This is a genomic window from Gilvimarinus sp. F26214L (assembly GCF_054401055.1).
The window spans coordinates 238746-295934 of sequence record NZ_JBTIYG010000003.1; the positions used below are offsets into that span (position 1 = coordinate 238746).

55 protein-coding genes and 1 tRNA gene (2 of these 56 running past the window's edge) are annotated in these 57189 nt (G+C 59.9%); 10 read left to right on the forward strand and 46 right to left on the reverse strand.

All coding sequences use genetic code 11. The annotated features are described in order from the left end of the window. On the forward strand, positions 1-440 hold the 3' portion of the coding sequence (locus tag ACURWW_RS04995) for an HAD family hydrolase (RefSeq protein ID WP_445616616.1). Its footprint begins 229 nt before the window's first position; the window shows 440 of its 669 coding nt (coding positions 230-669); the start codon falls outside the window, past its left edge; it ends in the stop codon at positions 438-440. A 5-nt stretch (positions 441-445) separates the two neighbouring features. Then, positions 446-1210 carry a YciK family oxidoreductase gene (locus tag ACURWW_RS05000; RefSeq protein WP_445616615.1) on the forward strand — a complete coding sequence of 255 codons (765 nt, stop codon included), beginning with the start codon at positions 446-448 and terminating at the stop codon, positions 1208-1210. 6 nt (positions 1211-1216) lie between these two features. On the opposite strand, the gene ACURWW_RS05005 is transcribed toward ACURWW_RS05000, so the two are convergent. After that, complete coding sequence (locus ACURWW_RS05005) at positions 1217-1747, reverse strand: rhodanese-like domain-containing protein (protein ID WP_445616614.1); 531 nt, start codon at positions 1745-1747, stop codon at positions 1217-1219. Between the two features lie 271 nt (positions 1748-2018). Between ACURWW_RS05005 and ACURWW_RS05010 the strand changes: the two genes are divergently transcribed. Next, a complete protein-coding gene (locus ACURWW_RS05010) occupies positions 2019-2489 on the forward strand; it encodes an FKBP-type peptidyl-prolyl cis-trans isomerase (RefSeq protein WP_445616613.1) in 471 nt (156 codons plus the stop codon). 55 nt (positions 2490-2544) lie between these two features. Here ACURWW_RS05010 and ACURWW_RS05015 read toward each other — a convergent pair whose 3' ends face one another. The 11 genes from ACURWW_RS05015 to arsS all read right to left on the reverse strand — a co-directional run bounded on the left by ACURWW_RS05015 (position 2545) and on the right by arsS (position 12513). Further along, positions 2545-3003: a metallophosphoesterase family protein gene (locus tag ACURWW_RS05015; RefSeq protein ID WP_445616612.1), complete on the reverse strand. Its 459-nt coding sequence runs from the start codon at positions 3001-3003 to the stop codon at positions 2545-2547. Positions 3004-3097: 94 nt separating this feature from the next. After that, entirely contained in the window at positions 3098-4309 is a 1212-nt protein-coding gene (locus ACURWW_RS05020; RefSeq protein WP_445616611.1) for a Bcr/CflA family multidrug efflux MFS transporter, read from the reverse strand. A 148-nt stretch (positions 4310-4457) separates the two neighbouring features. Next, positions 4458-5189, reverse strand: coding sequence for a lysostaphin resistance A-like protein (locus ACURWW_RS05025; RefSeq protein WP_445616610.1), 732 nt, complete (start codon positions 5187-5189; stop codon positions 4458-4460). Positions 5190-5232: 43 nt separating this feature from the next. Next, positions 5233-6711 carry a PH domain-containing protein gene (locus tag ACURWW_RS05030; protein WP_445616609.1) on the reverse strand — a complete coding sequence of 493 codons (1479 nt, stop codon included), beginning with the start codon at positions 6709-6711 and terminating at the stop codon, positions 5233-5235. Beyond that, the gene (locus ACURWW_RS05035) at positions 6695-7231 is read right to left on the reverse strand and encodes a PH domain-containing protein (protein ID WP_445616608.1); all 537 of its coding nucleotides are present in this window, start codon (positions 7229-7231) and stop codon (positions 6695-6697) included. Before ACURWW_RS05035 ends, ACURWW_RS05030 begins: the two co-directional genes overlap by 17 nt. A 123-nt stretch (positions 7232-7354) precedes the next feature. Then, positions 7355-7702 carry an Hpt domain-containing protein gene (locus tag ACURWW_RS05040; RefSeq protein ID WP_445616607.1) on the reverse strand — a complete coding sequence of 116 codons (348 nt, stop codon included), beginning with the start codon at positions 7700-7702 and terminating at the stop codon, positions 7355-7357. 44 nt (positions 7703-7746) lie between these two features. Then, entirely contained in the window at positions 7747-9492 is a 1746-nt protein-coding gene (locus tag ACURWW_RS05045; RefSeq protein ID WP_445616606.1) for a SpoIIE family protein phosphatase, read from the reverse strand. A 62-nt stretch (positions 9493-9554) separates the two neighbouring features. Next, positions 9555-9863, reverse strand: coding sequence for an STAS domain-containing protein (locus ACURWW_RS05050; protein WP_445616604.1), 309 nt, complete (start codon positions 9861-9863; stop codon positions 9555-9557). Positions 9864-10427: 564 nt separating this feature from the next. Next, complete coding sequence (locus ACURWW_RS05055; RefSeq protein WP_445616603.1) at positions 10428-10604, reverse strand: hypothetical protein; 177 nt, start codon at positions 10602-10604, stop codon at positions 10428-10430. 238 nt (positions 10605-10842) lie between these two features. After that, on the reverse strand, positions 10843-11511 hold the full coding sequence (locus ACURWW_RS05060) for a TIGR04282 family arsenosugar biosynthesis glycosyltransferase (RefSeq protein ID WP_445616602.1): 669 nt from the start codon (positions 11509-11511) through the stop codon (positions 10843-10845). Between the two features lie 21 nt (positions 11512-11532). Beyond that, positions 11533-12513 carry an arsenosugar biosynthesis radical SAM (seleno)protein ArsS gene (gene arsS, locus ACURWW_RS05065; protein WP_445616601.1) on the reverse strand — a complete coding sequence of 327 codons (981 nt, stop codon included), beginning with the start codon at positions 12511-12513 and terminating at the stop codon, positions 11533-11535. 109 nt (positions 12514-12622) lie between these two features. Between arsS and ACURWW_RS05070 the strand changes: the two genes are divergently transcribed. Then, a tRNA-Arg gene (locus tag ACURWW_RS05070) sits at positions 12623-12699 on the forward strand. 13 nt (positions 12700-12712) lie between these two features. Here ACURWW_RS05070 and ACURWW_RS05075 read toward each other — a convergent pair. After that, positions 12713-13993: an MFS transporter gene (locus tag ACURWW_RS05075; protein WP_445616600.1), complete on the reverse strand. Its 1281-nt coding sequence runs from the start codon at positions 13991-13993 to the stop codon at positions 12713-12715. Positions 13994-14078: 85 nt separating this feature from the next. Then, the gene (gene ald / locus ACURWW_RS05080; protein ID WP_445616599.1) at positions 14079-15188 is read right to left on the reverse strand and encodes an alanine dehydrogenase; all 1110 of its coding nucleotides are present in this window, start codon (positions 15186-15188) and stop codon (positions 14079-14081) included. A gap of 375 nt (positions 15189-15563) precedes the next feature. On the opposite strand from ald, the gene ACURWW_RS05085 reads away from it, so the two are divergent. Further along, positions 15564-16070, forward strand: coding sequence for a hypothetical protein (locus tag ACURWW_RS05085; RefSeq protein WP_445616598.1), 507 nt, complete (start codon positions 15564-15566; stop codon positions 16068-16070). Between the two features lie 81 nt (positions 16071-16151). Here the strand turns inward: ACURWW_RS05085 and ACURWW_RS05090 are convergent, their stop codons facing one another. The 4 genes from ACURWW_RS05090 to ACURWW_RS05105 form a co-directional block, all read right to left on the reverse strand. Continuing rightward, positions 16152-16526: a hypothetical protein gene (locus ACURWW_RS05090; protein ID WP_445616597.1), complete on the reverse strand. Its 375-nt coding sequence runs from the start codon at positions 16524-16526 to the stop codon at positions 16152-16154. 153 nt (positions 16527-16679) lie between these two features. Further along, entirely contained in the window at positions 16680-17597 is a 918-nt protein-coding gene (ttcA, locus tag ACURWW_RS05095; RefSeq protein ID WP_445616596.1) for a tRNA 2-thiocytidine(32) synthetase TtcA, read from the reverse strand. A gap of 133 nt (positions 17598-17730) precedes the next feature. Further along, a complete protein-coding gene (locus ACURWW_RS05100) occupies positions 17731-18828 on the reverse strand; it encodes a tetratricopeptide repeat protein (protein ID WP_445616595.1) in 1098 nt (365 codons plus the stop codon). Further along, positions 18828-20369, reverse strand: coding sequence for an adenylate/guanylate cyclase domain-containing protein (locus tag ACURWW_RS05105; protein WP_445616594.1), 1542 nt, complete (start codon positions 20367-20369; stop codon positions 18828-18830). Before ACURWW_RS05105 ends, ACURWW_RS05100 begins: the two co-directional genes overlap by 1 nt. Positions 20370-20705: 336 nt before the next feature. Between ACURWW_RS05105 and bioA the strand changes: the two genes are divergently transcribed. Continuing rightward, positions 20706-21995: an adenosylmethionine--8-amino-7-oxononanoate transaminase gene (bioA, locus tag ACURWW_RS05110; RefSeq protein WP_445616593.1), complete on the forward strand. Its 1290-nt coding sequence runs from the start codon at positions 20706-20708 to the stop codon at positions 21993-21995. A 54-nt stretch (positions 21996-22049) separates the two neighbouring features. On the opposite strand, the gene ACURWW_RS05115 is transcribed toward bioA, so the two are convergent. The 9 genes from ACURWW_RS05115 to adk form a co-directional block, all read right to left on the reverse strand. Beyond that, positions 22050-23057, reverse strand: coding sequence for a tryptophan--tRNA ligase (locus ACURWW_RS05115; RefSeq protein ID WP_445616592.1), 1008 nt, complete (start codon positions 23055-23057; stop codon positions 22050-22052). 87 nt (positions 23058-23144) lie between these two features. After that, positions 23145-24185 (reverse strand): cyclic nucleotide-binding domain-containing protein, encoded by a 1041-nt coding sequence (locus tag ACURWW_RS05120; RefSeq protein ID WP_445616591.1) that lies wholly within the window; start codon positions 24183-24185, stop codon positions 23145-23147. A gap of 114 nt (positions 24186-24299) precedes the next feature. Next, on the reverse strand, positions 24300-25601 hold the full coding sequence (locus ACURWW_RS05125; RefSeq protein ID WP_445616590.1) for a M18 family aminopeptidase: 1302 nt from the start codon (positions 25599-25601) through the stop codon (positions 24300-24302). 10 nt (positions 25602-25611) lie between these two features. After that, positions 25612-26514 (reverse strand): NAD(P)-dependent oxidoreductase, encoded by a 903-nt coding sequence (locus ACURWW_RS05130; RefSeq protein ID WP_445616589.1) that lies wholly within the window; start codon positions 26512-26514, stop codon positions 25612-25614. A gap of 21 nt (positions 26515-26535) precedes the next feature. After that, positions 26536-27336: an undecaprenyl-diphosphate phosphatase gene (locus tag ACURWW_RS05135; RefSeq protein ID WP_445616588.1), complete on the reverse strand. Its 801-nt coding sequence runs from the start codon at positions 27334-27336 to the stop codon at positions 26536-26538. A gap of 25 nt (positions 27337-27361) precedes the next feature. Next, positions 27362-28096, reverse strand: coding sequence for a tRNA (adenosine(37)-N6)-threonylcarbamoyltransferase complex dimerization subunit type 1 TsaB (gene tsaB / locus ACURWW_RS05140; RefSeq protein ID WP_445616587.1), 735 nt, complete (start codon positions 28094-28096; stop codon positions 27362-27364). Positions 28097-28349: 253 nt separating this feature from the next. Beyond that, the gene (locus tag ACURWW_RS05145; RefSeq protein WP_445616586.1) at positions 28350-29207 is read right to left on the reverse strand and encodes a hypothetical protein; all 858 of its coding nucleotides are present in this window, start codon (positions 29205-29207) and stop codon (positions 28350-28352) included. A gap of 617 nt (positions 29208-29824) precedes the next feature. After that, positions 29825-30826 (reverse strand): ferrochelatase, encoded by a 1002-nt coding sequence (gene hemH / locus ACURWW_RS05150; RefSeq protein ID WP_445616585.1) that lies wholly within the window; start codon positions 30824-30826, stop codon positions 29825-29827. 156 nt (positions 30827-30982) lie between these two features. Further along, on the reverse strand, positions 30983-31636 hold the full coding sequence (adk, locus tag ACURWW_RS05155; protein WP_445616584.1) for an adenylate kinase: 654 nt from the start codon (positions 31634-31636) through the stop codon (positions 30983-30985). 355 nt (positions 31637-31991) lie between these two features. Between adk and ACURWW_RS05160 the strand changes: the two genes are divergently transcribed. Beyond that, complete coding sequence (locus tag ACURWW_RS05160; RefSeq protein ID WP_445616583.1) at positions 31992-32612, forward strand: hypothetical protein; 621 nt, start codon at positions 31992-31994, stop codon at positions 32610-32612. Between the two features lie 7 nt (positions 32613-32619). On the opposite strand, the gene mazG is transcribed toward ACURWW_RS05160, so the two are convergent. From mazG to cysM, 3 genes are all read right to left on the reverse strand, one after another. Further along, positions 32620-33459 (reverse strand): nucleoside triphosphate pyrophosphohydrolase, encoded by an 840-nt coding sequence (mazG, locus tag ACURWW_RS05165; protein WP_445616582.1) that lies wholly within the window; start codon positions 33457-33459, stop codon positions 32620-32622. Between the two features lie 63 nt (positions 33460-33522). After that, positions 33523-35769 carry a GTP diphosphokinase gene (relA, locus tag ACURWW_RS05170; RefSeq protein ID WP_445616581.1) on the reverse strand — a complete coding sequence of 749 codons (2247 nt, stop codon included), beginning with the start codon at positions 35767-35769 and terminating at the stop codon, positions 33523-33525. Positions 35770-35814: 45 nt separating this feature from the next. After that, positions 35815-36708, reverse strand: coding sequence for a cysteine synthase CysM (gene cysM / locus ACURWW_RS05175; protein ID WP_445616580.1), 894 nt, complete (start codon positions 36706-36708; stop codon positions 35815-35817). A gap of 252 nt (positions 36709-36960) precedes the next feature. Here cysM and ACURWW_RS05180 point away from each other — a divergent pair, with 252 nt between their 5' ends. Then, positions 36961-39720: a response regulator gene (locus ACURWW_RS05180; protein ID WP_445616579.1), complete on the forward strand. Its 2760-nt coding sequence runs from the start codon at positions 36961-36963 to the stop codon at positions 39718-39720. Positions 39721-39776: 56 nt separating this feature from the next. Here ACURWW_RS05180 and recO read toward each other — a convergent pair whose 3' ends face one another. The 11 genes from recO to rpoE all read right to left on the reverse strand — a co-directional run bounded on the left by recO (position 39777) and on the right by rpoE (position 50205). Further along, positions 39777-40466, reverse strand: coding sequence for a DNA repair protein RecO (gene recO, locus ACURWW_RS05185; RefSeq protein WP_445616578.1), 690 nt, complete (start codon positions 40464-40466; stop codon positions 39777-39779). Positions 40467-40474: 8 nt separating this feature from the next. Continuing rightward, positions 40475-41383: a GTPase Era gene (gene era, locus ACURWW_RS05190; protein WP_445616577.1), complete on the reverse strand. Its 909-nt coding sequence runs from the start codon at positions 41381-41383 to the stop codon at positions 40475-40477. A 100-nt stretch (positions 41384-41483) separates the two neighbouring features. After that, entirely contained in the window at positions 41484-42173 is a 690-nt protein-coding gene (gene rnc / locus ACURWW_RS05195; RefSeq protein WP_445616576.1) for a ribonuclease III, read from the reverse strand. Then, positions 42166-42579 (reverse strand): DUF4845 domain-containing protein, encoded by a 414-nt coding sequence (locus ACURWW_RS05200; protein WP_445616575.1) that lies wholly within the window; start codon positions 42577-42579, stop codon positions 42166-42168. The genes rnc and ACURWW_RS05200 overlap by 8 nt, the downstream gene beginning before the upstream one ends. 44 nt (positions 42580-42623) lie before the next feature. Beyond that, complete coding sequence (lepB, locus tag ACURWW_RS05205) at positions 42624-43493, reverse strand: signal peptidase I (RefSeq protein WP_445616574.1); 870 nt, start codon at positions 43491-43493, stop codon at positions 42624-42626. 76 nt (positions 43494-43569) lie between these two features. Then, positions 43570-45369, reverse strand: a complete 1800-nt coding sequence (lepA, locus tag ACURWW_RS05210; protein WP_445616573.1) for a translation elongation factor 4 — start codon at positions 45367-45369, stop codon at positions 43570-43572. 176 nt (positions 45370-45545) lie between these two features. Continuing rightward, positions 45546-46943 carry a Do family serine endopeptidase gene (locus tag ACURWW_RS05215; protein ID WP_445616572.1) on the reverse strand — a complete coding sequence of 466 codons (1398 nt, stop codon included), beginning with the start codon at positions 46941-46943 and terminating at the stop codon, positions 45546-45548. Positions 46944-47030: 87 nt separating this feature from the next. Beyond that, positions 47031-47486 carry a SoxR reducing system RseC family protein gene (locus tag ACURWW_RS05220; RefSeq protein WP_445616571.1) on the reverse strand — a complete coding sequence of 152 codons (456 nt, stop codon included), beginning with the start codon at positions 47484-47486 and terminating at the stop codon, positions 47031-47033. A 102-nt stretch (positions 47487-47588) separates the two neighbouring features. Further along, complete coding sequence (locus ACURWW_RS05225; RefSeq protein WP_445616570.1) at positions 47589-48536, reverse strand: MucB/RseB C-terminal domain-containing protein; 948 nt, start codon at positions 48534-48536, stop codon at positions 47589-47591. A 126-nt stretch (positions 48537-48662) separates the two neighbouring features. Next, positions 48663-49361, reverse strand: a complete 699-nt coding sequence (locus ACURWW_RS05230) for a sigma-E factor negative regulatory protein (RefSeq protein ID WP_445616569.1) — start codon at positions 49359-49361, stop codon at positions 48663-48665. Positions 49362-49602: 241 nt separating this feature from the next. Beyond that, complete coding sequence (gene rpoE, locus ACURWW_RS05235; protein ID WP_445616568.1) at positions 49603-50205, reverse strand: RNA polymerase sigma factor RpoE; 603 nt, start codon at positions 50203-50205, stop codon at positions 49603-49605. 403 nt (positions 50206-50608) lie between these two features. Between rpoE and nadB the strand changes: the two genes are divergently transcribed. After that, complete coding sequence (gene nadB, locus ACURWW_RS05240; protein ID WP_445616567.1) at positions 50609-52225, forward strand: L-aspartate oxidase; 1617 nt, start codon at positions 50609-50611, stop codon at positions 52223-52225. Here the strand turns inward: nadB and ACURWW_RS05245 are convergent. Together ACURWW_RS05245 and ACURWW_RS05250 are read right to left on the reverse strand one after the other, a co-directional pair. Next, positions 52212-52637: a protein YgfX gene (locus ACURWW_RS05245; RefSeq protein WP_445616566.1), complete on the reverse strand. Its 426-nt coding sequence runs from the start codon at positions 52635-52637 to the stop codon at positions 52212-52214. The genes nadB and ACURWW_RS05245 overlap by 14 nt on opposite strands. A gap of 6 nt (positions 52638-52643) precedes the next feature. Next, positions 52644-52907 (reverse strand): FAD assembly factor SdhE, encoded by a 264-nt coding sequence (locus ACURWW_RS05250; protein WP_445616565.1) that lies wholly within the window; start codon positions 52905-52907, stop codon positions 52644-52646. Between the two features lie 139 nt (positions 52908-53046). Here ACURWW_RS05250 and ygfZ point away from each other — a divergent pair, with 139 nt between their 5' ends. Then, a complete protein-coding gene (ygfZ, locus tag ACURWW_RS05255; RefSeq protein ID WP_445616564.1) occupies positions 53047-54084 on the forward strand; it encodes a CAF17-like 4Fe-4S cluster assembly/insertion protein YgfZ in 1038 nt (345 codons plus the stop codon). A gap of 53 nt (positions 54085-54137) precedes the next feature. Here ygfZ and ung read toward each other — a convergent pair whose 3' ends face one another. The 3 genes from ung to prfB form a co-directional block, all read right to left on the reverse strand. Then, complete coding sequence (ung, locus tag ACURWW_RS05260) at positions 54138-54851, reverse strand: uracil-DNA glycosylase (RefSeq protein WP_445616563.1); 714 nt, start codon at positions 54849-54851, stop codon at positions 54138-54140. Positions 54852-54862: 11 nt separating this feature from the next. Then, positions 54863-56356, reverse strand: coding sequence for a lysine--tRNA ligase (gene lysS / locus ACURWW_RS05265; RefSeq protein WP_445616562.1), 1494 nt, complete (start codon positions 56354-56356; stop codon positions 54863-54865). A gap of 46 nt (positions 56357-56402) precedes the next feature. After that, positions 56403-57189 (reverse strand): peptide chain release factor 2 gene (gene prfB / locus ACURWW_RS05270; protein WP_445616561.1) (it continues 309 nt past the right edge of the window). Within the gene, positions 56403-57189 belong to an annotated coding region that runs on past the window's edge; the region does not span the whole gene.

Genomic DNA, 57189 nt, shown 5'->3' on the forward strand with positions numbered 1-57189 from the left:
TATACGCAGAGCAACTGGCGGCCAGCACCCAACCGTTCCCAGGGATTCCCGAGACTCTGGCACTGCTCCAGTCTCACAGCATTCCGTGGGGCATCGTTACCAACAAGTCCCACACCTATACCCGGCCGATTCTGGACGCACTGGATTTGCATCCCGATCCGGCCACAGTGATCTGCCCCGAGGATGTGGAGAACACCAAGCCGCATCCGGAATCCCTCCTGCTGGCCTGCGACCAACTGAGCTGCCAAGCCCGGGAAGTTATCTACGTTGGCGACCATCAGCGGGACATCGACTGTGGCAAGGCCGCGGGCAGCTACACCGTCGCCGCCGCCTACGGCTACGTGGCCGATGGGATCGACCCCACCCACTGGCAGGCGGACCACCTCATTCATTCAGCATACGAACTGCTGGACATCATTCCCCATTACCTCGAGATCTAGTGGCCATGGCTAGCATTGATCCATTGAATTACACGGCTCCAGCGGATTTGCTGGGCGGAAAGACGATCGCCGTTACTGGCGCGGGCGATGGCATCGGGCGAACGGCCGCCCTCACCTTCGCGGCCCACGGCGCGACGGTCATACTTCTTGGGCGCACCGTCAAGAAACTCGAAGCGGTGTACGATGAAATCGAGAAGGAAGGACACTCCCGTCCTGCCATTTATCCCATCGACTTCTCGGGGGCCCAGGAGAACGATTACAAGGATATGGCCGCGGCCTTTGAGAAGGAATTCGGTCGGCTGGACGGCATCCTGCATAACGCGGGAGAGCTGGGCCCGCGCACACCGTTGAGCCAGTATCCGGAAGAGACCTGGCAGCGAGTGCTGCAAGTCAACGCTACCGCGCCGTTTCTGATGACCAAGGCTTTACTGGGGCTGTTGGAAAAATCCGGGCAGGCATCGGTGGTGTTCACCGGATCTTCCGTGGGTTACCACGGACGCGCGTACTGGGGCGCTTACGCGGTCTCCAAGGCAGCGGTGGAAAACACCATGCAGATCTTTGCCGCGGAGCTCACTGAAACCACTGGAATCCGCTTCAATAGCATCAACCCCGGAGCCACCCGCACCAGGATGCGCGCCCTCGCCTATCCGGCCGAAGATCCCCGCAGCCTGAAAACACCGGAAGATATCATGGGCTTGTATTTGTACCTGATGGGCCGGGACAGCGCGGATTGCAGCGGTCAGCAGTTTCAGGCGCAGCCCAAAGTGTAGAACGTCTTACTGACGAGGAGCCCGCCGGATCTGAATCGTGTCTCCCGCAAAGGTCGTCACGTCGGCATTTATGACGATGGGATAGTCCTCGAGCATCCAGGCGAAATATCCGGCCTGGAAATAGAAGACGTTCTTGAAACCCCACTCCTTGCTCACGGCACTCGCGTACGGTCCGGTCTTGCACTCCAGGCTGGAGCAATAGAAGACCAGCGCCGTTTTTCGGTCCACGCCCTCCAGGTCTTTCAGTCGCGCGAAGTTGCGGCGGAAATTGACATGATGAGCGCCCTTGATGTGTCCCAATCGCCACTCTTCATCGGATCTTACATCGATAAACACCGCTCCCAGATCATACAGGCGTTTGGCCTGGGAAAGAGAGACAGCAACCACCTCCGTGAGGCGCTCCTCACTGGATTTGTCGCCTTCTGCAGCCGCCAGCCCAGGCACACCCAGCGCTCCAGCCAGGCAGGCGGCGGCCACCCACTTGGACATTCGACGACCGATGATGAAAACGGGGGTAAGCGCGAAGGAATTGGACATGAACATACTACTCGGCGGAGACGAAGACTCGTCCTTACAAAGTAGCAGTGGGTCCCGGGGCTGGCAAACACGCCACCGAATAGCGACGGTTGTGTATGAGCATGTGCGCGCCTACAGTCGGGTTCGGCGTCCAGTTTGTCCCGCCGCTCCCCTTCGAGAGCTTGACCCCTCATCCCCATGAATAAAATCAGCGTTCGAGTCCTCTTTTGGTGTTAATTGTGCACTCAAAATGTTAGCGTGCGTTCTGAACCAAAGTGTAAGAGGAGAGATAATGTCTCAGGCAATCAGCGACAATTCCGTAGTCAACATCCATTACGAACTGACCGACGACGAAGGCAACGTTCTGGACAGCTCGAAAGGCTCCGAGCCCCTGGCCTATCTTCATGGAGCGGGCAACATCATTCCCGGTCTGGAAAAGGCTCTCGCGGGCAAGACCAGCGAAGATTCCTTCAAGGTGCGAATCGAGCCGGGGGAAGGCTACGGCGAGGTTATGCCTGAATTGATCCAGACCCTGCCCCGCTCAGTATTCCAGGGCGTGGATTCAGTGGAAGTGGGTATGAATTTCGAAGCCCAGGCACCCGATGGCCAGGTCCAGCGCGTCCGGGTCAAAGACGTTGATGGGGATGAAGTCACCATCGATGCCAACCACCCTCTGGCAGGCGTGGCTTTGAACTTCGATATCGATGTAGTCGAAGTGCGCGATGCGACCGAAGAGGAAATTGCCCACGGGCACGTCCATTGACAATCACTCGCGGCGGAGCGGGCCGGAAGGTTCGCTCGGCAGCAAGCAGACGACCTTAAACGTCCAGTTCACAGATTTGCGCAGCAAATTTCCCGCCCTGTAAACGAACCCTCCCAACCGAAACCGGCAACTTGAACCGACGCGGACCGGCACTGCCCGGGTTGACGTACAGCACTCCCGCTTCGCTGCGAATCACCGGTTTGCGAGAATGCCCCGATACCACCAGACCAAAGCCCTCTGCAACGGGATCGATGTTGAGTTTTTTCAGATCGTGAAGGATGTAAATACGCTGGCCTTCCATGGAAACAGTGGCCGTCTCGGGAAACTCACCTGCTTCCCCGTGTTCGTCGACGTTTCCCCGAATCGCTACCGTTCTCGCGATCGACGACAGTTCTGCGATAACAGCCAGGCGACCGATATCACCGGCGTGAACAATGAGGTCCGAATCGCGGAGCGCCTCCAGCGCTTGCGGCCGGAGAAGTCCGTGGGTATCAGAGATCAGGCCGATTTGCATTCCTGAGTTCCAGTTCCTTTGCTATCGGTTTTCAGCTATCAGCAGCGGGCATGCGCCGCAAACCTGCGGTTGAAAAGGACCTTTCCACCGGCTGCTAGTTTGCAAGTTGCCCGCCGTTTCCAGGCGATTGGTCCACTGGTGGTTGGCCCGCGAAGATATAGCTCAGTACCACCGCGAGCCCGCACGCTGCCATAACGCCCGTCAGCGGCGCGCTCGAGTGCTCGTGAAACAGACTGACCCCTATACCGCCAAAAGCACCCACTCCAAAACGCAGGGAGCCCAGCATCGCGGAAGTGGCTCCGGCGATATGGGAAAAACGGTTCAGCAACAAGACCTGAATGTTCGCAGAGAGCATCCCCAGATTGGCCACGTACAGCACGGACCCGAGCACCACCATCCACAAAGGGGGTGCCTCCATGCGGGTGATTGCGAACAAATAGAGCGTGGCGAGCGCCACCAGAACAACACTTGCCCGCAGCAGCGTGTGGTTGGTGAAGAAATGAATCAGGCGATTATTGCTATAGGTGAGCAACATCATCCCGAACACATTGAGGCCGAAGAGGAACCCGTAGTACTCGGGCGGAACGCCGTAAACCTCGATAAAAACAAAAGGCGAACCCGCGATATAGGCCATCATGCCCGCCACCATAAAGCCCACGCAGATCCCCAGCCCGAGAGCATGGCGGTCGGTAAACAAGATGCGATAATTGCTCAGCAGCGGCCCGAAGCGCATCTCATTGCGCTTGTTTCCTGGCAGACTTTCTGTCACTGCGCGGGCAAACAGGACGGACAGTAGAAGCGTGATGGCCACCAGCACCAAGAAGATGCTTCGCCAGCCACCGAGCGAAAAAATCAGGCCACCGACGATCGGGGCCACCAGCGGCGCCACCGACATCACCATCATGATGAAGCCGACAGTACGGGTATACTCCGCGCCACTGAACCGGTCTTTTACCAGCGCCGGGACGGTAACAGAGATCGCTGCCGATCCGGTTCCCTGCAGGGCACGGGCAACAAGCAGCACCTCGATATTCGGTGCCACCGCCGACAGGATGGAGCCGCCCAGGAAGAACGCGAGACCACAAAAGATTGCGAAACGGCGGCCCATGGCGTCAGAAAGTGGCCCGAAAAAGAGCTGGGGCAAGGCAAAGAAGATCAGGTAGATACTCACCGTCCACTGCACAGCCTCAGGTGAGGCGGACAGTTCCCTCGCGATGGAGGGCATACTGGGCAGGTACATATCAATGGCGAGGGGCGACAAGCCGATCAGTGCGCCCAGCAGAAGGATCAAGAGACGGGTGGACAAGATATGGTTCTCCCAACTGCAAACCTGGGAAGTGCCAGATGTCCTGGCGGAAACCACTCAGTTTACCACAGACCTGCTCCCGCCGTTTCACGGCACCGGGAGGCAATGCGCAGGGACGAACCGCCGGCGACGACCCTGATCGACCGAGTCAGGTGGTCAGCATCAGAAACAGAAATGCCAGCGCATTGTTCAGCGCGTGCAGAGCGATGGCGAGCAGGGTCGACCCAGTGCCCATGCGAACGGCACCCAGAAACACCCCGATGGCGAAAATGCTGGCCATGCCATAAACATCATACTGCAGGTGCACCAGCGACCACAGGGCCGCGGTCAGAATGACGCTGGGCCAGTTGCCCATCGCACTTCGGCGCAACCCTTCCAGTAGAAATCCCCGGAAGAATATTTCCTCAAAAATCGCAGCGGCAAACACCACCCCCACGAACAGCAGGAGTTTGCTGTCGGTGGACTGATAGATCTCCCGCATCACGTCGGGTGTTACCGGGCGGTCGAGTACGGAGGTCAGCAGGTCCAAGGCCACCAGGAGAACAATGAACAGCCCGGTCCAGACCAGTATCGACTTTCCGCTGACTCCGCGGAGCGCCAGATACGAACCTGGCCGCCCTCCTCGCCGCAAGCGCACGGCCAGCAACACCAGACCGGTGCACACGAATGCAGAGGCGATGGTGGCAGCAGACAGAACATCGCCGTCCATGAGCGCGGCATCATATCCCTTGGTGGCATCGCCGATGTTGACATATGCACCGACCACCAGCGTCTGCACGGCAATGAAAACGGCACCGATCAGGACACTCCAGGCAAGGGTGGCCCAGAATCCCCACACCGGATTGCCCGTCCGTTCGAGTACCGTGGATCCGTTCTTCACCGTTGTTCCTCCGTGAGCCCCTTGGCGGACTGCCCACTGGTCATCAGAACCAGCGCCCACGAAATGTGACCGCCTGATACAGGCTTTGATCGCGCATTGCCTGGGCTACGCCCAGGGGCACGCAGGGTATGGTCACCCGCCCATCCGCACCCCAGACGGAAAGGTTGGCCAGTCTCCAGGGCTTCAGCCACGGAGGCTCGGTGACGGAGAGCTTTTGCGTCTTGCCGGCGGGAAGCCAGGTGGACCTGCTGCCCACCAGTCCGGTCCTCATGGAGGTCCAGTGGCCGTCCTGGTAGTAGCCAAGTACAAACCAGTAGCGCCAGGCGAGAAGAAAACAGGCCAGGATAATCAGCGGGACGCCCGCCATGAACTCCGGGCGCAACAAAAGCAGCACAAGGGACAACGCGCAAGCCGTCAGGCCACCTCGCAACAGAATGTATGCTGGATGAACACGCCGCCACCGCACTCGGGGGACGGATAGCTGTTGCTCCAGCGCCCGGAGCGTGGTGTTCGAGAGCACCGGAACCAGAAAGTGTTTGCGATGTTCCTCCTGCCCCGGTCCGGCGCCTCCGGCCTTGCTGATCTTCAGAGTGTGGCGCCGCAGCAGTCGTGCAACCAGCCCCTGGGTAACGGTGACCTGTTGCAGTTTGTGGATGCGAAAACCGCGTGTGCGAACCGTCCCCAGTCCCGCGCGATATTGGAACTGATCGCCCGTTCGCGTCAGCCGGTAATCCCAAAAGCGAAACAGTGCGATTAGCATGGAGATGAAGAACAGGACCAGCAAGCCGCTCAGAACCGCCACTCCCGCCACAAGGACCGCCAGCCACAGACGACTGCGATTGAACAGCTCCGCCAAAGCACCGTGAACAAATGTACCTTCCAGACCGGCGAACCAGTCCTGCATGGAGGGGCCCAGATGTTGAGTAAAGGGCGCGATTACGGGGGCGAGAAAAAGGAGGCCGTTGTACATGAGGCCGTAGCGCAGGACCTCTCGCCAGGACAGATGCAACTGGAAATCCGGTTCAACATCAGCCGGCTGCGAACCCTCGTCGCTGCGAACCTCGGCGGCCTGGCGGCGGGCCAGAATGGCGGACTTGAGGGCTTCCGCCTCCGGGTAACGGAGCCCCGGGATGTCCACCTCCTGACGGCTCGATCCTGCACTTTCCAGCCCGAGCGTCGCCAATCCGAAAGGGCGAAAGTAGAAAGGCTGGGCGATGTCGGCCTGCTGCACGCGATCGAAGTACAGAGTGAGGCGATTGCGACTGAAGACCCCTCGCTGCAATTGAATACGATCGCCCTCGGCCTTGTAACGGAAAAACCAGAAGTGAAGGAAGACGCTTGCGGCAAAAACCACCAGCAGCCCGGGCAATCCGAACGTTACGAAGTTGGACCGAACCTGTTCGCCCCCGGCAAGAACCGCCAGAAGAGCCGGCCAGAGATTCACCGCCTGGCGCAATGCGTCAAATACAAAATAGAAAATGGCCAGCGGAGAAACCCGCCGCCACTCAGAGGTCAGGGTCATCGGCGCCATCCTGTCGCTCGGCCTGCTGCGAGGCACTGAGGATCTGCACCTTCAGCCGTCGCGCTGTGTCCATCGGCAAACCGGGGAGCACCAGATCCGATTTGACTCCGCCGGCCGTGTACACCACCAGGCGACTGAGGCCCAGGCTTCGCTCCAATGGGCCCTGAGTGATTTCCAGATGCTGGACGCGATTGATGGCCACGGAGGTGATCCGTCGCCACAGCAGGCCCGTACGGAGGTGAACATCAAGGCGACGTAGCAGATACCGGGTATGCCGGACCCGGCGCGGCACCCATATCACGATCAGGACCAGAAACAGCGCCGCCACAGCAATCGCAAGCACCTGCAGCCAGGCCAGTTGCGCCTGTGCGGCGCCGAGTAACCAGGACGTGGCGCTCAGCACAATTCCATAAGCCAGCAACTGAATGCGCAGCTGAGTCCCGTAGCGGGGGCTGACAGCCTGCCAGGGCTCGTCTTCCAGAGTGCCGACTCCTTCAATGCCGAGTGGGGGGTTGAACATTGGCGGCCTCCATCCGTGTCCGTGAGTGTAGGGCTTGGGTCGAGATGTGCAATGTCGGGAGCTTGTCAGCAGCCAGCATCAACTCGCTTGCGTTCAGCTCCGTTTTTAACGCCCAGGAATGCCTTACTGCGTCAGTTTCACAGTCAAATGGCCCCGCACGATTTCGAACTCCGCTTCGATGGCTGACAGTATTTCATCGAGACCGACCAGGTGCCCCTCCCGCGCATTTTGCTCCATCTGGAGGCAGAGTTCCGCCAGGGGATGGGCTCCGAGGTTGCTGCTGCTGCCCTTCAGACTGTGAGCACTGCTGCGCACGGCATCGGCGTCAGCTTCCGCCAGCCCCGCCTTGAGGCCGGAGATCCGATCGTCCGCATCCTTGATGAAGGTTTCCAGCAGTCCCTTGAAACTGTCCCCGAGAATCTCCTGCAGCATCGCCAGTGTCGCCGGGTCCAGGTGTACTTCTTCACTCATCGTTGTCCCCAATCAACTACTTAAGGTCCTGGTGTCGGCCTATTCTACGCCACCGGCTCTCTGGTCCAGCGATATACAGCTTCCACTTCCCGTCCGTCACGCAGGAACCGGAGGGAGTCGCACAAATTCCGAACCAAGGCTATTCCCCGCCCACTGTAGGGCTCGCCGTTATCGGGCTGGCGAGTCGAGGCAAACCCCCGACCGCTGTCCGACACCCGGATCGTCAACCGGCCGCCGTCCTCGCAACTTTCATGACTGAGATGGAAGCGAACATAGCCTTTTGTGCTCTGTGCGAGCCTGCGCCGTCGCTGTTCGTAGTAATCGCCGAAGCCTTCTGGCGTCTGCTTGAGCCGTGAGTCCAGTCTCAGGACCCCATGCTCAAGAGCATTGGAGTACAGTTCCGCCAGAATGGTATAGAGGCTTCCGCTGTGGCGACGCAGCCCCGGAACTTCGGTCAGAACACCGAGCAGCAGCGGCAAGGGATCGAAATGCTTGAAAGTGGAAGGCTTGACTTCGAAATCCAGTTCCCACTCCATCAATCCGGTCGAGCGCCCCGGGTTGTCCGACACCGAGGGTAATTGTACCCGCTCCGGCTCCACCATTGTCACTTCTACCAGGGACAGATCATCGTCCGCCCCCTCCGATCCCACAAAAGCCCGAACCGCGCTGAGAATTCCGGGAAAGATCCTTGCAGCATGGCGCTGGCGAAAGATCGCGCGCAGGCGCTTCTCCCCAAACATCTCGCCGGCACTGTTGCGCGACTCGTGAATGCCGTCCGACCAGAGGTAGCAGCGATCCCCCACGTCCATCTCGTAGTGCCGGCAGTCCACCTTCAGCTGCGAACTCCCCACGACGCCAAGGGGCAGATGGCGGGAGGTGATCATCTCCAGGCGGCCCGAAGCCTTGCGATATATGAGGCACTCGGGCAGGCCGCCATTCCACACCGTAAGGCGCCGTTCACGGAAGTCCATCTCCAGGACGCTGGCGCAACAGAACACGCCCAGGGGCAGAATCGAATTCAGCTTCCCATTAATTTCCCGCAGCACATCTTCGAGCGCGAACCCCCGGTGGACCATCGAGTAGAAAGTGGAGGCGAGTGGCATGGCTCCGATGGCGGCCGGCAGCCCGTGCCCGGTGAAATCCCCCAGCAACACCATCATGCTGCCGGACGGTCGTCGCGCCGCAAGGAGAACGTCACCATTGAAGATCGCCCGGGGGGAAAGATGGTACCGGATGTTCGGCGCATTCAGGCAGCCGCTGTGGGCTACGTTGTCGAATACCTGCTTCGCAAGCATCTGCTCCTGCAACAGGTGCTGATTCTGGCGAACGATCTGATTGCGCTGGGCGAGAACCGTGTGGTGCAATCCGCGCATCCGGTTGAAGGCTCTGATCTTCGCCTGGAGAATAACCTGGTTATAGGGTTTTTGCAGAAAATCGTCTCCCCCCGCTTCCAGGCACCGCACCAGTGAACCGGAATCCGTAAGGGATGTGAGAAAGATTACCGGAATCCACCGCTCGCCAGCCAGTTCACGAATGCGGCGAGCCGTAGCAAAGCCATCCAGCCCGGGCATGAGGGCATCCAACAGCACCACGTCGGGCGCGTTATCCTTGAATGCGGACAGCGCTTCCATTCCGTCGCGGGCGCTGATGACCCGGTGGCCTTCCTGGCGAATGATGGCTTCGAGAATTCGGCGATCGGCTTCGCTGTCTTCGGCTATGAGTATGGTGAGGGGCCGTTCGGGAGGGTCAGCACCGATCCAGGCTCCGGAACCGCCATCGTCCTGATACATGATCAGCCTGCCTGTTATTGTTTATTCTTCGGCCGCCCTCTCCCGATGAAGATGCGGGTACTTTACTCCTGAATAGTGAAGAGCTGATCGAAATTCGATATGGAGAGAATTTTTCGCACATCCGGATTGCAGTTGGTGATGGTGATGGCGGACTCATCCCCGCCGGCGAAATCCCGCAGCAGCAGCAACATGCCGAGCGCCGAACTGTCCAGGTAGGTGGTTTCCCGCAGGTCCACGCAAATCGTCGCTGGCCGCTTGGTCAGATGCTCGTAGCTCCCGCGAAAATCGCGGTGGGCACTGAAGTCGAAACGTCCCTTGATCGCTATGGTCAGCGCACTGCCATCCGGCGACGCTGAAGAGCTTACTGGCATACCTACCTCTTGTTACCTCGGGTCTGCTGTGGAAACAGGAAAGCCGTTGTAACCAGCCTGAACACCGCACAGACGGACCAACACAAGCCCCATGGACTACCGGCGGCCCCGCAGCGGCTCTGCGAGGTAACCAGTCGTCCGCTTGGCGCGCTTCCCGGCGGACCTTGGAAGACCCGCCGCCTGTTGTAAAGCATAGTCGAAAATCAGGGAAGGCACAGTTGCTTGAACCGCACTCGTGGACGCGGTCGCAAAAAATCTGAGAAGCGTTTACTGAGGGCTTTTAAGGGGCACGGCGGATTCCGGGCCAGCCAGGGCGCCGTACGAATACGGCGCTCCCGGGCAACAGCTCAGGCAGGTGCTACCCGCCTTGACTCAAATTGGGATGATTCCAATGGCGGCCGCGATGGCGAAGGGCAAACCTGAAGCGCACATCTGCAGCGTCGAGCTTCTTCCAACGGGCTCGGCCGGTGCCTGCCCCGCGAAGCGTCTTGGTCTTCACTGCGAAACTCGTCGTGCATCTGTACGCTTCAGGCCGGAGACGTATCAGAGTTGTTCAAAGGCTCCCTAGAAATCGAAATCGTATTCACTGGTTTCCCGTAACAATCGCAGGTCATCCAGTTTGTTCTCGACCAGTCGCCGGCTGTCCAGCTGCTGAATCATACCCAGTTCCTGATCGTCACCGTCCTCGTCCACCCAGTCGTCCAGGTCGATGTCGGAAACAAATGAAGAATCACTGCTCATACCGATAAACCCTCATGCACGATATTCACAACGAAGCCGGACCCAGCGGGGCTGCCCGGCTGCGGTCGAAAAATAACTCCGGTTTTTCGACCGGTCAAGATAATTTTTAGAAGATTTAGCGCCAAAAAATGCGCCTTGGAAACCAGCCGGGAGCAAGGACAAAAACAGGGGTTTTGGCGCCAACGATTTCTTGCCGCTAGGGACCTGTCAGAGGAGATCGCACCGCATTAACAGGCCGCTAGGAACGGTCGCCAAAACGGCGAAGGGAAGGCGGGAAGGATCGATGACCGAGAAGGGGAAGATCTTCCGGCCGGTCAATATCCGGAAGTGTCGGAAGCAGGGAACAGGACCACCCGAGGGCGCGTATCCGGGCCCGTGTGATGGCGAAGACCCGATCGGTTCCCCACGGCATCCGGTCGAAGAGGTCGGAATGTACCGCTCTCAAGCCTAACAATACGTAACCGCCGTCAGCGGCCGGACCCAGAACCGCGTCCCCGCTATCGAGGGCCTGGACCGCCTGGCGCAGGTAATCGCCATCCAGAAACGGGCAATCGCTGCCCACCAGAATGATGCCGGCATACCGGCCAGCCGCACCACGCGCCGCATTGGCCATTCGCTGCCCGAGGTCCGCGCCCTGCTGGACATGCAAGCCGATCGAATGGTCCCGAAACAGGCGCTGCAGCAGGGGGTGGTCAACGGACCCGTCGACCCAGAGCTGGACCGGGCATACACCGGCCCGGACACTCTGCAGCGCCACCCGTTCCAGCATCGCGCTGTGGAGTTCCAGCCGCCCTTGGGCGTCCAGAACCGAAGCGAGGCGGGTTTTCACCTGGGCACCGACCGGCGAGCGGGCAAACTGGAGAATGCAGTAATCGGGATGGGAAAATTGCGTTGGTTGGACGTTCAAAGTTATTCCTCGGCCCGCACCTCAACTGAGCGCGCCGCCGCAACTGCTCCCCTGCCCTGCGGTGCAGCCGTAGCAGTGTTCTCCAACAACGATGTTGTCGTGCAATTGTCCGCCGCTGAGCAGGTCGCTCACGTGCAGCGCCGCACGATCCGAGGCAATCACCCCGGCCTGATCCGCGTGCGCCGGCCAGTTGAGCATCTGATTGAAATCGCAGTCGTAAATGGCACCCTGCCAGTCCACGCTGATCAGCGAGCGACACATCAGCCCCCGCAGATTGGCCGGGGAGAAGTTGTCCTTCAGCAGACCCAGATAATCGTCGTAGAGGCCCTTCGCGAGCAACATGCCCCCGAAGCGACTGATGGGCATATTGGTAATGGTCAGCAAGCGATCGAAAACGATTCCATAGGCATCGCGCAACTCCCGTTTGTAGTCCTGCTGCAACTGCTCCTGGGAGGGCGGAAGGAAAGCCCCGTTGGGGTTGTATACCAGCACCAGTTCCAGTTCAGCATCGCTGCCGTAGCCCAGCGCGTTCAGCCGGCGCAGCGCTTCGATGGACTGCTCGAAGATGCCCTTGCCCCGCTGCTCACTCACGTTCTTTTCCGAGTAGCACGGCAGCGATGCAGTCACGTGGACCCGCTGATCTGCCAGAAACTCCCCCAGGTCTTCATAGCCGGGCTCCAGGAGGATGGTCAGGTTGCAGCGGTCCACTACCTGAACTCCCAGTCGCCGTGCCTCGCGCACCAGGTGGCGGAAGTGCGGGTTCATCTCCGGCGCACCTCCGGTCAGATCCAGCTGCCGGATGCCACTGGTTTCCAGCAGGGCGAGGACCTGGTCGACAGTCTCCCCGCTCATCAATTCCGTGCGTCTCGGCCCCGCGTTCACATGGCAGTGGGTACAACTCTGATTACAGAGATACCCCATATTCACCTGCAGTGTCTCAAGAGCACCGCGCTTCACGGCCGGGAAATCGGTCCCGCGGAGGAGAGGTTTGGTATCCAGCATGAACAATCTCGTCGTTGTTAACGGCCCTCGCCGAGGGTCGCCCGGCCGCTGCATCCAGAAGGCAAACTCGCGGCCAGGGTGAGTTTTTAGTATAGTTTGCGCCTTTGCCGTCCCCGTAGCTCAGTAGGATAGAGCAGTCGCCTCCTAAGCGACAGGTCGCAGGTTCGACTCCTGCCGGGGACACCATCCCCCACCGGCTTCAGTTTCCCTCCTTCGGATTCACCGGCTCGCCCTCGGCCTGCTCCAGCTGTTGCAAACCCTTGCTGGAGGGGAGAGCCAGCAGCAAGTAGAGTGCGAACAATCCGCCCGCGCCGGCCAGCACCATGCTGAGCCCCAGGCGCGGCTCCAGCAAGCCCATAATCCAGGCCCCCACCGCGGGGATACCCCGAAACTGGGACTGCCACACGCTCATGACGCGCCCGCGCATGGTGTCGGCCACGCTCATCTGAATCATCATCTGCGCACCGGTGCCAAACACAGTGACGCAGAGGGACAAGGCGGCCGCCGCCACGATGGACACCGTAAAGGAGCGGGACCAGGCAAAAACAAGAAGCAGAACCACAGACGCAACCGCGCAGATCACCAGGACCCGGGTGAGTGCCCGGGTGCGCCCGTAGATTGCAATCCCCAGGGCCCCCACCAGGGCTCCCAGCCCTGCCGCGGAGGCCAGCACGGCGAGGCCCTCCGCCCCGCGCCCGAAGATGTCATCCGCCACCCCCGCGAACAGCTCGCGGTACGGGCGAACCAGAATGGAGAATGTAAATCCGAACAATACGATGGCGCGCAACGCAGGTGAGTGAACCACGTGGGCAATTCCCGCGCTGAAATCAGTCATGAAGGACCCGGGAGCACCGGACTTGCGGGGCGCCTGCCCCTTGATCTGAATGCGGCTGAAAACCAGCAGCAGCCCCACGTAGCTCACGGCGTTGGCCGCGAAAGCGCCTTCCACTCCGATGGCGGCAATAATGAGCCCGCCGATGGCCGGCCCTACGAAGATAGCGGCGGTAAACATCATGGAGGTGATGGCGACTGCCGCCGCCATGTCTTCGCGCGGCACCATGTTGGGCATCAGCGCCAGGCGCACCGGAGCCCACACACCTTCGATCACGCCCGTGAGAGCTACAAAAATGAAGAGTACCGGAAGGCTGATGAGCCCGAGATAAGTGGTGACTGCCAGCGCCACTGCCACCACCATCAGCAGCCCCTGGGTGATGAAGGCCATCCTGACACGATCGAAGCGATCGGCAAAGGGGCCCGCCATGAGGCTGAACGTCATGGCGGTGACCGCCTCGGCGGCGGCGAAAGCGCCCAACCAGGCGTAGGATCCGCTCAGGGTCCAGACCAGCCACTGGATGGCGATGCGCTGAATCCACAACCCGATCACCGAACCGGCATGGGCCACGATGTACCAGGAAAAATCGCGATGACGGAACGCGCGGACGAGGCCGGAGCGACCGGCGGCGGAAAAGAACTTACGCATTCAGGCCCCAGACTGCCGAAAAACCAGGGCAGGCATTAAAACACAAGTCGCAGCAGTCTGCTTTGCCTGCGGTTTGCAGGCCGCGTCAGATCAGCGAATTCACCGGCGTATAATCCAGCCCGAAAGATGCCGCCACCGCCGGGTGCGTTACCCGCCCCTGGAAGAGGTTCAAACCCTGGACCAGATGCGGGTTCTCCAGAGCCCCCGCCAGGCCCTTGTTGGCAATCGCTTCCACAAAGGGAAAGCTGGCGTTGGTCAAGGCCTGGGTCGAGGTGCGGGCGACAGCACCGGGGATGTTTGCCACACAGTAATGAACCACGCCATCGACGAGGAATGTGGGCTCCTCGTGGGTGGTGGGACGGGAGGTATCAAAGCAACCTCCCTGGTCGATAGCCACATCGACTACGACGCTTCCGGGCCGCATGGTGCCAATCATCTCGCGGCTGACAACCTTGGGCGCCGCAGCGCCGGACACCAGTACCGCTCCTATCACCAGGTCCGCGCCGCGCACAGCCTCCGCCACGACTTGCGGACTGGCGGCCAGAGTCTTGATGCGTCCGGCGAACATCTGATCCAGCTCCCGCAGCCGCGGAACGAACTTGTCCACCACCGTGACCTCCGCCCCCAGCCCCACGGCCATCCGCGCCGCCTGCGTCCCCACCACGCCGCCCCCGACAATCACGACCGATGCCGGCGCGACCCCGCTGACTCCGCCAAGCAGAACTCCGGCGCCACCGCGGGGGTTCTCCAGGTGATGGGCGCCCGCTTGCACGGACATGCGACCGGCCACTTCCGACATCGGGGCCAGCAGCGGCAGCTGGCCGCGTTCGTCCGTTACCGTTTCATAAGCAATGCAAACCGCCCTGGATTCCCGCAGACAGTCGAGCAGGAGACGGCTGGCGGCCAGATGCAGGTAGCAGAACAAGAGTTGCTCCGGCCGAATCAGCTCACATTCTTCCGGCTGCGGCTCCTTTACCTTGACGATCATCTCCCCCCGCTCGTAGAGCTCACGCGGGTCGGCCACCAGCGTCGCTCCGCAATGGCGGTAGTCATCATCACCGAAACCGATGGCGATCCCTGCGCCGCTCTCGACCAGGCATTCGTGCCCTTGGGCGACCAGTGCCGCAACGTTGGCGGGAGTCAGCCCCACCCGGTACTCGTGAGTTTTCAGCTCCCGCGGCACAGATATTTTCATAGTTGCTCCGAACCATTCTTGAAATTGGTGGTTAATTATTGATTGCACGGGGCAGATGGAGTTCTCCCCTGCGCGGGGCCGGAGGTGTGCCCCTCGGAAAGGCAGCATAAGTTAAAGATCGGTTTTTTCGTGGGTATTCTGGTCGATTATTTGCGTGTTTCGCGATGAAGTTTCCAGTTTTTGGGAGATTTGAGGCGAACAAGCCGCAAGATCCAATGTCCCAGGCTTGAGTTCCAGTTTGGCATGAGCCGCGAGACTCGCGAGGTTTCAAGAAAAGCCGGATTTTTACAATACGAGGACCGTTTTCGGGTAGGGAAACCAGCCCCCGGTGGCCAAACCCCAGGGGCTCATCAAGCGTCAGGAGCGCTTAACTGAATGGGCATTTGCGCAGAAGAGCTTCGCAGCTTTGTCATCCGGCCCACTCTCGAGTATCTGGGCGAGTCGGGCCAACGCGCCCGCGCGGCGGAAAACCTCCTGCTGGGCACAGCCGCCCAGGAGTCCGGGCTCGGCTTTCACCTGAGAATCAACCGTGCGCGCGGAATCGGCATCTATCAGATCACACCCCAGATTCATGTGAACATCTGGGATCGCTACCTGATCGACCATCCTGATCTGGCCTCCGATATCCGCGGTTTGGCCAGTCAGCATGAATTTCTTGCCCACCCCCACGCCGAACTGGCGACCAACCTCAGCTACGCCACGGCCATTGCCTGGATGGTGTATCGCCGCACCAAGCGGAAGCTGCCCGCGGCCGACGACATTCTCGGTTTGGGCAACTTCTGGTTCCGTCACTTCCCCCATCGGTCAAGCGAAACCGCAGACGATTTTGGGGATACCTACAGACGCTGCATTGACGTAAAAGCCAGCGATCTGGCCGCCTGAGTCTGCTCCCCGCCTTTTGCCGACCTGCTTCTCCGGCTGCACCGCTGGCCCGGGTGAGGCGGAAAGCAATGGGGGATTACTTCAGGAAAACCAGCGATCGCTCGAGCGCCGCCCGCAGCCGCCGCGCCGGTCGGGCAGAATGGAAGAGCCCCTGTAGATGGCCCGGCGGTCAAGCAATGCGCGACGCTGAATGCTCCGACGCTCGACGTGACGGCCGTCGTCCTCACTCAACTGGATCCAGCAAACCGCACCGAGCGCCCGGATAACGCTGAGATAACGCCTGGCCTCCTCCAACTCCCGGCAGCGCTTGACCACCACCGGACTGCCGCTGGTAATTCGGGCAAACGCTCGATCACTCAGCCGGAAACGACGGCGCACCCGCCCACGCACCAGATCCGCTTCGGCGCCATCGGAAAACTTGTCAATAAAAACCACTTCGTAGCGCGCTTCGTCCATAAGCTACACGCCTCTGTTCTTGTGAGTTGTTATGGGGTGACATGAAGAGAAAGCGTCCGCGGGAGTGCTGGCCGCGACATCGCGGGAAAGCGAACGAGCCATGGAATTTACCCGTTTGCTCCCGCGGTGGCAAGTAAGCGGCAGAGAGCCGGATCAGGACAAATTAAGGTGCCGAATCAGGTTCGCGTCCTGGGCTTTGGCTTCCGTATCCCCGGCTGACGAACGCGCCGGAGGCGCGCTGCGGTCCAAGGCCAGGTCGTGGAAGTTGAACAGGTTTGTGTCGGCGAGCTGGGAGGGCGAGACCTTCTGCAGAGCGGAGAAAATGGTTTCCGTCCGGCCGGGATTGGCTTTCTCCCAATCGGTCAACATCTGCTTGATGGCCTGGCGCTGAAGGTTCTCCTGGGAGCCGCACAGGTTGCAGGGAATGATCGGAAACTTCTTGTAATCGGCGTAATCCGCCAGGTCTTTCTCCCGGCAGTAGGCCATGGGTCGGATCACGATATTGCGCTGGTCGTCCGCCAGCAACTTGGGCGGCATCGCCTTCAGGCGGCCGCCGTAGAACAGATTGAGGAACAGGGTCTCAACAATGTCGTCCTTGTGATGGCCCAGCGCGATCTTTGTAGCGCCGATTTCTTCTGCAAAGCCGTACAGGGTTCCCCTGCGCAACCGCGAACAGAGGCCGCAGGTGGTTTTGCCTTCGGGAATGATCTCCTTGACGATGCTGTAAGTGTCCCGCTCCACAATATGGTAAGGCACGCCAAGGCTGTCGAGATAATTCGGAAGCAACTCTTCCGGAAAGCCCGGCTGTTTCTGATCCATATTGACCGCCACCAGTTCAAAGCTGATGGGCGCGGTTTTCTGCAAATTGAGCAGAATGTCCAACATGCAATAGGAATCCTTGCCCCCCGACAGGCAGACCATCACCTTGTCGCCGTCCTCGATCATGTTGTAGTCAACAATGGCGTTGCCCACGTGTCGCCGCAAGCGTTTCTGCAATTTGTTGAATTCGAGCTTGCCGCGATCCTTTCGGTTCGGGCGGCTGTTGGGTGGGTGATGAATCTCTACGGACATAAGGCTCAGGTGCGGACGGTCGGGAGTGAAGGGCGGCTATTGTACGGCGAAGGGCCCCCGAAGCAAAACCGGTGATGGTCGGAGCTCTGAACGTAGCGCCCCGGAATGAGGCGCCCCACCAGAGCAAGCTGCGTCAGGCGCCCTCGTTATCGAGGCGTTCGAGCTTGGAGATGAAGCGCTCCACCCGTGCGATATGCGCTTCCAGCACCGGGTTGCCCGGCGACAGCTTGGCAGCTTCCTGCCACACGGCCAATGCTTCATGAAGTTGTCCCTGACTGTACAGAGACTGGCCCTCCTTGATGTGAGCCGCCACGTGCTGGTCCACGATCGCGCGCAGATCCTCGGACCAGGACAGCACATCCGCATCTTCGGGAACCTGGGATTGCAGTTCAGTGAGAATTTCCTGGGCGGCGGCCAGCCAGCCGGCATCGATCAAGCGCCGGTAGCGGGCTTTGAGTTGCCCCACGTGCTCCGTCTTGCGGGCGACGCGTGCCTCCCGCTCCGCCTGTGCCTGGGCACGGGCCCGTTCCGCGGCGGCGACCTCCTCCCGCTCCCGCTCCTTGTCGAGCAGGGCCAGGCGGGCGGCGGTCTCCTCGTCGCCGGTCAGACTGGCGGCCATTTTCAGGCAGGATTCCGCCAGGTCGAAACGGCCTTCATCCAGTGCGCGCTGACCGCAGGAGCTCAGGTCCCGGGCAAGTTTCTCAGCCTCACGTCCGTGGCGAAACGCCTGCCAGCGGGTTTTGAGGCCAGCTGGGTGGATTTCGCTGGCTTCTTTGACCAGGGAGCTCTGGGCGCTGAGGTGCTCGCCGCGCAACAGGAGCATCTGCTGCTCGATCTGATCCAGGCGGGCCACCCGATCCTCATAGAATGCATCCTCGGCCGAACGCAAAGCCTCACTGTCGGGCAGCTTGTCCAGGGCGTCTTGCAGAACCGCCTCGGCCGCGGGCCATTCGTCCGCCGCCTTGAACCGGGCCAGACGACGCAGGGTGTTCTCCTCGAATTGAGCAATCAGCGGGCGGATGGCGCGGCGGCGAACCACCAGCGCCTCGAACTCGGGGTCGCGTGCGTCGATGTTGGCGAGTACGGCTTCGGCCTCGGCATATTCGCGCTGGGCAACCAGTTGTTCAACCAGTTCCAGGCGCTCCTTGCCGGTCGGCAACGTGCCGCACGCACTGAGCAGGATCGCCGCCGCCAGCGGGATCAGAAGATGTCTCGGAGCAAACCGCGTCATTAACTCACCTTCTGCATTTTTTTGGCTGTTGCTTCGAGGTAGTCGGAAATTCCCGCCCGGGGAGGGTTTCTGAGAATGTCTGCAATCATGTTATCCATGGTTCGCTCATATTCGGGCGCAACACTGGTGACGCGATAGGTTCGGACCAGCCCCTTGCGTCCGCGCACCGCGACCTCATCCACGGCAGCAAAACGCACCCGGTCGTTCAGGGATTCGTCCCGCGGCACTGCTTCGCCAACCACCATGTCGCCGGGCTCGGCGAGACGGCTGAGCCGGGACGCCACGTTGACTGTGTCCCCGACCACGGTGTATTCCATACGCTGGCTGGCGCCGACGATACCGGCCATCATCTCTCCACTGTTCACACCGATACGAACATTCACCTCTCGCTGCCCCCGCTGCTTGCGCAATACGTTCACCTCCTCCAAGAGGCGCAACATGACGCTGGCGCAGGCAATGGCGTTGAAGCGATGGTCCGGGTTGTGTTTGGGTGCGCCGAAGATAATCATCGCACAGTCGCCGATGAACTTGTCCACGGTGCCGAAGAACAGACGGCTGCACACGGTGAAGTAGGCGAAGTATTCGTTCAGCAGTTCGACCACCTCTTCCGAGCTGCTGCTCTCGGTCAATTCGGTGAAGCCCACGATGTCCACGAACAACACGGACGCATCCACCTTGGTGCAGCCCACGTCCACCTTGTCCAGATCCGACAACATGGCCTGGGCGACGTCGTCAGCCACAAAACGCGACAGAACGCCCTCCATCTGGCTCTTCTCCTTCATGCTGCGCGCCATTCGATTGAAGGCAGCCGACAGCTTGCCCAATTCGTCCCGGCGGCGGGTATCCAGTGCGATATCGAAGTTGCCCGCAGCCAACAGGTCGGTGGCAGTCACCAGATCCTCTACCGGTTTCGCCATCCTCCGGCTCATCCATGCGGCGATGGCCACCGCGAGCAGGGTCATCACGGCGGTGGCAATCAGCAGCACCTGCGCAGTGCGCTCGAAGCTCGACTGAATGGAAGACACAGATAGTGATACCAGCGCGTGCCCCGCGATCACATCCTGGAAACTGATGGGCGCCATGAAGGAGATGAGTTCCTGCCGGCCGGCGTCCAGTTGCCATTGCAGGCTGGAAAACACACTGCCTTCGAGGTCGCGGCCGGCACTCATCGCCCGCAGGGGCTGCTCCGGTATGTCACCAGCCGCAAACAGTTGTTCGCCGGTTTCGTCGAAGACGGCCGCGCCAATAATCTGGGCGTCCGCTGTAAGATTATTGGTCATCACCTGCAGGGCGAAATGGTCGTCAATGAACAGAGGTTCAGTGGCGCTGTGGGCGAACTGGCTCACGATCGTCGAGCCGTATTCATTGATCTGCTGGCGCATCAAATCCGCCTGGTAGCTGAGTACCAGTGCGCCCAGCAAGCCCATCCCCGCCACGATCAGAGCTGTAAAGCTCGCACCCAGCCGATAGGCGATCGGCACGTGTCGGGTGCAGAGTCGGCCCAGGGTGTTCTTCCACACACGAAGCCCGACCTCAGCCATTGATCGGCCAAAATTCTGACGCCAGGAAAGATTCAAGGAACTGGGTCTCACTTTATACGGGAACATACACACAGATTCGTTGAGCAATGGGAGACTCTCAAACTATAGTCGCATTTTACCTGACCATCTCCGGGAATGGGGTTTTCGCCGCTTTAATTACAACTCAACTGTCGGAATAATCCTTTTTTGGCGCCGTGAGGCACACAGAGTTCCCGTTCTTCGTCGGCTGAGCACCCACACTGCGCCGGAGAGCTCTTGCAAGGCGTCACCGTCGCTGAATCCCGTCCGCTGATTCGGTAACATCCACCTTTTTGCTTTACTCAAGAGCCAGCGCCAATGACTGAACGCGAAGAACTGCTGTCCTTTGATCGGGATCACCTGTGGCACCCGTATTCACCCGTGCCCTCCACCCTTGCGCCACACTTGGTGGAATCCGCCGAGGGCGTGTATCTGAACCTCGCCAGCGGCGAACGCGTGATCGACGGCATGTCATCCTGGTGGAGCACCGTGCACGGCTACAACCATCCGCGGCTCAATGCCGCAGCCACCGCGCAGCTGGCCAAAATGGCTCACGTGATGTTTGGCGGGTTGACCCACCGGCCAGCGATCGAGCTTGGAAAACTGCTGGTGGAGCTGAGTCCGAAACCTCTGCAGAAAGTCTTCTTCGCCGACTCCGGCTCCGTGGCAGTGGAAATTGCCATCAAAATGGCCTTTCAGTACTGGGCGAGCCAGGGGCGCCCGGAGAAGAACCGGCTCGTGGCCTTGCGTTCTGCCTACCATGGGGATACCTTCGCCACGATGGCGGCCTGCGATCCGGACAACGGCATGCACACCCTCTTCCGGGACGTGTTTCCCAGGCACTTCTTTGTACCTGCCCCGGCCGTAAGGTTCGGCGAACAGTGGCGTGTAGATGATGCAAACCCGCTGGAGGCAATGCTTCGGTCCCACGGGAATCAGATTGCGGCCATTATTCTGGAGCCCATCGTCCAGGGCGCCGGCGGAATGCGATTCTATTCCCCTGACTACCTGAAATCCGCGCGGGCACTGGCGGAGCAGTATGACGTTCTGCTGATTACCGATGAGATTGCCACCGGCTTCGGACGGACTGGTAAATTATTCGCCTGTGAACACGCCGGGATCGCTCCGGACATCATGTGCGTCGGCAAAGCTCTGACCGGAGGGTATATGACGCTCGCCGCGACCCTGTGCAACGAGCGTGTCGCACAGGGAATCTGCGAGGGCGAAGCCGGTGTACTCATGCACGGGCCCACCTTTATGGCCAACCCTTTGGCCTGCGCGGTTGCAGTCGCGAGCGTGGAACTGTTGCGGGAAAGCGGGTGGCAGGGTTCCGTTCAGCGCATCGAGAAGCAACTGGCAGCTGGCCTCGAGCCCTGCCGCAGCCTTCGCGGTGTTGCCGACGTACGCGTCCTTGGGGCGATTGGGGTGGTGGAGTTCCACCAACCGGTGGACATGGCGTTCTTCCAGAATGAGTGCATCGCGCGGGGGGTATGGGTGCGCCCCTTCGGCAAGCTGGTGTACGTGATGCCACCCTACATCATCAGCCATGAAGAGCTGGAAAAATTGTGTCGCGCATTGTGTGAGGTGGCCACGCTTTGCGCGACCTGAAAAGCACGGCAAGAGGGGCTCGCGCCCCACTTCCCGTCATGGACATCAAGGTGCCTAACCCAGTTTGCGAATGCCCATGGCCTCGCGCAGATCCTTCATGAACGGCACGCTGTAGGCTCGCGCCTTTTCTGCGCCTGCCAGCAGCACCTCTTCGATATCCTGCGGACGCTCCATAAGGCTGTTGTATCTCTCCCGCGCTTCCGCCAGTTCCTCATTGATAAGCTCGAACAACCGGCGCTTGGCTTCGCCCCAGGCGATGCCCGCTTCGAACTCCTTACGCATCTCTGCTGTTTGCTCGGGCGTGGCGAATGCCTGCCAGATCTGAAATACCGTGGAATCGTCCGGGTCTTTCGGCTCACCGGGCTCCAGCAGATTGGTCTTGATCTTGTTGATGTGTTTTTTGAGCTTCTTCTCGGGCAGGAACAGCGGAATCGTGTTGTTGTAGCTCTTGCTCATCTTGCGCCCGTCGAGACCCTGCAGAACGGCCACATTCTCATCCACTGCCGCCTCGGGCAATACAAAATGCTCGCCGTAGTGGTGATTAAAACGGGCGGCAATATCCCGGGCCATCTCGATGTGCTGGATTTGATCCTTGCCGACGGGAACCAGGTTTGAATTGAACATGAGAATGTCCGCGGCCATCAGCACCGGGTAGTTGTACAGGCCCATGGTGATGCCGAAGTCCGCGTCCTCGCCGGCCTCCTGATTGGCCGCAACCGCTGCCTTGTACGCGTGGGCTCGATTCATCAGCCCCTTCGCGGCCATGCAACTGAGCAGCCAGCACAGCTCTGGTATTTCGGGCACATCCGACTGGCGGTAGAACACGACTTTTTCGGGATCCAGGCCCGCGGCCAGCCAGGTCGCCGCAATCTCACGGGTGGACTGCTGGACCAATTCCGGATCCCGACACTTGATCAGCGCGTGGTAGTCCGCCAGAAAGTAGAAAGAGAGGTTGTCGCTGTCCAGGCTCGCCTGGACAGCGGGACGGATCGCTCCCACATAGTTGCCCAGGTGTGGCGTGCCGGTGGTGGTGATGCCGGTTAGTACCCGTTTTTTGCTCATGCTCAGGTCTTGTGTTCGTGGTCAGTGAAAGTGGCGCTTGGTGAAGCGCAGCGGCGTATGATACCGGGAATGGCTGGGGCGATAAAATTATTCCGCCCCGTAGTAGGAGGTAGCGTTCTCCAGAATGTAGGTGGTGAAGCCAGCCTGACAAAGCAGATGCGCGGCGACTTCGCTGCGTTTGCCCCCATCGTCAGTGACCACGTAAACGGTATTGTCCTCCAGCCCGGACAGGCGCCGGCGCAGCGACGCAAGAGGGATGTTGGTTGCATCCTTCACGTGGGCCATGCGGTGTTCCAGGGGGATGCGCACGTCCACCAACCGGTACGGTTGCCCCTGGCCGGCCCGCTTGCGTAGCTCCTCCCCATCAATGTAGCGAATCAGGGGTTCCTGCAACAGTGCCTTGAAATTCTCTTTGTTTAGGCGCATCAAGGTGCCGGCCGTTTGCATCACCACCGAGGCATTGCGAATGGTGTCGCCCACCAGTGCTTCCTCGCCAAAGAACTGCCCCGGACCGAGCGTGGCCACCTCTCCATCGAAGCGCGTTATCACTTTGGCCTGACCCGATTCGATCACATAGAAATAATCGCCTTCGGCACTCTCTTCCACAATAATCTCGTCGGGCTTCGCTTCAAAGGGCTCGAAGCTCACGAACAGCTGCTGGAGCTGGGCAGGAGGAACCTGGGCGAATAGAGGCGACTCGAGCAGACTGCTCATCCAGTCTTCTCCGCCTTCCGTTGTGTCCGCCTCCAGGGCGGGTGGGCTGTCGTAGTCCGGCAGTACCGTCTCGGTCCAGCGGTCCAGCACCTCAAAGGCCTGGTGCTCCACCTGGAGCACGGTAACCTCTGACTTGGCCTGGGCGGCCACATCCGATGGGGACTGAGTCGTCAGCGCCTTGCGGCTGCGGGAACTGCCTCCTTCGACGGTTTCGCTGTTGAACGAAGCGTCCACCAGGTCCACGCGACCGTCAACCAGGAAAGTGACGGCTTTGAGGGGCTTGCCCCGCTTAATGAGAAAGGTGCCTTTGGCCACATTTTCCATTCGAAGATAGGCGGAGATCGCTTCGAATTGACTGTCATTTATCTTCTCGAAGGGGCTGAACTGCTGCAGTTCCTCGTGTGACACCGCCACGGAATACTTCCTCCCAGTGCTGCCGGCACAGATAGTGGGTCTGCCCTTGGGGCGCTTTCCCGTCGCTCGAATCCGCACAACTCCGGAAAAACGGCAGAGGCGACGCCGAAAACCCTATATTCTAACCTGTTCCAGGCTCATAAATCGCTTAAGCGCCCGATAAAAGTTGTAGGCATCCTTCGTTCCAGCCAGCTCCCGGGGTGAATGCATGGCAAAGGTGGGAACGCCCACATCGAGGGTTGCTACCCCCAGCGCGGTCGCGGTCAGCGGGCCGATGGTGCTGCCACAGGGCATGTCGTTGCGACTTACGAAGTACTGGACCGGGACGTCCTCCTCCCGGCAGATGTTTTGGAAGATGGCGCTGCCTTCGCTGTTGGTGGCATAGCGTTGATTGGCATTTACCTTGATCACGGGGCCACCGTTGATCCCGGGGCCATGATTGCGATCGTGGCGGTCCGGATAATTCGGATGAACCGCATGGGCGTTGTCCGCCGAGATCAGCATGGAGCGCTCCAGCGCCTGCGCCCGCTCCCCGGGATCCGGCAGCAACCGGGCGATAATGTCCCGTACCAGGGGCCCCTGGGCGCCGGCTGCCGACTGGCTGCCGACTTCCTCGTGGTCATTGCACACCAGCATGCTGGTTACCTGATCGCCTGCTTCGAGCAGGGCACGCAAGCCCAGATGGCAACTGGCGAGATTGTCCAGCCTGGCGCTGGCGATGAACTCCTTGCGCAACCCGATGATCGCCGGCGCCTGGGTATCGTAGAAGCTCAGCTCGAAATCGAGGATCCTGCTCACCTGCACGCTCGGGTGCTCCCGCTTCATCTGCTCCACGAGCAGATCCCGGAGGTTCACGGCTTCTTCCGGTGTTGACAGACAAGCCACCGGGGTAATGTCTTTTTGCGGATTGATGGAGCGGTTGCTGTTCACCTCCCGATCCAGGTGAATCGCCAGGCTCGGAATAATCGCAATCGGCTCATGGAAATTGACAAGACAACTGCACAACTGCCCGTCGGCGGCCATGTAGGTCACCCGTCCGGCGAGGGAAAGATCCCTGTCGAACCAGGGGTTCAGCAACGCGCCTCCGTATACCTCAACGCCCAGTTGCAGGAATCCGCTCTGCTTGATTTCGGGCTGCGGCTTTACCCGCAGACAGGGGCTGTCCGTATGAGCGCCCACCATACGCAGGCCCGTCTCGCTCAGGGCATTGGTGCCGTAAACGAAGGCCACGATGCTGGAGTCATTGCGTGTGCAATAGTAGCGCTGGCCGGTCTGCAGGCTCCAGGGGGCGTCCATGCGCAGAGCCTGAAAGCCTTGCGCTTCCAACTGCCCAACCATCCAGTCCACCGCGTGGAACGGCGTGGGCGAGGCTTGAATGAACTGAAGCAAATCCCGGTTGAACTGATCGTTATTCATGGTTTGACGATTACCGTTTTTCTGAGTGTGCGTGTTGCAGGCGCGCGAGCAGGCTGGAGGTATCCCAGCGGCCGCCACCCAGCGTCTGTACTTCGGCGTAAAACTGGTCCACCAGTGCAGTCACCGGCAAGGTCGAGCCGTTGCGCAGCGCTTCGTTCAAAGCGATCTGCAGATCCTTGCGCATCCAGTCAACCGCGAAGCCGTGCTCGTATTCGCCGCGCAGCATTGTCTCTGAGCGGTTCTCCATTTGCCAGGACTGGGCTGCGCCTTTGGAAATCACTTCAAGGACTCGCGGGACGTCGAGCTGCGCCTGGCGAGCGAAGTGCAGTCCCTCTGACAGGCCCTGCAACAGGCCCGCGATACAAATCTGATTGACCATCTTGCAGAGTTGGCCGGAGCCGGGTGGTCCGATGAGACTGACTGCCTTGCCGTAGACTTCAAGCACCGGCTTCGCCCGCTGGAAATGCTCCGCTTCGCCGCCCACCATGACGGACAGAGCGCCCCGCTCGGCTCCCTGTTGTCCGCCAGACACCGGCGCGTCCAGAAATCCGCAGCCTGCTTCCGTTGCACGCTGATGCAATTCACGTGCAAGCTGCGCAGATGCAGTGGTATGGTCCACCAGGATCGCGCCCGGCTCCATGCCCGCAAGAGCCCCCTGCTCACCCAGCACGACGCTGCGAACATCGTCGTCGTTACCCACGCAGCAGCACACCACGCTCGCCGTGCGAGCGGCCTCCAGTGGCGTGTCGCAGACCGTCCCGCCGAACTGCGCATGCCAGCGCCGGGACTTCTCTCCGGTGCGATTGAACACACGCACTTCAAAGCCGGCTGACTGGAGGTGCCCCGCCATCGGGTAACCCATGACTCCCAGGCCGATGAATGCGACAGTTTTCATTTCCGGTTGGGTCGACATGATTACGGTCCTCCTCAAACCTTATCCGGCCCACAGCATCAGGCCAAGTACCGCACCGAGAAAAAGGCGGTAGATCACGAACGGCATCATCCCGATACGCTGAATGAAGCTCAGAAAAAAATGAATACAGACGTAAGCGCTGATGCCCGACAGGAGCGCGCCCAGAGCAATATCTCCCCATGGGATCCGGCTCTCATCGAGCAACTTCATGCCGGTGTACAGTCCGCTGAGCACGATTATTGGAATCGACAGCAGAAAGCTGAATCGCGCAGCCGACTCCCGCTGCATTCCCAGCGCAAGGGCCGCAGCAATGGTGATGCCCGATCGGGACGTTCCGGGAATCAGCGCAAGGGCCTGTGCCAGACCGATCAGAAGAGCGATGCCCAGGGTCATGCGCGACAGATCCAGCGTCTTCCGACCGCGATAGTCGGCCCAGCCCAGGTAAAGCCCGAAAATAACCGTTGTCAGCATGATGACGGTGGCGCTGCGCAGATGGTCCTCAATGATGTCCCCGAAGGCGAGCGCGGCAAGTCCGGCAGGAATGGTCGCAGCAATAATGTACCACCCCAGCCGACTGTCATCGCTTGGCTCTCGGGCAGCAATGCTCCTGAACCAGGCGCTGGTAAGACGCCACACGTCGCGGCGGAAATAGATCAACACGGCCGCCAGCGAGCCCACATGAACGGCCACGTCAAAGGCAAGGCCCTGATCGGGCCAGCCAAACAGCTCTTTGGGAAGGATCAGGTGGGCGGAGCTGGAAATGGGCAGGAATTCAGTTATTCCCTGAATCAGGGCCAGAACGATCAACTGTAGTAAGTCCAAAACCGATCCTTATGAGTGTGAGTGATTATTTTGAGCGGATTCGCTGGCGTTTGGCCCAGGTGACTTCGTTTCGTACATAGGCCGGCTGGGCCTCCAGCGCGGATACCACTTGCCCTGACCGCAGCAGCGGTTGAGCCAATCGCGCCAGGTCCCGTGCATGGGGATGGGCATCTGAATGATATTGAACATTGCCGGCTTCGGCAGTATTTGCAGCAACGTGCTCCGGGGCGATCAAAGGGCACCCACTTCCCAGCACGTGGACGGCACAACTGGCCGCGTAGTCCGATAGGGCTTCGAGCACTTCGTCTGGAGACCCCACCCGGTCCGCAACCCGGCATTGCAGTTCACCGGATTCCGATATGCTCTCGTACACGCCCCAATACACTTCCTGCATGCGCGCATCGAACACGGGAACGAATACAGCACCCTGCCGAGGGTCCACGCGCTCCGCCGCGCCTGCAGCCAGGGTCTTCAAACTGGAAACGGGGATGACGGGCAAATTGGCCCCGAACGCCAGGCCCTGAACGACTCCCACGCAAATCCTCAAACCCGTAAAGGACCCCGGCCCCTGGGTGAACGCAATGGCATCCAACTGGCTCAGGCCGATTTCATGGGCTGCAAGCAGGCCATCCACCATTGGCAGAAGCCGCTGGGTGTGGTCCTGGGGAGCCACCGTAAACTCTTCCTCGATGCGGCCGTCAACGTTCAGTGCCACGGAACAGGCAGAGGTGGATGTATCAAGAGCCAGAATCTTCGTCATGACAGTCAGCCAGACTCCGCTTTCCGAAACGGACGGAGTAATGTTGGTTGGTAGTGATTGGTTCAAACGGACGGCGGATGTCGACTCGAACGGTTGAACGCCTGCCGCACCAAACAAAGTGGGGCATTATAAGCGCATTTGCCCACCCTGCAGAACTGACCGTCGCGACCTGCCGAAGTGCGGACCAGGGACAAAAAAGCCCCGGGAGCGTGAACTCCCGGGGCTTTCAGGGCAGGCCCTGGATCAGAGCAATTTAGCTGCTCTTGCGCTTGGCCGTGCGACCGCGACGCGCGGCTTTCGCAGCACCCGCCTTACGCTTGGCTTTTGCAGGGGCCTTGGCTTTGCGAGCGGCACTCTTCCGGGCTGGAGACTTGGCTGCCGCTTTACGCTTGGCCTTGGCCGGCCGAGCCTTGCGCTTGGCCTTGGCAGCAGCCTTTCGCTCTGCGGCCCTTTCCTTCGCTGCCGCTTTGCGAGCTGCAGCGCGTTCTTTGGCTGCCGCTTTACGGGCTGCGATGCGGGCTTTGGCGGCCGCTTTTTTCTCAGCGGCTTTGATCTTGGCATCAGCTTTCTTCTGAGCGGCCTTGTTCTTCGCTTCCAGCTTCTTGGCCGCCGCTTTTACCTTCTTCTTGTCGGCCGCAGCACGCTTCTTCTTCCAACGCTCTTCAAAAGCTTTCAGAGCCTTGCCAAGATCGGCGTCCGACTTCGAGGCCAGACGGGACTCCAGATCGGCAATCTTCGCCTTAGTGGCTTCCTGAACAGCCTGAGCAGCAGCGAGAGCTTTCGCCTTTGCCAGCGCCTGACGGGCCGCGGTTGCTTTTGAACGCAACGCTTTCACCTTGGTATTGAGCTTGGTGACCTGGCTCTCAGCAGATTTCGCTGTGCGCTTGTCGCCAGCCTTCTTGGACTTAGCAGCTTTTTTCTTTGCCGCTGCTGCCTTCTTGCGAGCAGCTTCGAGCGCTTTGGCCTGGGTCTGAATGTCTTTTTGCAGGCTATCAGCGGTTGCCTGGGCCTTGGCAACAGCCGGTGCCGCCGGCTTCTTCGCTACTGCACGTTTGGCTACGCGGCGCTTAGCCGGTGCCTTTGCTTTTCTCTTTTTTGCCACTCTAGCCATTCGGTTTTCTCCTCAACTTGAGCCGGTTCTAACAGCAAACACGTTAGCACAAACAATGAACGCGCCGCGTTCGAGGCGAATATTATTTAAAAAAAAAGGGTTTTGCACCCTTTTACAAAGATTTTTTGCTGAAAAAACGGATTTTTTGTTGTTTTAACCCATTTTTTTTACGTATTTCGTTTCCGAAAGAAGCCTCTTCTGCACACAACGATTATTCGCGGCGTTTACAGCACCGCTTTGCTCCATGGATTAACGGGAAGTTTTCACCGCAACTTTGTAATTGATTCACGCGCCGCGAATCGAGTACAGCTAATTGCAGACCTCTTCTGCGAGGCCGCAAACGAAAGATGGTTCACATGGACGACAACACGGTTGCGCGCGATCAAAATAAATCCGGCGCTGCTTATCAATCGGCTGCCGCGCACTGAGCGTTCGAAGATGGATGAGAGAGGGCGCTGCGAAATCCGAAGTGATTCTGGTGCGGCATCGAAGCGGGCCGGGAGGCGGTCACTGACAGAACAAAATGATTCGACGTCGCATGCTGTTAATAACGAAATCGTAGTTCGGGTGGTGGTTGGCAAGCACGATGTTGACGATCGCTCGGGTAAATCCTGTATCTAGGTATGCCCGGTACCAGTCAGGCCCGTGCGCTTGCGGACGATATTGGCCAGAAGCTCGATGTGGGACTCCCGGTCGTTCAAACAGGGAATCAGCCGTAGCTCTTCGCCGCCCGCCGCACGGAAGATCGCCCGTCCTTCCACAGCGATTTCCTCCAGTGTCTCGAGGCAGTCGGCCGCAAATGCGGGACACACCACGTCGATCACTTTGATTCCCTCCGCAGCCCACCGCTTCAGTACATCCACCGTGTAAGGCTGCAACCAGGTGGCTTTCCCCAGCCGCGACTGAAAACTCAAACCCCATTTGTCCGAGTCGAGACCGAGAGCCTCGCTCAGCGCGCCAGCGGTTTCCCGGCAGTGGATGTCGTAGGGATCGCCGAGGTCGACGTTGCGTTGGGGGATACCATGAAAGGACATGAGCAACCTTTCGCCTGACCCGTTCTGGCGGCGAAATTCCCGCACCGACTCGGCCAAAGCTGCGGTATAGCCCGGATCATCGAAGTAAAATTTGTTGATCGTCACATCGGGAACGTCCCGAGAACGCGAAACAAGGGCGGCAAACTGATCGTAGATGGAGGCGGTGGTGGTGGCGGAGTATTGCGGATATAGCGGAAGAACCAGAATCTTTTCCGCTCCCGCTGCTTGCATCTCTCCGATGCGCTCCTCCAGCTTGGGAGCTCCATAGGTCATTGCGAAGGTCACCAGCGGAGCCGACTCGCCCAACTGTGCCTTCAGCTCGCGAGACAAAGCTTCCACTTGTCGCTGGGTGATGGCGGCCAACGGTGCGCCTTCTTGCGGGTCCCAGATCTGCTGGTAGGCACTGGCTACCTTTGCCGGACGGAATGGCAGGATGAACAGGTTCAGAATGGGCCACCAGAGCGGCCTCGGGATTTCCACAACGCGCGGGTCGCTGAGGAATTCTTTCAGGAAGGCACGGTAGGCTTTTTTTGTGGGAGCCGCCGGCGTCCCCAGGTTCATCAATATGACCGCCCATTTGTGCATGCTACACCCATATCCCCGCTCACGAAGCCGCGGAGTTTAACACAGGGGCCACAGCTCAGCGTTGCAGTCAGGGGAGAGTGGAGAGAGGGGTGGGCCGGCTAACCGGCCGAACCTGGCGTTCGGCCGGCGAGTGATGGGACCGCCTCGGGATAGAGGCTAATCGAGGGCAGCAAAGACCTGATCGCGGATCTCGTCGACGCTGCCGATGCCGTTGATACGTGTGTACTCGGGTGCGTTGGGGTCCTGCTGTTCAATCAGGTCCCTGTAGAAGCCGACCAGAGGCTCGGTCTGTTCGTGATAGACCGCGAGGCGCTTGCGGACGGTGTCTTCCTTGTCATCATCGCGCTGAATCAGAGGTTCACCGGTCACATCGTCCAGGCCGTCGCGCTGCGGGGGCTGATGGGTGATGTGGTAAACACGACCCGAAGCCGCATGCACACGGCGTCCGCTGAGTCGAGACACGATCTCCTCATCATCGACATGGATCTCCACCACATGGTCGATCTGAATGCCCGCGTCCAGCAGGGCCTGGGCCTGCGGGATGGTGCGTGGAAAACCATCGAACAGAAAACCGTTTTCGCAGTCCTTTTCCTGAATACGGGTTTTCACCAGGTCGATAATCAGGTCATCGGGCAGCAGTCCACCGGCTTCCATGATGCCCTTGGCCTTGACGCCGAGCGGAGTGCCTTCCTTCACGGCGGCCCGCAGCATGTCCCCGGTGGAGATCTGGGGGATCCCGTAGCGCTTCATGATGAATTGTGCCTGGGTACCTTTGCCGGCGCCGGGGGCTCCCAAGAGAATAACCCGCATTGTGACCTGCTCCTACTGACTGCCCGATCGGGCGTGATGGGCTTTTAAAAAGGTCGCATACCTTACACGCAGCTTGGAAGCAAGACAACCTGGCTCAGGCTCCGCCGAGTGAAGCGACAGTATCCCCTTGAATTCAAAGATATTTTGAGCGAAACCGGAACGCACACAGCGGTTTCCGAACCATCCGGCCCGGTCCCACAGGGGGTTCGACGGGCGCCAGGCCCCAAAGCCTGCGCCAGCACGGGAACTCGCTCTGACGGCCCCGTTCAAACTCCTGCTCTTCTGAAAGGAGGACGAGAACATGGGACTATTTTCGCGAAGCACGCGCCCCCCGCACCGTAAGGAGACGAAGCCAATGGATATTTCAAACAGTACCAACGCACCGAGCAACACGCGGGCCAGCACCGAAACCGCCCCTGAAGAGGAGGTGCTGCCCACAGGTTTCAAAGTGAGTGCCACATCTCACGCCCACACCGGACGTACCGGGTACGGGATTGAAGACGCGATCCGGCTGATGCAGTCGCTCCCGATCGAAAACAGCGAAGTGGTGGTTACAGTCGTCACCCGAACACTGGAATCCACAAATATCAGTGTGGACGACATTGTCCAGGATGCGCTCGCCAAGGAGGATCGGATCCGGGAAGAACACCGGCAGCTGGAAGAGGAGATCCGATGCTTCCAGGAGGAAATTGCCCAACGCACGGAGTTGATCAGTGAACTCCTTCAGGACCTGAAGCAGACTGTCGAAGTGCGCGAGCGGCTGCAAATGGCAGCGGATCCGAAACAGCAGACGGGGCAACCCGCGGGTGCGGACACGGCGGAAGCGGCTTCGGAAGGGGAAGAAGGTTTCGACCCAGGCGCAGAGTCGCGCGGGTCCGCAAGTGACGAGTCACGGTCGAACAGCACGACCGGGAAAGACCCGGCCAGCCTCAGAATTGCCGCTCCAAAAATGAAACCTGACTATCGACAAGTCTGATACTGTATCAGAGTCCGGCTTGCTGCTTGGCTTGCTGCCACAGGTTCTCCATCTCCTCCACGCTGGCCTCTTCGAGTGATCGACCCTGGGCTCGCAGCGCTTCTTCCACGAACTGAAAGCGGTCGGTAAAACGGCGGTTGCAGCCTCGCAAAGCGCTGTCCGGTTCCAGATGCAGGTGCCGCGCAAGGTTAATCAGGCTGAAAAGCGTGTCCCCCAGTTCCGATTCCATATCCCGGGAATCGCCGCCCTCCATCGCCGCTTCCAGTTCATCGATCTCCTCGCGCACCTTGGCCAGCACCCCTTTAGCATCCGGCCAATCGAAGCCCACCAGCGCCGCCCGCTTTTGCAGTTTCATTGCCCGCGTGAGGCTCGGCAATGCCGCCGGCACATCCGCCAGAATACCTTGCTGGCCCTTGTCGCTACGCTCTTCCTGCTTGATCTTTTCCCATTGGGCCTTGACCTGAGCTTCGCTGAGCGGGGTATCGGGTCCAACCCGACTCGCAAGGGTGCCGTCCGGGAACACGTGGGGATGGCGGCGCAGCAACTTGGCGGTAATCTCCTGAACAATGTCCGCGAAGCTGAAGTGTCCGTCTTCCCTGCCAAGCTGTGCGTAAAACACAACCTGAAACAGAAGATCGCCGAGCTCCTCCTTCAGGTGGGCGTAGTCCCTGCGCTCGATCGCATCCACCACCTCGTACGCTTCTTCAATCGTCGAGGGTGCAATGCTCCCGTAGTCCTGCTCCAGGTCCCAGGGACAACCGGTCTCCGGCTCCCGCAACCGCGCCATCAGCTCGAGCAGATCCTCGATTCCCGCCCTGGCCTTTCCTTCGGTTCTCTCACCCTTCACGTCTCACCTCTCGTCTGACCTTTCATCGCACCTCGCGCGTTTGCTGGCGCCGTCCCTCAAGCTTTATGTCTTGCGCCGCGCCATCGCAACGTTGGGCAGCTGATTGAGTTTCGCCAGAATCCGGCTGAGCTCCGCGTAGCTGCGCACTTCCAACGTCATCACCATATCCACGGTATTCTTGCGCTTGTCCGACTGGGTTTGCATTGCACTGACGTTGATTCGTTCATTGTCCAGCAGCGAGGTGATGTCCCGCAGCAGGCCGTGTCGATCGTAAGCCTCGACGGCAATGGCCACCGCGTAGGTATTTTCCGGGGCCTTGCCCCACTCCACCTTGATAACGCGATCGGAGTCCTTCTCCTGCAATTTGAGAATGTTTCGGCAGTCCTGGCGATGGATGGAGACACCCTTGCCAATTGTGATGTAGCCGGAGATCGCATCGCCAGGCAGCGGGCGGCAGCACCGCGCAATATTGGTCAGCAGGTTCCCGACCCCTTCGATGTACACGTCGGAGCCGCCGGCATGCTGGACCGTGGCCTTTCCCGTTAATGGAACGACTACATTGTTCGGATTGACCGGCAACATGCGCTGGGCTGCATTGAGCACCTGCCCCACCCCGATGTCGTGGGCGCCCACTGCGGCGTAGAGGCTTTCCAGATTGGTCATGTTCAGCTTCTTGGCGAGCGCTTCGAAATCGAAGTCCACGAGGGCCAGGCGTTTGAATTCCTTGTCCAGCAGGGCCCTGCCATCGGCGATATTCTGATCCCGCGCCTGCAACTTGAACCATTGCTGGACCTTGGCCCGGGCCCGGGAGGTATTGATGTAGCCAAGGGCCGGTAACAGCCAGTCCCGGCTGGGTGCCTCGCGCTTCCCAGTGAGAATTTCCACCTGGTCTGCGGTGCGCAGGTGGTAATTCAGAGGCACGATGCGTCCGTTGACCTTTGCACCGCGGCAGCGATTGCCCACGTCCGTATGAATCCGGTAGGCGAAATCAACGGGCGTCGATCCTTCCGGAAGGTCCACGATGTGCCCCTCAGGAGTGAAAACGTAGATCGAATCCTGTTTGAAGTGGTCGGCGAGGCCGCTGCTGAGCGAGGTGCTGCCGAGTTCATCGTGCCATTCGAGAACCTGGCGCAACCAGGCAATCTTTTCCTCGTAGCTGCCCGCGTTGATGTCCGTATCAGTGCCCTTGTACCGCCAGTGTGAGCAGACCCCGTACTCCGCCTCTTCGTGCATGGCGTAAGTGCGAATCTGGATTTCAAGGACCTTGCCCTCGGGACCGATCACCGCCGTATGCAGCGAGCGATATCCGTTCTCCTTGGGGGAAGCGATGTAATCGTCGAATTCGTTGGGAATGTTGCGCCACAGACTGTGAACAACGCCGAGAACGCCGTAGCAGTCGCGCACGGTGTCCACCAGGATGCGCACGGCGCGGATGTCGTAAACCTGGGAAAAACCGATTCCCTTGCGACGCATCTTCCGCCAGATGCTGTAGATGTGCTTGGCCCGTCCACTGATGTCCGCCTTGATGGCGACCAGATCCAGTTCCCGGTGCAGACTTCTGATCACCTGTTCAATGTAGCGCTGGCGGTCGAGACGCTTTTCGTCCAGCAACTTGGCAATTTGTTTGTAGTCAGCCGGCTCCAGGTAGCGAAAGGACAGGTCCTCCAACTCCCACTTGATGTGACCGATCCCCAACCGGTGGGCGAGCGGCGCATAGACGTCAGCCACTTCCTTGGCCACCCGCCGTCGTTTCTCTTCGCTCGCATTCTTCACTGCGCGGATTGCGCACGTGCGCTCGGCCAGCTTGACCAGCGCGACACGCACATCATCGACCATTGCCACCAGCATCTTGCGAACCTTGCCCGCCTGCTCCTCCGACTGGCGCCCGAATACATCGCGATCGGAGTCGTTGCGCAGCTGGCTGATCGCCGCCATCCGTATAACGCCACGAATGATGGTGGCCACACTTTCGTTAAATTCACTGCTTACACGGGAAAGAGCCAGTTTTTTCTCGCGCACGGCACGATAGAGAATGGAAGCGACCACGGTATCCAGATCCAACTGAAGCTCGGCAAGGATCTCGGCCATTTCCATGCCGGTGCGATAGCAACTCTGGCCGTCGGCCCAGGCGTTTTCCACGGCGCTGGCGATGGCGTCGTCCTCGGCCTGTTTGCAGAGCAGCAGAGCACGCTGGAGCATTGCCGGCGCGTGCCGGTCCAGCGTGACCAGCTCAGCGATGCGGCCGATCCATGCTTCGATGTCGATATTGCCGTCTTCGGCAATCGGGTGATCTTCTCGGACTTTAACCATCGGTCAGGTCACCGCGAGCGATCCTCACTGTGATCGCTCTGGTTGCTAGGTGAGATTGAACAATCCAGAGGAAAGATATCGATCCCCTCGATCAGCGATAATGGTGACGATTACTGCGTTTTCCAGTTCTTCGTTCAATTGCAGAGCAGCAGCAACGGCGCCCCCGGAAGAAACGCCGCAGAGAATGCCCTCCCGCGCCGCCAGATCCCGCATGGTCTGCTCGGCCAGCGATTGCGACATATTGACGATGCGGTCAACCCGGGTTTCGTCAAAGATAGTCGGCAAATAGGCTTTCGGCCATCGCCGAATACCGGGAATGCTCGCGCCTTCGGCCGGTTGCAGACCCACGATCTCCACTTCCGGGTTCTGCTCTTTCAGGAAACGGGATACCCCCATGATGGTCCCGGTGGTGCCCATGGAGCTGACGAAGTGAGTGATTCCACCGCCGGTTTGCCGCCAGATCTCCGGGCCCGTGGTTTCGTAATGGGCGGCCGGGTTGTCTGGATTGGCGAATTGATCGAGCACCTTGCCCTCGCCCCGGCTCTCCATCGCCTTGGCAAGGTCCCGGGCCCCTTCCATGCCCTCTTCCCGGGAAACTTCGATCAGTTCCGCCCCATAGGCCAGCATGGCTGCCTTGCGCTCCGCGGTGGAGTGGGCAGGCATGATCAGCTTCATGCGATAGCCCTTGATGGCCGCCGCCATTGCCAGTGCAATACCCGTATTGCCGCTGGTGGCCTCGATAATGGTGTCCCCCGGCGCGATCTCGCCTCGCTGTTCCGCGTGGCGGATCATCGTGAGCGCCGGCCGGTCCTTCACGGAACCCGCGGGATTGTTGCCTTCGAGCTTGACCAGCAAGGTGTTGGAACTGTTTCCCGGCAGCCGCTGCAGTCTTACCAGCGGTGTGTTGCCGATACAGGACTCGATCGTGGGATAATCCATATTCATTCGCCCGGACATCTGTGCTTCGCCTGGTAGGTGGTAGCGGCGAATTCTAACACGCAGGTTGCCCTTATAATGCCGCTGGCACTGCCCGGCCGCATCGGGGCCAGCAATTATGTGGCCAGTTTTCCATGTCCAGGCTCGCGCCTGGACATGGGCACAGCAGCCGCTATCATTGGGGTTTTGGGGAGAATTTGGCCGGGCTTTTCCAGCCCGCGACGGACGCGCATGGGGCCGAAGAATAATAAGCTTATGACCAATCCATCTTATCGATCCAGAATCCTGCTCATCGTTCTCCTCCCGGTGCTCATCACCGCTGGCTCTCTGGCCATTGTCCTGACCATTCTTTACGCGAACGAACTGGAGACCGTGTTCGAAAGCCGGGGCGAATCCACAAGTCGCCAGCTGGCGGAACTTTCCCGTCAGACCCTGGTGCGGGGCAGCCTCCCCGATCGGGATGCGGTCAACCTGATGCTGGATCAGCTCTCAGTGCGTTCGGTCACCCTCTTCGACTCGGAGCAGGAACGCCTCGCGCACGCCGGGCCGCAGCCTCTGGCGGACGGCAAAGTGCCCACCTTCGGCCCTGAAGAGCAGATCGTCTCCGCCACTTATAGCACTGTTTTCATTACCCCGATCACGGACCTTGCATCAGGCGACCTGCTGGGCTGGGCAGCCGTGGAGATGACCCGCGACAGCTTGTGGCTCGGCGTTTACCGCGCGGTGCTGTGGACGATCGCCCTGACTCTGATCGTCAGCATTCTGGCGACCCTGGCTGTAGCGGCCCTCACCCGCCGGGTAGTCGCGCCGCTCGATCGCATCCGCGATGCCCTGCGCCGGTGCGCCTCCGGTAATCTGGACATTGATCTGAGCCGCGATCTCACCGGGCTTTTCGGAGATCTCGCCCGGAGTATCGAAACCGCCAGCCGCAAACTCCACGACTCGCAGCGCGCCATGCAGGAGCATATCGATCAGGCTACCCGGGATCTGCGGGAAACACTGGAAACGGTCGAAGTCCAGAATGTGGAGTTGAGCATGGCCCGCAAGGAGGCCCTGGAGGCCAGCCGGGCCAAATCCGAGTTTCTTGCAAACACCAGCCACGAGATCCGGACCCCCATCAACGGCATCATCGGATTCACGGGGCTGCTGCTCAAAACCGAGCTGAATCCGCAACAGGTCGACTATCTGCGCACCATTCAGAAGTCCTCCCAGGGGCTGCTCACCACCATCAATGCAATCCTCGACGTATCCAAGATCGAGACCGGCCAACTGGTGCTGGACTACAGCCCGCTGCAATTGCGGGAAATCGTGGAGGAACCCCTTTCGGTGCTCGCACCGGCGGCCGCAGCCAAGGACCTTCGGCTCTTTTCCGTTATCGACCCCCAACTTCCCACTCATCTGCTGGGCGACCCGCTGCGTTTGAAGCAGGTCATTACCAATCTGGTCAGCAACGCGGTGAAGTTCTCGGACAACGGCGACGTGGTGGTACGCGTTGCATTGGTCAAAAGCGATGTACACATCGCCGTGCTCCGGTTCACTGTGGAGGACTCCGGCATCGGCATCAGCGAGGAACAACAACCCCAGTTGTTCAGAGCGTTCTCTCAGGCGGACGGATCGAACGCCCGGTCCCAGGGAGGCACCGGGCTGGGGCTGGCCCTCTGCAAAGGCCTGGTCCGACAAATGGGGGGCGATATCGGGGTGGACAGCGCTGTCGGCCGCGGAACCCGGTTCTGGTTCACCGCTGCCCTGGGGCTGGACGACAGTGCCGCCGTTCAGAGCTATGACGACCTGCGCGGCCGCCAGATCCTCGTGTGTGACAACAACGCCCATTCCATCGAACAGCTACGCGCGTATCTCGAGAACTGGGGCTGCACCTTCAAGGTCGTGCAAACGGACGAGGACGTGGAACCCGCGCTGCAACGCGGCGGGTTCGACGCTCTGATCTGGGATATCAGCGACGAACAGGACCCCCGCGCCTGGGCGGCGAACCATCCCCCGCTGAACGAGATGGATTGTGCCGTGGTGCTCCTGACACGTCCCGGATGCGACCTGGATTACGACCACCGGGAGCAGGAAGCCCGCCACACCCTGGTCAGCCGCCCCGTATCCCATACGGTTCTGTATGAGGCTTTGCGCCGGCAATTAGAGGCCCGAAGCTCCGACCGGCCGGCAGAGCCCAGCCCTGCCAGGGCCGAGGAAGAGCTCCGGGGCCCGCGCATCATGGCGGTGGACGATAACGCCGCGAATCTGCAACTGATCGGCGAGCTGCTGGAGGACCTGGGTGCCCGGGTCACTCTCGCCGAAAGCGGTGCCGAGGCGCTGGGTTGCTTCGAGCGGGAGGAATTCGATCTGATCTTCATGGACATCCAGATGCCGGTGCTCGATGGGCTCGAAACCACCCGCCGCATCCGGGCCATGGAGAACAAGCACGGGCGTACCCCGGTAGTCGCGTTGACCGCTCACGCCATGACCGACCAGAAGGCCGAGCTACTCCTGGCGGGACTCGACGACTACCTGAGCAAACCGGTGAGTGAGGCACAGTTGATCCACGTAATCCGCAGATGGATCAATTCGGACGCGGTCAGCGCCGCGGTGCCGCCCGAGCCTCTGGAAGAAGAGCGAGAACCGCGAACATCGCCGGTGGACGTACAGCTCTCACTGAGATTGAGCAACTACAAGCCGGAACTCGCCCGAGACATGCTCCGCATGCTGCTGAACGATTTGCCGGAAGACCACCGCAGGATAGAACAGCTCTATGATCAGGGGGAGCTGTCCGATCTTGGAGCCGTAGTCCACAAGCTTCATGGCGGCGCCAGCTATTGTGGCGTCCCGCTGCTGCTCAACACCTCATCGGCCCTGGACGAAGAACTGAAACGCATTACCGACGCCCGGAGGAGCAGCCCCAATCTCGAACAGCCGGTGGCTGAGCTACTGGACGCCATCGCTGAACTGGTGCAATGGGAAAGCGAACATGACCTGGACGCGCTGTTCGAACTGGATGAGGTTCGCGCGTAACTGAACAACTGATCAGTTGCCCGGTCCTGCGCGAGCCGAGCCAGCAGCCGATCTTGTCAGCGGAACAACTCCCGGCTCTTCAGGGGCCGGTTGCCCAGGTGCGGCGCCAGCGCCATTCGCGCCAGGCGTTTGGCTGTGCGGCGCGTCTCGGAGCGCGAGTAATCCTCCGCGGCGATCGCCAGGAGATCTTCCCCCGCAAATCCACCTGAATGATTGTGCTCGGCTCGCATGACGCCCAGATCCGCCGCGAACACGTAACTTTGTCCGGCTTCCACAAGATCGTCCGTTCTGGCGTCGCGGCGGAACTCAATACCGTAGCCCAACTCCTCCAGCAGCCGGAATTCAAAGCGGCGCAGCGCGCCTTCCAGTTCCGATTCCGCGATCAATTCGGCGAGCAGCTGCTGATAGGTTGCATAGACCTCGGGATGAGCATCGCCCTGGGGCAGCAGCCGCGTCAGCAACTCATTGGCATAGAGGCCGCTGAACAGGTGGTAACCACTGAGAAACGCTGCCCGGCCGGCGATTTCGGCGGCGACCAGTGTCTTGAGGTCGCTGCGTCCCTGCCAGGAGAGCAATAATTCGGTGAAGGGCTGTAAGGGGCGGCGGGATTTCTGCCGCGACTGGCGCTGGCCACGGCCCACCAGCGAGATTCGCCCGTAGCCGGGCGTCAAAGCTTCAATGAGAAGGCTGGTGTCCCGGTAGGGGCGCGTATGGAGGATGTAGGCGGGCTGAAGTTGAACCTGCATGACTGCTGCTATTGGTCATAGCCCAGGCTGCGCAAGGCACGCTCATCGTCGGACCAGCCCGACTTTACCTTCACCCACAATTTGAGCATTACTTTGCGGTCCAGCATGCGCTCGATCTCCGCCCGGGCCTCCTGACCGATCAGTTTGATGCGCGATCCCTTTTCACCCACGAGAATCTGTTTCTGTCCCTTGCGTTCCACCAGGATGGCGGCGGTAATGAACACCGTCGTTCCCTGCTCGTCGAACTCTTCGATTTCCACAGTAGCCTGGTAAGGCAGCTCGTCCCCCAACTGGCGGGTGATCTTCTCCCGTACGATTTCCGCCGCGAGAAAACGCATACTGCGGTCGGTAATCTGCTCCTCATCGAAAAGATGCTCTCCCTGGGGCAGCCGGTCAGTGATCAGCGATTCCAGCCGGTCAAGGTTGTCGTTTTTCAATGCAGAAAGAGGAATAATCTCATCCACCCGCAGTTTGTTCGCCAATTTCTGGAGATGGGGTAGCAGCTCTTCCTTGCGGGCCAGTTGGTCGATTTTGTTGACCGCGAGAATGATGGGGCAGCGGCAGTTCTCCAGCCGTTTGGCAACCTGCTCATCCTCTGGAGTCCAGGCCAGCTTGTCCACCATGAAAACAACCACATCCACGTCCGCCATGGCGGTTTGGGCCGACATGTTCATATAGCGGTTGATGGCCTTTTTCTGGCCGAGGTGCTGGCCGGGGGTGTCCACGTAGAGCGTTTGCACCGCACCCTCGGTCTTGATTCCGAGAAGGTTGTGGCGAGTGGTTTGCGGTTTGCGGGACGTAATGCTGAGCTTCTGCCCCAGAATGTGATTGAGCAAAGTGGACTTGCCCACGTTCGGGCGTCCGACGATGGCAACGTAGCCACAGCGTTTTGGCCCGGTTTTGGATGTCTCTGTCATTGGCTGCCTGAGAAGATATGCAAGCCAGCACAATGCTGGCCGTGGGAAAGCAGTTTACCAGCCCCCGCGAGGAGGGAAAGCGAAGAACAGGCCGCGAGCCTCAACGCTCCCTGGCTTGCAATAAGGTCAGGACCTCCGCCGCGGCCTGTTTCTCCGCCTGACGTCGCGTGGTCGCAGAGGTGACCACGGGCTCCGACAGGAAGCTGACGCGGCAACTGACGGTAAAAACCTGGGCATGGGCCTCGCCGCTGACCTTTGTCACCTCGTAGGCCGGCAGGGGTTGAGCACGGGCCTGCAGCCATTCCTGGAGCTGTGTTTTGGGGTCTTTCCGGGATTTGCTGAGACGGGCTTCGCTGATTCGCGCCCCGTACCAGTTGAGCAGGTGTTTGCGGCAGACCTGAAAATCGGCACTGTCCAGGTAAATGGCCGCAACGAGAGCTTCCACGGCGTCAGCCAGAATCGAAGCTCGGCGGTACCCGCCACTTTTCAGCTCCCCTTCGCCCAGTCGAAGGCAATCGCCCAACTCCAGTTCCCGACCGATTTCCGCCAGGGTTTCCCCTTTTACCAGTTGGGCTCGCAAGCGGCTCAGATCGCCTTCGCGGGCCTTGGGAAACTGCTGGTAGAGCGCCTCGGCCACAATCATGTTGAGCAGGGAATCCCCCAGAAATTCCATACGCTCGTTGTTGGGCGAGCCGTGGCTGCGGTGGGTCAGCGCAAGGTCCAGGTGCACTTCATCGCGGAAGCTGTAGCCCAGCCTTTTCAGCAGTCTTTGTCGGTTCGGATCACTCACTTTGAGGTGTACAGCATTCGGAAGGTCGCAGGGTATCGAACTGGTTTTTGAAGGTCATCACGGCGTCGATGTTGAAGAACATGGGCACACGCACTTCATAGTTGATGTTCACCAGTACACGGTCGGATTTGCGTTCGATCCTGACGCTTTTGGTTGGAGTGCCGCGAACACCGTTCATGCTGAAGTAATTGCTGAGGTGGGTACGAATGTCCCGGTCGGACATTTCGGCGTAGCCCCGTTCGGAATTTTCGAAATCGGTCAGCGACCCGAGGGCGTCCCGGACGTAGATGTTGTCCGTATAAGCGGGACCCAGCCTGAAAGCACAGGTAAGGAAAAAGCCCGCCACCAGCAAAACCGTCAGCCAGCCGAGGGATGACAGACCTCTTTGGGAGTATCTCGTTTTCATTATGGTACCTCCGCTATGAACGCCGCAGAATTGTACAAGGACGCCTAACGAATTCTACCGACTCGATCAAAACTGGGCAGGCTGAAAAGCTCCTCCCAGTGCATCCAGATGGCAAAGGCCTTGCCGACGATGCGCTCCTCGGGGACCGAGCCCCAATCCCTGCTGTCGGAACTGTTGTCCCGGTTGTCGCCCATCATGAAGTAGTGGCCCTCGGGGACAATCCAGAACCCTTCGCGGCTCAGTGAGCCAGGCTCGGTGCACTTGCGAACCCGGTGGTTCGATTCACCAAGTTGCTCATCCTCCACCAGGTAGCTCCCTCCGGCCCGGTAACAGAACTCGCTGCGATTGGTTGCCGCTTCGCGATCGACCAGCTTTTGCTCGACGACTTCGCCATTGATCGTGAGCTCGTTATTGAAGATGCTGATCTTGTCTCCTGGAAGGCCCACCACCCGCTTGATGAAGTAGCGAGACTCTCCAGGCGGAAAGAAGACCATAACGTCGCCGCGTTCCGGATCACTGACATCGAGAACTTTGGTGCGAATCACCGGCAGGCGGATACCATAGGTGAATTTGTTGACGAGAATGAAGTCGCCGATTTCCAGCGTCGGCACCATGGATTCAGAGGGAATCTGAAACGGCTCAACGATGAACGAACGCAGCACCAGCACAATGGCCAGAACCGGGAAAAAGGATTTGGCATACTCCACTGCCACTGGCTCTTGAGCAGCAATCGCCCGCGCCCGCTCGTAGGCCCCTTGCTGTTTGCTGTCCGCAGGGTCGGTGCCTGCGAATTGTCTGTCGACTTCCGCAAGCGCTTTTCTGCGCGGCCGCGCCAGTACCAGCCAGTCGAACAATGCGATCACCCCGGTTACAAACACCAGTATCACCAGGATGAGTGGAAAGTTGATATCCATCGTTTTCTCTTTCAGCTATGACGTTATTGTTCGCTGCGCTGGAGGGCAAGCCGCGTCCAGGTTCGCCAGGTCGGGCTTACTTGTCGACCTTCAATACCGCAAGGAATGCGTCTTGCGGGATTTCCACCCGCCCCACCTGCTTCATGCGTTTTTTACCGGCTTTCTGCTTCTCGAGCAATTTTCGCTTGCGACTCACATCGCCGCCGTAGCATTTGGCCGTAACGTTCTTGCGCAGGGCCTTGACGGTGGCGCGGGCAATAATCTGCCCTCCCATGGCCGCTTGAATCGCCACGTCGAACATTTGCCGGGGAATCAGCTCTTTCATCTTTTCCACGAGGGAGCGCCCTTTTGATTGCGCATGGTCCCTGTGAACGATCAGCGCGAGGGCATCGACCCGTTCGCCATTGATCAGTACATCCAGGCGTACCAGGCGGGCTGCCTCGAAGTGTACGAAATTATAGTCCAGCGAGGCAAAACCCCGGCTGGCGGACTTCAGGCGGTCAAAGAAATCCATGACCACCTCGTTCATGGGCAGAAAGTAGCGGAGCGAAACCTGCCCCCCAAGATACTGCATATCCTTCTGAACCCCCCGCCGCTCCTCGCACAGGGTGATGACAGGACCGAGGTAAGCCTGAGGGACCAGAATGTTGGCCTCCACAATGGGCTCGCGCATCTCCTCGATGTTGCCGGTATCGGGCAGCTTGGAGGGGTTGTCCACATGAATGATTTCGCCATCCGTCTTGACCACTTCGTAAACCACGGTGGGCGCCGTGGTAATCAGGTCCAGATTGTATTCCCGCTCCAGTCGCTCCTGGATGATCTCCATATGGAGCATGCCGAGAAAGCCACAGCGGAAGCCGAAGCCGAGGGCATCGGAGCTTTCCGGCTCATAGAACAGAGAGGCATCGTTCAGGGTCAGCTTTGCCAGCGCTTCCCGGAAATCCTCGTAATCGTCGGCGCTCACCGGAAACATGCCCGCATAGACCTGCGGTTTTACTTTCTGGAATCCGGGCAGAGCGTCGACCGACGCTGTATGGCTGTGGGTGATGGTATCCCCCACCGGCGCCCCTTGAATATCCTTGATACCGGCCACGACAAAACCCACCTCACCGGCTTTGAGCTCCCTGGTTTTTTCCAGCTTCGGCGTAAATACACCGACACTGTCCACAACCTGGGGCTTACCGATGGACTTGGTGATAATTTTGTCTTTTACCTTCAGAACACCATTTTTGACCCGGACCAGGGACACTACACCCAGGTAGTTGTCGAACCAGGAATCGATAATGAGCGCCTGCAACGGTGCGTCCACGTCGCCTTCAGGCGGCGGTACGAGCTGTACGAGCTGTTCAAGCACGTCTTCCACACCCATCCCGGACTTGGCGCTGCAGTGCACCGCAGCCGAGGCATCGATGCCGATGATGTCCTCGATCTCCTGGATCACCCGCTCCGGCTCCGCCTGAGGCAGGTCCATCTTGTTCAGCACGGGGATCACTTCCAGACCCTGCTCCACTGCGGTATAGCAATTGGCCACGGACTGGGCTTCCACCCCTTGCGCGGCATCCACCACCAGCAACGCGCCTTCGCAGGCCGCCAGTGAGCGCGACACCTCGTAGGAGAAGTCCACGTGTCCGGGGGTATCGATCAGGTTCAACTCGTAGGTTTTCCCATCCCGGGCCTTGTAGCGAAGGTGAACGCTCTGCGCCTTGATGGTGATTCCGCGCTCGCGCTCCAGATCCATCGAGTCCAGAACCTGCGCGGCCATCTCCCGATCCGAGAGGCCGCCACAAATCTGAATGAAGCGGTCCGCAATGGTGGATTTACCGTGGTCAATGTGGGCAATGATGGAGAAGTTGCGTATGTGGCTGAGGTCGGTCACAGGAGCCTAAATCACTTTTAAATCAATACGTTAAGCGGCAATTTCCGCCGCCGGGAAGGCGCACAGTCTACAGCATTTGGCTGGCTGAGGGCAGCGCAATCTGGGGGGCTCAGCCGCGCGCAAACGCGGCTGATCGCAGGAACAAAAAAGGGGCCGCTATGGCGGCCCCGATGGGATCACTGGATTTGGATCGTGCTGTATGCGGGGCGTCCCTGGCGATAGATACGAATGGGCACCGGCGTACCGGTGGGCAGGGACTCGAGAACCTCCCGATACTGCTGGATGTTGCCGATGTTCTTGAATCCGAGCTGGACCAGAACATCGCCACGGCGGAGGTTTGCCTCGGCTGCCGGGCTGTCGGGGTTCACCTCCATGATCATCACACCGCCGTCGATTCCCAGGCTCCGCTTCAGGTTGTCTTGCAGGTCATCCACCACGACGCCCAGTTTGTCTGCCTGGCCGCTGCTGGAGCCGGGAGTGGTTTCCGCCGCAATCTCCTCTTCCTCGTCAAGGGTGCCGACGGTCACGTCCAAGGTGCGCTTCTTGCGTTCACGCATGACCACGACCCGCGCCTTCTCTCCGGGCTCCGTATCGCCGACGATCAGAGGGAGGTCCCCTGCGTCCGCAATGTCTTCCCCGTTGAACTCAAGCACCACATCGCCGGGCTGCATGCCCCCTTCGTGAGCGGGGCCGTCCTTCATCACATCGAGTACCAGAGCGCCCTCAGGGCGGGAGAGCCCAAAAGCCCTGGCTTCGTCACGACTGAGATCACGAATCTGCACGCCCAGGTAGCCCCGCTCCACGCGGCCCTTGTTCTGCAACTGCCGCACGACCGATTGGGCAACGTTGGCAGGGATGGCGAAAGACAACCCCATATAGCCGCCGGAACGGGTATAGATCTGAGAGTTAATACCCACCACCTTGCCGTCCAGATTGAAAAGCGGTCCTCCGGAGTTCCCCGGGTTGATGGCCACATCGGTCTGAATGAACGGAACGTAGCTGCCGCCGCCACCGCTGGGAATATCCCGACCGACCGCACTGACGATGCCCTGACTGGCGGAGAAGTCCAGCCCGAACGGCGAACCGATGGCGAGCACCCATTCGCCCACCTCAATGTCCCCGTCCGACGCAAACTCCAGGTAGGGAAGGTCATCCGCGTCGATCTTCAACAGGGCAAGATCGGACCGCTCATCGCTGCCGATCACTTCCGCCTCGAACTCGCGGCGATCGCCCAGCCGCACGAGAATCTCGTTGGCATTCGCGACAACGTGATTGTTCGTGAGTACGTAGCCGTCCTCGGAGATGATGAAACCCGAACCCATGCCGCCGATGTTGCGCTCGGGCATCTCCCGCGGATCGAAGAAGCGCCGAAACAGCTCGGGGACCTCCTCACCGGGCGGGATCGGCATGCCCTGACTTCCCCCGACTGTGGCCTGGGTGGTGATTTTCACCACAGCCGGCGACACTTCCTCGATCAACTTCGTAAATTCCGGCAGTTCGGCACTGTGCACGGTTGTTGTCACCGGCACCATCACCACCGCCACCAGCGTTATTAGCAAGCGCTTGAACGTCATTTCTGAATCACCTCGCTTTCTGGTCAATTACCCCAGCAGGCTATGGGAAACTTTCGGTGCCTGATAAGGACTCTGTGAATGGCTGGACTATGCCGGCGCGGCAACGCCGGGCAAAAGCTCCAGGACAACCGGGTCAAGCCGGCGCTTGCGCTGCATGGCCTTCGTACAGACGCTCACGACACCGCCGCCGGTCAACAGGCCGGCCAACGCTCCCGCGATTGCGCCTCCTTCACCTGCGAGTTGCTGCCCAATGGCTCCGCCCGTCAACATCAGGACGAGGGGCAGGCAGTAAATCAGCAGGGATGTTCTGACAACCAGGTCCTCTGGAATACCGAGCAAAAGGCTATCGTTGATCGCGAAATCGTCCGGGTTCCGGCCATCGAGCGGCACTCTTAAGAAGGCGCTTTTGGAGGCCCAGCGAGCCAGCAGGCTCTGCCCGCAACCTTTTTGCGCCGCGCAGGATCCACAGGCGGCTCGATTGATGGTTTCCACCCACAGGTGGTGTTGGTCGATGGCGACAACGCGGCCGGTTTCCGTCAACATTTTCACTTTTCCGTTAACTCGCGAACCCCAGGTCCACGGCGCAATGAATTATTGGTATGCGCCCCGGTATTGCAACTCTCGGGGTCCCGACTGATCGGCGATTCAGCGGGGCTCCAGCCCCGCCACCACCTGCTGCGCCGTCGCGAACGGTACCTCGCCAACCACCGTAACACTGTGGGGTTGCTGACTCCAGACACGTTGATTCACGTAGGCGACCGTCGCCCCGATCTGGGCACGACCCTGAATGGCCGGACGGCTGTTGGCGGGACTGATGAAGATCGAGAACGTGGCAAGCCCGTCGGTGTAAGTCAGCATGTGATCGCCGTTATCGAGCTGGCGCTGACCGGCATATACGAAGCCGGAAGGCAGCCACCCTGCGCTCCAGTCCGGAGGGGCCGATTCCGGGTCCGTGGATTCACACTCGATGAAATCATGGGCGGCCTGTCGAGCCTGTGCCGAATCGGGCCGCAGTTCTTCCTGCTCAATGTTCCCGCCCACATTCAACTGGACGAACTGAATACGCTCCATGACCCGCTTGTCTGTGCTGACACGCATGGCCATGAGAGGAAGCCCGCTCTTCTTATCGATTGCGAGCGTATAACCGAAACGGTGTTCGTCCCTGGGGACCACCTGCACCAAAAACGCAGGACGGTCCGCCACGCGCTCATCGCCCGTCAGGTGGAATTCGTAATGATTGTGAAGTTCGGAACCCCTTGCGGGGCGCAACACGCCCCGGAGCAACTGGTCGCCCCGGCTAAGGCAATCCACTGTATGACCCGCGCGAATCACTTCCCGCTGCGGACCATTGAGCTTCAGTAGGCGCTCGTGTTCGGTTTCACCCTCCACCCGGTGAATGATCTTATAGGTATCCAGTGCACCGCCCACCTCATAGGTAAACAGCCCGCGATAATTCAGCTCGCGAACCGCTGTGGACATTTTCTTGAGGACGCGATTGGCCTGGTCGACTCCATCGTTTTCATCGGCCGCCGTAGCACCAAACGAGAGGGAACCAGCCAGAACCGCAGTCAGAAATGTGCGCCGCATATTCATGACGATCGATCCGGAAAGGCGCTTTCGGGGTCTGCACTTCGCTCGGGGGCACCGGTAGCTTCGCCGACTCGAGCTGCCGCTGTTGAGGCGAAGCGCAGTTCAGGAAAAGCAGGCACGAACAAAATATCAGCGCTCGTCCTCGGCCGGTACGCGCGCGTACGGCAGCAGGCCGGAGCCACTGTTCTGAGCTGAATGCTCTGCGTGTTCGAGCATCAGTTGACGGATGTAACGACGTACCTGGTCGTCCTGCAACTGCTGCTGCTGAATATTGGGGGAATACTGAATACTTTGCGGGAGCCGGCTGCGTTGCATGACCGCATCGCCCCCACTCACGTTCTGAACGTTGATGGTCGGTATGTTGACACCGCTCGGGGCCGACGCCGGTGCCGGATCAGCGGCTGGCGTTTGCTGGGCAAAATCGTCGGGCGCTCCGGGCATGCCTCCCTGCTGCAGTTGTTGAGAGCCGAGCAGCACGGCAGCCGCCACAGAGGCCGCAATGGCAACGCGGCCCGCATTCGCTTTCCAGCGGCTGCCCGAACTGTCTGCCGCGCTGGGTCGAGCCTTTTCAGGGCCGTCCACCGGACGATCCATTTCAATGTGGGATACCGCATCGCGGATGCGATCTGCGAACATGGTGTTGGTCAGGACAACGTCTTCGCCCTGCATCGCAGCGCGTGCAGCCTGGTATCGGTGCCAACGTTCCCGGAGGTCATCGTCCTTCTGCACTTCCGCCAAAACGCGGCGTAATTCGAGCTCCGAGGCTTCGTCGTCGACCAGTGCAGAAAGGGATTCGTTGAGCTGAGTTCGATTGATGCTTTGAGACATTCCTGCTAACACCTTTACTTGAGACGCCTGCGATCGGCGAGTTTTTACTGTTTATCCGGCAAGCGCCGCCCTCGCCTGTGACCAGACGCGGATTCTTGATTTCCGATTGTGGCCGGCCGGGAATGGTCCTCTCCCGCCGACGTCAGGGGCCTCCTGGCTGTCCGAGGCTCCCTGTATGACAAGCCCCGCCGGCATTGGTTTCCAGGCCATCCGATAAAGCCCGAAATTCAGCCGTTAGCCATCATTTGATCGAGGCTTTTCCGTCCATCAGAATCTGCACCTGCTTGTCGATGGCCTCCCGCGCGCGGAAGATCCGCGAGCGCACCGTTCCCATGGGACAGTCCATCACCACCGCAATTTCCTCATAGCTGAGACCCTCGAATTCCCGCAGGGTCACCGCCGTCTTCAGGTCTTCCGGCAGGTTGTCGATGGTCTCGTTCACCACCGCCTGGAGTTCGTCCCGGAACAGCAAATTCTCTGGAGTGTCCTGATCCTTCAGAACGTCACTCCCTGTATAGAACTCCGCATCGTTCATGTCCACGTCGCTGGCGGGCGGCCTGCGACTGCGGGCGACCAGATGGTTTTTGGCGGTATTGATAGCGATCCGGTAGAGCCAGGTATAAAAGGCGCTGTCCCCCCGGAAGTTGCCGAGCGCGCGGTAGGCCTTGATGAAGGCTTCCTGCGCCACATCGTGGACCTCGCCGTTGTCCCGGACGAAGCGGCCGACGATTGCCAGAATCTTGTGCTGGTATTTGAGCACCAGAAGATCGAAGGCCCTCTTATCCCCTTTCTGGACCCGTTCGACCAGTTGTTGATCTGTTTCCTGCGCAGATTGCGCTGCCATCTAGACACTCCCCAATACTGCTGTGCGATAACGCTTCGCGTGCCTGTTTGCTGACCGTGCGTGGTCCAGATGAATGCCACAGCCTTGCCAAGGCGCTACCGGTGACGGGCAAGGTCCTTGCCGACCGTGCCGTGGCAGCTAAATCACCCCAAGCGACGGGAGGCTAGACCGACGGTTAGACCATAAGTTCACAAGGGCCACCTTTAATGTAGCGAGAAGAGTCATAATTGCTTAGTTCGCGATCAAAATGGTTGTTTTTCATGCGATCTCAATCGAACCCTGTCGCTGCCAAACGCCCTCATTCCCCGTGAAGAAAAGGCTGTATATACTACACGGCCTCGCCCGGTATGCGTAAATTCTCTGAAATATCCGTCGCTTGGGCCGCGAGTGGAGCCCGATTCTCATGAGCCAGACTCTTCATTACGACGTGCTGATCATCGGCAGCGGCGCCGCCGGGCTGACCCTGGCCCTGAACCTTGCCCCCAAGGGTCGCATTGCAGTCCTCAGCAAAAACGAACTTCACGAAGGCTCCACCTGGTTCGCCCAGGGGGGGATCGCCGCCGTTCTGGACACAGCGGATTCGGTGGAGAATCACGTCGCCGATACCCTCGCCGCCGGCCGCGGCCTCTGCCACGAGGACGCCGTGCGCTTCACGGTCGAGCGCAGCAAGGCCGCAGTCGATTGGCTGGTGAAGCAGGGCGTCCAGTTCACCCGTGATGAAGAGAACGGCGACGATTTTCACCTCACCAAGGAAGGCGGCCACGGCCATCGCCGGATCATCCACAGCGCCGACGCGACCGGCCAGGCGGTGGAAAGCACTCTCATCTCCCGCGCCCGCCAAGCGAACGTGGACCTGTTTGAGCACCACGTGGCGCTGGACCTGATCACCCAGCCGGATCACAGCAGCCGGCGCATGCGCTGTGCAGGCGCCTATGTGTTCGATCGGGAGGCGGACCGGGTGCGGGTGGTCTATGCCAAGACCGTTGTCCTGGCCACCGGCGGTGCAAGTAAAGTCTACCTGTATACCAGTAACCCGGACGGAGCAAGCGGCGACGGAATTGCCATGGCCTGGCGCGGCGGTTGCCGGGTGGCCAACATGGAGTTCAACCAGTTCCACCCCACCTGCCTCTATCACCCCAAGGCCAAGTCCTTCCTGCTGACGGAGGCTCTGCGCGGCGAAGGCGCCTACCTGCGCCTTCCGGATGGTTCGCGCTTCATGCACCGCTTTGACGGTCGCGGCGAGCTGGCCCCGCGGGACATTGTAGCCAGAGCCATCGACCACGAAATGAAGCGCCTGGGCTGCGACTTTGTGTATCTGGACATCAGCCACAAAAGCGCGGATTTCATCAGCGAGCACTTCCCAACGGTCAAGCGGCGCTGCCTGGAGTTCGGTATCGACATCACAAAAGACCCCATTCCCGTGGTGCCGGCCGCACACTACACCTGTGGTGGCATTATCGTGGACCAACACGGACGGACTGACCTTCAGAATCTTTACGCCATTGGCGAAACCACCTGTACCGGTCTCCACGGCGCCAACCGCATCGCCAGCAACTCACTGCTCGAATGCATCGTCTATGCAAAATCGGCCGCGGAACACATTGCCGAGCACCTGGACGCCATTCCGGAGCCTACGCCGGTTGCCCAGTGGGACGAATCGCGGGTTGTGGATTCCGATGAGGACGTAGTGATCTCCCACAACTGGGACGAGCTGCGTCGCTTCATGTGGGACTACGTTGGAATTGTGAGGACCAAAAAGCGTCTGCAGCGAGCCAGCCACCGCATCAAGCTTCTGCAAAAGGAAATTGCCGAATACTACAGTAACTACAAGATCGGCAATGACTGGATCGAGTTGCGCAACCTCTCCCTGGTCGCAGAGCTGATTATTCTCTCGGCCACCGAGCGCAAGGAAAGCCGCGGCCTGCACTTCTCGCTCGATTACCCGGATCTCTCGCCGGTGGCCAAGGACACCATTTTGGTCCCCACCAACTACGCCGGGCAGGAAATCATTGTGGGTTAGCCGGGTCCATGTTCCGGAGCCCGTAGCGCAACAGAACCCGGAGCCTGCGCAGATCGTCGGCATCGGCACTGTCCGGGAGCAGAATCAACGGACGTCGCCGGCCTTCGGCACTTACAAATTGCAGGACGATCAGCCAGGGAGTGACCAGAAACTCCCCACGGAGCTCCAGGCGCTCCGCCTCCACGTCGGAAATCCAACGCCACTCCCCCTGGTAGCTTAGTTGCCGCGAACCGGGCCACAAATGGGGGCGCACACTCAATGGCAGGCCGAGGAGGATGCCCGCATCGACGACCAGGCATGCCCAGTACGGCAGGGCCGAGAGCCAGACGGCCCCGGCAGCGGCAAGGTGGGTGAGGCCAAGGAAAAAGAGCAGCAGCCGTGACGGGCGAAGATGCAGGCTCAGCCCCGTCACAGCGTGTCAGACCTGGAGACCGGTATTGGCGCGGACGATCTCCACGATTCGCAGCAGATCCGGATCTTCCGGATCACCGCGGCGCAGGAACCAGGCGAACAGGTCCTGGTCCTCCTGGTCCAGCAGCTTCCAGTAGCGGTTCTGGTCGTCCTGTGGCAGGGTGGGATACACATTCTCTGCAAAGGGCAGCAGAACCAGGTCCAGTTCGAGCATACCGCGGCGGCTCGCCCAGAAAAGCCTGTTTTTTTGCCCTTGCTCCTGTTCCGACATAACAATTCACCTGGAAAAATAATCTCAGCCGTAAAGCCTGCGTTGCTGTGCGGCGGATACTTGACGACGTCCGGCATCCAGCGGACAGTTCGGTATTATATAGAAGTCCTTCACCCCTGTTTTGCACCAACGGAGTTATATGAGCAGCAACTGGCAATCGGCATTAGAAGCTCAAGGCGCACTGTGGGACGCGAACGGCCTGCGCACCTTCGAGCGAGCGAGCGCGGAGCCGGTCTCCGATACTCAGCTCTTCGCACTGGACCACCTGGGCTGCCTGGTTGTGGAAGGTCCGGAAGCCCGGAAGTTTCTCCAGGGTCAGGTTACCTGCGATACCAGCCTGATCACCCTCAATCACGCCCAGCGGGGCGCTCACTGCAATACCAAAGGGCGGATGCTGTTCAACTTCACCGCCCTGCAGGTGCCCGCCAGTGAAGACGGCGCCGACAGCATCGCCCTCATCATGCCCCGGGGCCTGCTGGAGCGAGCGCAGACAGCGCTGGGAAAATATATCGTTTTCTCCAAGGCGGACATCGCCCGCCGCGACGACCTCAAACTGATCGGCCTTTCGGGCACCGGCGCGGCAGCGCTCGCGGCGGATCTTCTCCCCATCCTGCCCATTGCACCGGGCGATGTAGGTCAAGGCCAGAATGGCTTTGGCTTGCGCGTCGCCGGGGAGCGTTTTCTGTGCCTGATTCCCGAGGCTGATGCCCTCGAGTACTGGACGAACTGGTCGGCGCGCGCCGCACTGCACGGCTATCAGGGCTGGCACCTCGCCGATATTCGAGACGGTGTGGGGCAGGTCCTTCCAGGCACCGAAGAGATGTTCATTCCGCAAATGCTCAACATGCACCTGACGGGCGGGGTCAGCTTCAAGAAAGGCTGCTACATCGGCCAGGAGGTGGTGGCGCGAATGCAATACCTTGGCAAACTGAAACGGCACATGCGGCGCCTGCAGCTTGCCACGGGCGAGCTTCCGGAGCCCGGCGCCGCCCTGTATTCTACCGAATCGAGCCAGAGCGTCGGCAACGTCGTGATGGCTGCACCGGCGGGCGATGGGCTGGTGGAGATGCTGGCAGTCACTACCGACGCCGCATTCGAAGGCGATGCGCTGTACCGGGACGCGGAATGCTCACAGCAACTGCAGGCACTCGCCCTACCCTACGTGATCACCAAATAGGAAACACTTTCGGGAGTGTGCGCCCCCACCTGTTGAAAATGTTCTACAGGCGGTTAGAACGCCGCTGGTGCTTCGGGCAGGGACCAGTCGATGGACTGCTGCCCGACGCTGCGCAGATAATCATTGGTTTGCGAAAAATGCCGGCACCCGAAGAAGCCGCGGCTTGCCGACAGGGGCGATGGGTGCGGCGCCTCGAGGACCAGGTGCCGCCGCCGATCGATGAAGGCGCCCTTGCGTTGGGCGTAGCTGCCCCACAAAAGAAAGACCAGGTGCTCCCGGCCCTCGTTGAGGGCAGCGATCACCGCATCGGTAAATTCTTCCCAGCCCTTGCCCTGATGGGAACCGGCCTGCCCATGTTCCACCGTCAGGGTCGCATTCAGCAGCAGGACCCCCTGCTCGGCCCAGGATTGCAGGCAGCCGTGCCCGGGCATGTTCAGGCCCAGATCCGCTGACAGTTCCTTGTAGATATTGCGCAGACTGGGCGGTATGGCCACCCCCGGCTGTACGGAAAAACACAACCCGTGGGCCTGATTGGGGCCGTGGTAAGGGTCCTGCCCCAGAATCACCACCTTCACCTTATCAAAGGGTGTACTGTTCAGGGCATTGAAGATCTGCCGACCGGGCGGATAAATGGACCTGCCATTGCGCTTTTGCTCTTTTAGAAAGGCGCGCAGGCTGGCCATGTAGGGCTTGTGGAACTCTCCCCCGATGGCCGCCAGCCAACTGTCGTCCAACTGCACGCTGCTTGCTGATGTGGTGCTGGTCATGGGGAAGGTAATCACTGTTCCCGGCGCATGTGCGGAAACAGCAGCACGTCGCGAATGCTGGGCGAGTCAGTGAGCAGCATCACCAGACGATCGATCCCGATGCCTTCGCCGGCGGTGGGTGGCAGACCATGCTCCAGCGCGCGGATGTAGTCCTCGTCGTAGTGCATGGCCTCGTCGTCGCCGGCCTCCTTCTCCAGAACCTGCTGTCGGAAGCGCTCCGCCTGGTCCTCCGGATCATTGAGCTCGGAGAAGCCGTTGGCAATCTCCCGCCCCGCTACGAAAAACTCGAAGCGCTCGGTGACGAAGGGATCGTCATCCTTGCGGCGGGCCAGGGGCGACACTTCCGTGGGGTATTCCGTAATAAACGTGGGCTGCTCCAGCCGGTGTTCGGCGGTTTTCTCGAAGATTTCGATCTGGATCTTGCCCAACCCGTAGGAATCTTTCACTTCGATTCCTTTCGCCTTCGCGATCTCGCGCGCCCGGTCGATGTCGTTCAGGTCGTCCGCCGTCAGGTCGTCGTTGTACTGGAGAATGGCCTCGAACACTGTCATGCGCTCGAAGGGCTTGGAAAAGTCGTAGCTGACGCCCTGATACTCGAGTTGGGCGGAACCGAGCACAGTCTCACAGAGCTTGCGCAGCATGTCCTCAGTCAGGTCGATCAGATCCCGATAGTCCGCAAAAGCCTGATAGAACTCCAGCATAGTGAACTCGGGATTGTGACGGGTGGAGAGGCCTTCGTTGCGGAAATTGCGGTTGATCTCGAACACCTTCTCGAAACCGCCCACCACCAGACGCTTCAGATAAAGCTCCGGAGCAATGCGCAGGTACATCTCCTGGTCGAGGGAGTGGTGGTGGGTGACGAAGGGCCGCGCCGTCGCTCCGCCCGGAATCATCTGCATCATCGGCGTTTCCACTTCCATGAAGTCATGCTGATTCAGGTAGTGGCGGATAAAATCGATAGTGCGCGAGCGAATCTGAAACACCCGCCGCACTTCCGGATTGATGATCAGGTCCACGTAGCGCTGGCGATAGCGCTGCTCGGTATTCTGCAGACCGTGATATTTTTCGGGCAGCGGACGCAGGGATTTCACCAGGAGGTCGTAATCCTCCAGGTTTACGTAAAGATCGCCCTTGCCGGACTTGTGCAGCGCGCCACGCACGCCGACGATGTCGCCGATGTCCCATACTCCCCAGCGTTCCTTGATGGTCTTCTGGGCCGCCTTGTCCGCGTACAGCTGGATCTGCCCCGTCATGTCCTGGAGTACCATGAAAGGCCCGCGCTTGGCCATGATGCGGCCCGCAACGCTTACCACCTGGTTCAGGTGAGCCAGTTCTTCCTTGTCGTGGTCGCCAAACTGATGCTGCAATCGCTGCGCGTAGTCCTCGCGGCGAAACGCGTTGGGAAAGGCGTCCCCCTTCTCGCGCAGTGCGGCCAGTTTCTCCCGCCGCTCCGCGATCAGTTTGTTCTCTTCCTGCTGTTGGCTGCGAAGATCGTCGTCGCTCATAGCTACTCTCAAATGTGAATCAAATGTTTGCGGTGTGCAGTCCCCGTCAGAGACCGGCTTTCAGGCTGGCCTCAATAAACATGTCCAGGCCGCCATCCAGCACGGACTGGCAATTACTGGTCTGAACATTAGTGCGCAGATCCTTGATGCGCTGGTCGTCCAGCACATAGGAGCGAATCTGGCTGCCCCAGCCGATGTCAGCCTTGTTGTCCTCCATGGCCTGCTTCTCGGCGTTGCGTTTCAGCATCTCCTGCTCATAGAGCTTGGCGCGCAGCATCTTCATGGCCTGGTCGCGGTTCTGGTGCTGGGAGCGTTCGCTCTGGCACTGGACCACAATGCCGGAGGGTGCGTGAGTCAGGCGCACCGCGGAGTCGGTCTTGTTGACGTGCTGGCCGCCCGCGCCACTGGCGCGGTAGGTGTCCACCCGCAGATCCGCCGGATTGATGTCGATTTCGATATCGTCCTCGATTTCGGGCGAGACAAATACCGAGCAGAACGAGGTGTGACGGCGATTGCCGGAGTCGAAGGGAGACTTTCTCACCAGGCGGTGAACCCCGGTCTCCGTGCGGAGCCAGCCGAAGGCATACTCACCTTCAAATCGGATGGTCGCGCTTTTGATGCCCGCCACTTCACCGGGGGAGACTTCCTCGAGCACCGTTTTGAACCCCTTGTCCTCACCCCAGCGCAGGTACATGCGCAGGACCATTTCCGCCCAGTCCTGAGCTTCCGTACCGCCGGACCCGGACTGAATTTCCAGATAGGCGTTGTTCGGGTCCATTTCCCCGGAGAACATGCGACGGAACTCCAGAGTCTCCAGTTGCGCCGTGAGCTTC

What these genes read in the sequence shown, in the direction of transcription:
- ACURWW_RS05000 (WP_445616615.1), top strand. Translation starts at nt 446, where the DNA reads ATGGCTAGCATTGATCCATTGAATTACACGGCTCCAGCGGATTTGCTG.
- ACURWW_RS05005 (WP_445616614.1), bottom strand. Translation starts at nt 1,747, where the DNA reads ATGTCCAATTCCTTCGCGCTTACCCCCGTTTTCATCATCGGTCGTCGA.
- ACURWW_RS05010 (WP_445616613.1), top strand. Translation starts at nt 2,019, where the DNA reads ATGTCTCAGGCAATCAGCGACAATTCCGTAGTCAACATCCATTACGAA.
- ACURWW_RS05015 (WP_445616612.1), bottom strand. Translation starts at nt 3,003, where the DNA reads ATGCAAATCGGCCTGATCTCTGATACCCACGGACTTCTCCGGCCGCAA.
- ACURWW_RS05030 (WP_445616609.1), bottom strand. Translation starts at nt 6,711, where the DNA reads ATGACCCTGACCTCTGAGTGGCGGCGGGTTTCTCCGCTGGCCATTTTC.
- ACURWW_RS05035 (WP_445616608.1), bottom strand. Translation starts at nt 7,231, where the DNA reads ATGTTCAACCCCCCACTCGGCATTGAAGGAGTCGGCACTCTGGAAGAC.
- ACURWW_RS05040 (WP_445616607.1), bottom strand. Translation starts at nt 7,702, where the DNA reads ATGAGTGAAGAAGTACACCTGGACCCGGCGACACTGGCGATGCTGCAG.
- ACURWW_RS05045 (WP_445616606.1), bottom strand. Translation starts at nt 9,492, where the DNA reads ATGTATCAGGACGATGGCGGTTCCGGAGCCTGGATCGGTGCTGACCCT.
- ACURWW_RS05050 (WP_445616604.1), bottom strand. Translation starts at nt 9,863, where the DNA reads ATGCCAGTAAGCTCTTCAGCGTCGCCGGATGGCAGTGCGCTGACCATA.
- ACURWW_RS05055 (WP_445616603.1), bottom strand. Translation starts at nt 10,604, where the DNA reads ATGAGCAGTGATTCTTCATTTGTTTCCGACATCGACCTGGACGACTGG.
- arsS (WP_445616601.1), bottom strand. Translation starts at nt 12,513, where the DNA reads ATGCTGGATACCAAACCTCTCCTCCGCGGGACCGATTTCCCGGCCGTG.
- ACURWW_RS05075 (WP_445616600.1), bottom strand. Translation starts at nt 13,993, where the DNA reads ATGCGTAAGTTCTTTTCCGCCGCCGGTCGCTCCGGCCTCGTCCGCGCG.
- ald (WP_445616599.1), bottom strand. Translation starts at nt 15,188, where the DNA reads ATGAAAATATCTGTGCCGCGGGAGCTGAAAACTCACGAGTACCGGGTG.
- ACURWW_RS05085 (WP_445616598.1), top strand. Translation starts at nt 15,564, where the DNA reads ATGGGCATTTGCGCAGAAGAGCTTCGCAGCTTTGTCATCCGGCCCACT.
- ACURWW_RS05090 (WP_445616597.1), bottom strand. Translation starts at nt 16,526, where the DNA reads ATGGACGAAGCGCGCTACGAAGTGGTTTTTATTGACAAGTTTTCCGAT.
- ttcA (WP_445616596.1), bottom strand. Translation starts at nt 17,597, where the DNA reads ATGTCCGTAGAGATTCATCACCCACCCAACAGCCGCCCGAACCGAAAG.
- ACURWW_RS05100 (WP_445616595.1), bottom strand. Translation starts at nt 18,828, where the DNA reads ATGACGCGGTTTGCTCCGAGACATCTTCTGATCCCGCTGGCGGCGGCG.
- ACURWW_RS05105 (WP_445616594.1), bottom strand. Translation starts at nt 20,369, where the DNA reads ATGGCTGAGGTCGGGCTTCGTGTGTGGAAGAACACCCTGGGCCGACTC.
- bioA (WP_445616593.1), top strand. Translation starts at nt 20,706, where the DNA reads ATGACTGAACGCGAAGAACTGCTGTCCTTTGATCGGGATCACCTGTGG.
- ACURWW_RS05115 (WP_445616592.1), bottom strand. Translation starts at nt 23,057, where the DNA reads ATGAGCAAAAAACGGGTACTAACCGGCATCACCACCACCGGCACGCCA.
- ACURWW_RS05125 (WP_445616590.1), bottom strand. Translation starts at nt 25,601, where the DNA reads ATGAATAACGATCAGTTCAACCGGGATTTGCTTCAGTTCATTCAAGCC.
- ACURWW_RS05130 (WP_445616589.1), bottom strand. Translation starts at nt 26,514, where the DNA reads ATGTCGACCCAACCGGAAATGAAAACTGTCGCATTCATCGGCCTGGGA.
- tsaB (WP_445616587.1), bottom strand. Translation starts at nt 28,096, where the DNA reads ATGACGAAGATTCTGGCTCTTGATACATCCACCTCTGCCTGTTCCGTG.
- ACURWW_RS05145 (WP_445616586.1), bottom strand. Translation starts at nt 29,207, where the DNA reads ATGGCTAGAGTGGCAAAAAAGAGAAAAGCAAAGGCACCGGCTAAGCGC.
- hemH (WP_445616585.1), bottom strand. Translation starts at nt 30,826, where the DNA reads ATGCACAAATGGGCGGTCATATTGATGAACCTGGGGACGCCGGCGGCT.
- adk (WP_445616584.1), bottom strand. Translation starts at nt 31,636, where the DNA reads ATGCGGGTTATTCTCTTGGGAGCCCCCGGCGCCGGCAAAGGTACCCAG.
- ACURWW_RS05160 (WP_445616583.1), top strand. Translation starts at nt 31,992, where the DNA reads ATGGATATTTCAAACAGTACCAACGCACCGAGCAACACGCGGGCCAGC.
- relA (WP_445616581.1), bottom strand. Translation starts at nt 35,769, where the DNA reads ATGGTTAAAGTCCGAGAAGATCACCCGATTGCCGAAGACGGCAATATC.
- cysM (WP_445616580.1), bottom strand. Translation starts at nt 36,708, where the DNA reads ATGGATTATCCCACGATCGAGTCCTGTATCGGCAACACACCGCTGGTA.
- ACURWW_RS05180 (WP_445616579.1), top strand. Translation starts at nt 36,961, where the DNA reads ATGACCAATCCATCTTATCGATCCAGAATCCTGCTCATCGTTCTCCTC.
- recO (WP_445616578.1), bottom strand. Translation starts at nt 40,466, where the DNA reads ATGCAGGTTCAACTTCAGCCCGCCTACATCCTCCATACGCGCCCCTAC.
- era (WP_445616577.1), bottom strand. Translation starts at nt 41,383, where the DNA reads ATGACAGAGACATCCAAAACCGGGCCAAAACGCTGTGGCTACGTTGCC.
- ACURWW_RS05200 (WP_445616575.1), bottom strand. Translation starts at nt 42,579, where the DNA reads ATGAAAACGAGATACTCCCAAAGAGGTCTGTCATCCCTCGGCTGGCTG.
- lepB (WP_445616574.1), bottom strand. Translation starts at nt 43,493, where the DNA reads ATGGATATCAACTTTCCACTCATCCTGGTGATACTGGTGTTTGTAACC.
- ACURWW_RS05215 (WP_445616572.1), bottom strand. Translation starts at nt 46,943, where the DNA reads ATGACGTTCAAGCGCTTGCTAATAACGCTGGTGGCGGTGGTGATGGTG.
- ACURWW_RS05220 (WP_445616571.1), bottom strand. Translation starts at nt 47,486, where the DNA reads ATGTTGACGGAAACCGGCCGCGTTGTCGCCATCGACCAACACCACCTG.
- ACURWW_RS05225 (WP_445616570.1), bottom strand. Translation starts at nt 48,536, where the DNA reads ATGAATATGCGGCGCACATTTCTGACTGCGGTTCTGGCTGGTTCCCTC.
- ACURWW_RS05230 (WP_445616569.1), bottom strand. Translation starts at nt 49,361, where the DNA reads ATGTCTCAAAGCATCAATCGAACTCAGCTCAACGAATCCCTTTCTGCA.
- rpoE (WP_445616568.1), bottom strand. Translation starts at nt 50,205, where the DNA reads ATGGCAGCGCAATCTGCGCAGGAAACAGATCAACAACTGGTCGAACGG.
- nadB (WP_445616567.1), top strand. Translation starts at nt 50,609, where the DNA reads ATGAGCCAGACTCTTCATTACGACGTGCTGATCATCGGCAGCGGCGCC.
- ACURWW_RS05250 (WP_445616565.1), bottom strand. Translation starts at nt 52,907, where the DNA reads ATGTCGGAACAGGAGCAAGGGCAAAAAAACAGGCTTTTCTGGGCGAGC.
- ygfZ (WP_445616564.1), top strand. Translation starts at nt 53,047, where the DNA reads ATGAGCAGCAACTGGCAATCGGCATTAGAAGCTCAAGGCGCACTGTGG.
- ung (WP_445616563.1), bottom strand. Translation starts at nt 54,851, where the DNA reads ATGACCAGCACCACATCAGCAAGCAGCGTGCAGTTGGACGACAGTTGG.
- lysS (WP_445616562.1), bottom strand. Translation starts at nt 56,356, where the DNA reads ATGAGCGACGACGATCTTCGCAGCCAACAGCAGGAAGAGAACAAACTG.